At 70.3% G+C, this 57,671-nt stretch carries 46 protein-coding genes (2 of these 46 cut by a window edge); 22 read left to right on the top strand and 24 right to left on the bottom strand.

The annotated features are described in order from the left end of the window. On the top strand, nucleotides 1-1,605 hold the 3' portion of the coding sequence (locus tag ABEA46_RS01280; RefSeq protein ID WP_345542505.1) for an arylsulfatase. Its footprint begins 720 nt before the window's first position; the window shows 1,605 of its 2,325 coding nt (coding positions 721-2,325); its start codon lies beyond the left edge, outside the window; its stop codon occupies nucleotides 1,603-1,605. 91 nt (nucleotides 1,606-1,696) lie between these two features. Beyond that, on the top strand, nucleotides 1,697-3,088 hold the full coding sequence (locus tag ABEA46_RS01275; RefSeq protein ID WP_345542504.1) for a DUF2252 domain-containing protein: 1,392 nt from the start codon (nucleotides 1,697-1,699) through the stop codon (nucleotides 3,086-3,088). A 45-nt stretch (nucleotides 3,089-3,133) separates the two neighbouring features. On the opposite strand, the gene ABEA46_RS01270 is transcribed toward ABEA46_RS01275, so the two are convergent. After that, the gene (locus ABEA46_RS01270; protein ID WP_345542503.1) at nucleotides 3,134-3,544 is read right to left on the bottom strand and encodes an MmcQ/YjbR family DNA-binding protein; all 411 of its coding nucleotides are present in this window, start codon (nucleotides 3,542-3,544) and stop codon (nucleotides 3,134-3,136) included. Nucleotides 3,545-3,682: 138 nt separating this feature from the next. On the opposite strand from ABEA46_RS01270, the gene ABEA46_RS01265 reads away from it, so the two are divergent. After that, nucleotides 3,683-7,075, top strand: a complete 3,393-nt coding sequence (locus ABEA46_RS01265; RefSeq protein WP_345542502.1) for a DUF5979 domain-containing protein — start codon at nucleotides 3,683-3,685, stop codon at nucleotides 7,073-7,075. A 103-nt stretch (nucleotides 7,076-7,178) separates the two neighbouring features. Here ABEA46_RS01265 and ABEA46_RS01260 read toward each other — a convergent pair whose 3' ends face one another. The 16 genes from ABEA46_RS01260 to dnaK form a co-directional block, all read right to left on the bottom strand. Continuing rightward, nucleotides 7,179-7,643 carry a VOC family protein gene (locus ABEA46_RS01260; protein WP_345542501.1) on the bottom strand — a complete coding sequence of 155 codons (465 nt, stop codon included), beginning with the start codon at nucleotides 7,641-7,643 and terminating at the stop codon, nucleotides 7,179-7,181. A 40-nt stretch (nucleotides 7,644-7,683) separates the two neighbouring features. Further along, nucleotides 7,684-8,982 carry an RNA polymerase sigma factor gene (locus ABEA46_RS01255; protein WP_345542500.1) on the bottom strand — a complete coding sequence of 433 codons (1,299 nt, stop codon included), beginning with the start codon at nucleotides 8,980-8,982 and terminating at the stop codon, nucleotides 7,684-7,686. Beyond that, a complete protein-coding gene (locus ABEA46_RS01250; RefSeq protein ID WP_345542499.1) occupies nucleotides 8,979-9,380 on the bottom strand; it encodes a YciI family protein in 402 nt (133 codons plus the stop codon). Before ABEA46_RS01250 ends, ABEA46_RS01255 begins: the two co-directional genes overlap by 4 nt. Nucleotides 9,381-9,434: 54 nt before the next feature. After that, nucleotides 9,435-10,409 (bottom strand): hypothetical protein, encoded by a 975-nt coding sequence (locus ABEA46_RS01245; protein WP_345542498.1) that lies wholly within the window; start codon nucleotides 10,407-10,409, stop codon nucleotides 9,435-9,437. Nucleotides 10,410-10,432: 23 nt separating this feature from the next. Beyond that, nucleotides 10,433-12,070: a fucose isomerase gene (locus tag ABEA46_RS01240; protein ID WP_345542497.1), complete on the bottom strand. Its 1,638-nt coding sequence runs from the start codon at nucleotides 12,068-12,070 to the stop codon at nucleotides 10,433-10,435. A 130-nt stretch (nucleotides 12,071-12,200) separates the two neighbouring features. Beyond that, nucleotides 12,201-13,700 carry an exo-alpha-sialidase gene (locus ABEA46_RS01235; protein WP_345542496.1) on the bottom strand — a complete coding sequence of 500 codons (1,500 nt, stop codon included), beginning with the start codon at nucleotides 13,698-13,700 and terminating at the stop codon, nucleotides 12,201-12,203. A gap of 40 nt (nucleotides 13,701-13,740) precedes the next feature. Continuing rightward, nucleotides 13,741-14,607: a dihydrodipicolinate synthase family protein gene (locus ABEA46_RS01230; RefSeq protein WP_345542495.1), complete on the bottom strand. Its 867-nt coding sequence runs from the start codon at nucleotides 14,605-14,607 to the stop codon at nucleotides 13,741-13,743. Between the two features lie 83 nt (nucleotides 14,608-14,690). Next, nucleotides 14,691-15,959, bottom strand: a complete 1,269-nt coding sequence (locus tag ABEA46_RS01225; RefSeq protein WP_345542494.1) for an ABC transporter substrate-binding protein — start codon at nucleotides 15,957-15,959, stop codon at nucleotides 14,691-14,693. Nucleotides 15,960-16,024: 65 nt separating this feature from the next. After that, nucleotides 16,025-18,721, bottom strand: coding sequence for a family 78 glycoside hydrolase catalytic domain (locus tag ABEA46_RS01220; protein WP_345542492.1), 2,697 nt, complete (start codon nucleotides 18,719-18,721; stop codon nucleotides 16,025-16,027). Continuing rightward, nucleotides 18,718-19,536, bottom strand: coding sequence for a carbohydrate ABC transporter permease (locus tag ABEA46_RS01215; protein WP_345542491.1), 819 nt, complete (start codon nucleotides 19,534-19,536; stop codon nucleotides 18,718-18,720). Before ABEA46_RS01215 ends, ABEA46_RS01220 begins: the two co-directional genes overlap by 4 nt. After that, entirely contained in the window at nucleotides 19,536-20,489 is a 954-nt protein-coding gene (locus ABEA46_RS01210; protein ID WP_345542490.1) for a carbohydrate ABC transporter permease, read from the bottom strand. The genes ABEA46_RS01215 and ABEA46_RS01210 overlap by 1 nt, the downstream gene beginning before the upstream one ends. Then, the gene (locus tag ABEA46_RS01205) at nucleotides 20,486-21,169 is read right to left on the bottom strand and encodes a GntR family transcriptional regulator (protein ID WP_345542489.1); all 684 of its coding nucleotides are present in this window, start codon (nucleotides 21,167-21,169) and stop codon (nucleotides 20,486-20,488) included. Before ABEA46_RS01205 ends, ABEA46_RS01210 begins: the two co-directional genes overlap by 4 nt. Nucleotides 21,170-21,465: 296 nt before the next feature. Next, on the bottom strand, nucleotides 21,466-21,930 hold the full coding sequence (locus tag ABEA46_RS01200; protein WP_345542488.1) for a heat shock protein transcriptional repressor HspR: 465 nt from the start codon (nucleotides 21,928-21,930) through the stop codon (nucleotides 21,466-21,468). Nucleotides 21,931-22,055: 125 nt separating this feature from the next. Further along, nucleotides 22,056-23,051, bottom strand: a complete 996-nt coding sequence (locus ABEA46_RS01195; RefSeq protein ID WP_345542487.1) for a DnaJ C-terminal domain-containing protein — start codon at nucleotides 23,049-23,051, stop codon at nucleotides 22,056-22,058. Between the two features lie 15 nt (nucleotides 23,052-23,066). Continuing rightward, a complete protein-coding gene (locus tag ABEA46_RS01190; RefSeq protein ID WP_345542486.1) occupies nucleotides 23,067-23,648 on the bottom strand; it encodes a nucleotide exchange factor GrpE in 582 nt (193 codons plus the stop codon). Between the two features lie 2 nt (nucleotides 23,649-23,650). Further along, nucleotides 23,651-25,513 (bottom strand): molecular chaperone DnaK, encoded by a 1,863-nt coding sequence (dnaK, locus tag ABEA46_RS01185; protein ID WP_345542485.1) that lies wholly within the window; start codon nucleotides 25,511-25,513, stop codon nucleotides 23,651-23,653. A 179-nt stretch (nucleotides 25,514-25,692) separates the two neighbouring features. Between dnaK and ABEA46_RS01180 the strand changes: the two genes are divergently transcribed. Then, a complete protein-coding gene (locus tag ABEA46_RS01180) occupies nucleotides 25,693-26,121 on the top strand; it encodes a VOC family protein (protein WP_345542484.1) in 429 nt (142 codons plus the stop codon). Beyond that, nucleotides 26,118-26,696 carry a GNAT family N-acetyltransferase gene (locus ABEA46_RS01175; RefSeq protein WP_345542482.1) on the top strand — a complete coding sequence of 193 codons (579 nt, stop codon included), beginning with the start codon at nucleotides 26,118-26,120 and terminating at the stop codon, nucleotides 26,694-26,696. The genes ABEA46_RS01180 and ABEA46_RS01175 overlap by 4 nt, the downstream gene beginning before the upstream one ends. 39 nt (nucleotides 26,697-26,735) lie before the next feature. Here ABEA46_RS01175 and ABEA46_RS01170 read toward each other — a convergent pair whose 3' ends face one another. From ABEA46_RS01170 to ABEA46_RS01155, 4 genes are all read right to left on the bottom strand, one after another. Beyond that, nucleotides 26,736-28,115 (bottom strand): HNH endonuclease signature motif containing protein, encoded by a 1,380-nt coding sequence (locus ABEA46_RS01170; RefSeq protein ID WP_345542481.1) that lies wholly within the window; start codon nucleotides 28,113-28,115, stop codon nucleotides 26,736-26,738. Between the two features lie 358 nt (nucleotides 28,116-28,473). After that, complete coding sequence (locus tag ABEA46_RS01165) at nucleotides 28,474-29,058, bottom strand: hypothetical protein (protein ID WP_345542480.1); 585 nt, start codon at nucleotides 29,056-29,058, stop codon at nucleotides 28,474-28,476. 25 nt (nucleotides 29,059-29,083) lie between these two features. Next, complete coding sequence (locus ABEA46_RS01160; RefSeq protein WP_345542479.1) at nucleotides 29,084-30,076, bottom strand: LacI family DNA-binding transcriptional regulator; 993 nt, start codon at nucleotides 30,074-30,076, stop codon at nucleotides 29,084-29,086. Continuing rightward, a complete protein-coding gene (locus ABEA46_RS01155) occupies nucleotides 30,073-31,089 on the bottom strand; it encodes a LacI family DNA-binding transcriptional regulator (protein ID WP_345542478.1) in 1,017 nt (338 codons plus the stop codon). The genes ABEA46_RS01160 and ABEA46_RS01155 overlap by 4 nt, the downstream gene beginning before the upstream one ends. A gap of 223 nt (nucleotides 31,090-31,312) precedes the next feature. On the opposite strand from ABEA46_RS01155, the gene ABEA46_RS01150 reads away from it, so the two are divergent. From ABEA46_RS01150 to ABEA46_RS01115, 8 genes are all read left to right on the top strand, one after another. Then, complete coding sequence (locus ABEA46_RS01150; protein WP_345542477.1) at nucleotides 31,313-32,275, top strand: carbohydrate ABC transporter permease; 963 nt, start codon at nucleotides 31,313-31,315, stop codon at nucleotides 32,273-32,275. Then, entirely contained in the window at nucleotides 32,275-33,177 is a 903-nt protein-coding gene (locus ABEA46_RS01145; protein ID WP_345542476.1) for a carbohydrate ABC transporter permease, read from the top strand. Before ABEA46_RS01150 ends, ABEA46_RS01145 begins: the two co-directional genes overlap by 1 nt. A gap of 3 nt (nucleotides 33,178-33,180) precedes the next feature. Further along, complete coding sequence (locus tag ABEA46_RS01140) at nucleotides 33,181-33,798, top strand: hypothetical protein (RefSeq protein ID WP_345542475.1); 618 nt, start codon at nucleotides 33,181-33,183, stop codon at nucleotides 33,796-33,798. Between the two features lie 78 nt (nucleotides 33,799-33,876). Continuing rightward, nucleotides 33,877-35,202 carry an ABC transporter substrate-binding protein gene (locus ABEA46_RS01135; RefSeq protein ID WP_345542474.1) on the top strand — a complete coding sequence of 442 codons (1,326 nt, stop codon included), beginning with the start codon at nucleotides 33,877-33,879 and terminating at the stop codon, nucleotides 35,200-35,202. Nucleotides 35,203-35,276: 74 nt separating this feature from the next. Then, on the top strand, nucleotides 35,277-36,854 hold the full coding sequence (locus tag ABEA46_RS01130) for a glycoside hydrolase family 43 protein (RefSeq protein ID WP_345542473.1): 1,578 nt from the start codon (nucleotides 35,277-35,279) through the stop codon (nucleotides 36,852-36,854). 118 nt (nucleotides 36,855-36,972) lie between these two features. After that, nucleotides 36,973-38,907 carry a glycoside hydrolase family 28 protein gene (locus ABEA46_RS01125; protein WP_345542472.1) on the top strand — a complete coding sequence of 645 codons (1,935 nt, stop codon included), beginning with the start codon at nucleotides 36,973-36,975 and terminating at the stop codon, nucleotides 38,905-38,907. 5 nt (nucleotides 38,908-38,912) lie between these two features. Next, nucleotides 38,913-41,687: a pectinesterase family protein gene (locus ABEA46_RS01120; RefSeq protein WP_345542471.1), complete on the top strand. Its 2,775-nt coding sequence runs from the start codon at nucleotides 38,913-38,915 to the stop codon at nucleotides 41,685-41,687. 86 nt (nucleotides 41,688-41,773) lie between these two features. Further along, nucleotides 41,774-44,191, top strand: a complete 2,418-nt coding sequence (locus ABEA46_RS01115) for a glycoside hydrolase family 28 protein (protein ID WP_345542470.1) — start codon at nucleotides 41,774-41,776, stop codon at nucleotides 44,189-44,191. Between the two features lie 212 nt (nucleotides 44,192-44,403). Here the strand turns inward: ABEA46_RS01115 and ABEA46_RS01110 are convergent, their stop codons facing one another. Together ABEA46_RS01110 and ABEA46_RS01105 are read right to left on the bottom strand one after the other, a co-directional pair. Then, complete coding sequence (locus tag ABEA46_RS01110) at nucleotides 44,404-45,054, bottom strand: response regulator (protein WP_345542469.1); 651 nt, start codon at nucleotides 45,052-45,054, stop codon at nucleotides 44,404-44,406. Further along, a complete protein-coding gene (locus tag ABEA46_RS01105; RefSeq protein ID WP_345542468.1) occupies nucleotides 45,045-46,796 on the bottom strand; it encodes a sensor histidine kinase in 1,752 nt (583 codons plus the stop codon). The genes ABEA46_RS01110 and ABEA46_RS01105 overlap by 10 nt, the downstream gene beginning before the upstream one ends. Before the next feature lie 213 nt (nucleotides 46,797-47,009). Here ABEA46_RS01105 and ABEA46_RS01100 point away from each other — a divergent pair, with 213 nt between their 5' ends. The 3 genes from ABEA46_RS01100 (at nucleotide 47,010) to ABEA46_RS01090 (ending at nucleotide 51,382) form a co-directional block, all read left to right on the top strand. Further along, entirely contained in the window at nucleotides 47,010-48,461 is a 1,452-nt protein-coding gene (locus ABEA46_RS01100; RefSeq protein ID WP_345542467.1) for an MFS transporter, read from the top strand. 129 nt (nucleotides 48,462-48,590) lie between these two features. Next, the gene (locus tag ABEA46_RS01095; RefSeq protein WP_345542466.1) at nucleotides 48,591-49,148 is read left to right on the top strand and encodes a hypothetical protein; all 558 of its coding nucleotides are present in this window, start codon (nucleotides 48,591-48,593) and stop codon (nucleotides 49,146-49,148) included. Between the two features lie 125 nt (nucleotides 49,149-49,273). Continuing rightward, a complete protein-coding gene (locus tag ABEA46_RS01090; RefSeq protein ID WP_345542465.1) occupies nucleotides 49,274-51,382 on the top strand; it encodes a vWA domain-containing protein in 2,109 nt (702 codons plus the stop codon). 18 nt (nucleotides 51,383-51,400) lie between these two features. On the opposite strand, the gene ABEA46_RS01085 is transcribed toward ABEA46_RS01090, so the two are convergent. Then, nucleotides 51,401-52,042, bottom strand: a complete 642-nt coding sequence (locus ABEA46_RS01085; RefSeq protein WP_345542464.1) for a MarR family winged helix-turn-helix transcriptional regulator — start codon at nucleotides 52,040-52,042, stop codon at nucleotides 51,401-51,403. A gap of 117 nt (nucleotides 52,043-52,159) precedes the next feature. On the opposite strand from ABEA46_RS01085, the gene ABEA46_RS01080 reads away from it, so the two are divergent. The 6 genes from ABEA46_RS01080 to ABEA46_RS01055 form a co-directional block, all read left to right on the top strand. Further along, nucleotides 52,160-53,020: a MarR family winged helix-turn-helix transcriptional regulator gene (locus tag ABEA46_RS01080; protein WP_345542463.1), complete on the top strand. Its 861-nt coding sequence runs from the start codon at nucleotides 52,160-52,162 to the stop codon at nucleotides 53,018-53,020. A gap of 142 nt (nucleotides 53,021-53,162) precedes the next feature. Next, entirely contained in the window at nucleotides 53,163-53,855 is a 693-nt protein-coding gene (locus ABEA46_RS01075) for a sirohydrochlorin chelatase (protein ID WP_345542462.1), read from the top strand. Between the two features lie 105 nt (nucleotides 53,856-53,960). Continuing rightward, entirely contained in the window at nucleotides 53,961-55,745 is a 1,785-nt protein-coding gene (locus tag ABEA46_RS01070) for a nitrite/sulfite reductase (RefSeq protein WP_345542461.1), read from the top strand. Further along, on the top strand, nucleotides 55,742-56,485 hold the full coding sequence (locus tag ABEA46_RS01065; protein ID WP_345542460.1) for a phosphoadenylyl-sulfate reductase: 744 nt from the start codon (nucleotides 55,742-55,744) through the stop codon (nucleotides 56,483-56,485). Before ABEA46_RS01070 ends, ABEA46_RS01065 begins: the two co-directional genes overlap by 4 nt. Next, entirely contained in the window at nucleotides 56,482-57,402 is a 921-nt protein-coding gene (cysD, locus tag ABEA46_RS01060) for a sulfate adenylyltransferase subunit CysD (protein ID WP_345542459.1), read from the top strand. Before ABEA46_RS01065 ends, cysD begins: the two co-directional genes overlap by 4 nt. After that, nucleotides 57,402-57,671 carry the 5' portion of a sulfate adenylyltransferase subunit 1 gene (locus ABEA46_RS01055; RefSeq protein WP_345542458.1) on the top strand. Its footprint extends 1,041 nt past the window's final position, so the window shows 270 of its 1,311 coding nt (coding positions 1-270); it begins with the start codon at nucleotides 57,402-57,404; its stop codon lies beyond the right edge, outside the window. Before cysD ends, ABEA46_RS01055 begins: the two co-directional genes overlap by 1 nt.

The following is a 57,671-nucleotide window of genomic DNA, read 5'->3' as shown; positions in this document are numbered from 1 at the left end:
TACATCGACAAGTACAAGGGCGCGTTCGACGACGGCTACGACGCGTACCGGGAGTGGGTGCTCGCCCGCATGGTCGAGCGCGGCATCGTCCCCGCCGACACCGCACTCACGCCGATCAACCCGATGCCGGAGGACCAGGCCAACGCCGCGGACTACGTCAAGCCGTGGGACACGCTGTCGGACGATGAGAAGCGCCTGTTCAGCCGCATGGCCGAGGTGTTCGCAGGTTTCAGCGAGTACACCGACGTGCAGATCGGCCGCATCATCGATTACCTCGAGGACTCCGGGCAGCTCGACAACACGCTCATCTTCTACTGCGCCGACAACGGCGCGTCGGGCGAAGGGTCGCCCGACGGCTCGGTCAACGAGAACAAGTTCTTCAACGGGTTCCCCGACGACCTGAAGGAGAACCTCGACAAGATCGGCGTGCTGGGCGGCCCCGAGACGTACAACCACTACCCGACCGGGTGGGCGACGGCGTTCTCGACCCCGTTCCAGATGTTCAAGCGGTACTCGCAGTTCTCCGGCGGCACGTGCGACCCGATGGTGATCCACTGGCCGGCCGGGATCAAGGCCAAGGGCGAGATCCGCCATCAGTACCACCACTCCACCGACATCGTCGCGACGGTGCTCGATGTGATCGGCGTCGAGATGCCCTCGGTGTTCCGCGGTGTCGAGCAGCGTCCGCTGGACGGCGTTTCGATGAAGTACTCGTTCGACGCGGAGCCCGACGGCCCCACCGAGAAGGAGGTGCAGTACTACGCGATGCTCGGCACTCGCGGCATCTGGAAGGACGGCTGGAAGGCCGCAGCCATCCACGCGCCGCTCACCGGTCACGGCCGGTTCGACGAGGACCGCTGGGAGCTGTACCACGTCGAGGTCGACCGCTCGGAGTCGAAGGACCTCGCCGCCGAGCACCCCGAGAAGCTCAAGGAGCTCGTCGACGCGTGGTTCGTCGAGGCCGACAAGAACTTCGTGCTGCCGCTCGACGACCGCTCCGCCCGCGACCAGCTCACGATCGAGCGACCGCAGTCCGAGCCGCCGCGCACACGGTACATCTACTACCCCGACACCACGGCGGTCGCCGAGTCCGTCGCGGTGAACGTGCGCGGCCGGTCGTACAAGATCATCGCCGACGTGATCCTCGAAGAGGGCGCCGAGGGGGTGCTGTTCGCGCACGGCTCGCGCTTCGGCGGTCACGCGCTGTTCATCAAGGACAACAAGCTGAACTACGTGTACAACTTCCTCGGCATCCCGCCGGAGCAGACGTTCACGTCCGGTGCCCTGACGCCGGGCAAGCACGCGCTCGGTGTGGAGTTCGTCCGCGAGAGCGCGGGCGAGCACGGCGAGTCGATCGGCACCGCGAAGCTCTACGTCGACGACCAGGTCGTCGCCGAGGGCCCCATGCGCGCGCAGATCGGCAAGTTCACGCTCGCCGGCGACGGACTGTGCGTCGGCTTCGACAGCGGCGATTCGGTCAGCGGCCAGTACACCGGCAGCTTCCCCTTCTCGGGCGGCAAGCTGCTGGGTGTGGGCGTCGACGTCAGCGAGGAGCAGTACCTCGACCTCGAGCTCGAAGCACTGGCGGCGCTGGCGCGCGAGTAGTCCCGCAGCACCGACACGATCGGCGCCGGGCCCGCACGGGTCCGGCGCCGATCGGCGTTGCGGGGGCGGCATCCCATGCCACACTGTCGCCATGACGACCGAGGCGCGCGAGTCGCTGCGTGAGGACTGGATCGCGCTCGAGCCGGTGAAGGCGCAGTTCGCGCGCGGCGAGCGCCTGCGCGAACGACTGCCGCGGCGCATGCTCGCCGAGCTGCCGTCGGGCGATCGCGACCCGATGGGGATCCTGGACGAGCAGGATGCCACCCGCGTGCCCGAGCTCGTCCCGCTGCGCTCCGCGCGCATGGCCGAGAGCGCCTTCGCGTTCTACCGCGGCACCGCCGCCCTCATGGCGGCCGACCTCGCGCGGTCAGCGGGCACCGACCTGCTGCTCGGCTCGTGCGGCGACGCCCACGTCTCGAACTTCGGGCTGTACGCCTCGCCGCAGCGCACGCTGGTGTTCGACCTGAACGATTTCGACGAGGCCGCCTGGGCGCCCTGGGAGTGGGACGTCAAGCGGCTCATCACGAGCATCGTGATCGCCGGGCAGTCCACCTCGCGCGACGAGGCGGTGGTCCGGGATGCCGCGCTCGCCGCCGTGCGGACGTACGCGCGCTCGCTGCGCGCCGCGGTGACGCGCAGTCCGCTCGACCGCTACTACGACCATTTCGACGCGCGCGCCGCCGAGGCCGCTGTGGACGGGCACACCGCCCGGGCGCTGCGCGCGGCCATCAAGGACGCCACCAAGCGGACGGGGGCGCGCGCCGCCCGGCGGCTCACCGAACGCCGCGCCGACGGTCGCGTCGGCTTCGTCGAGACGCCGCCGACCATGACCCACGTGCGCCCCGAGCTCGTGCGGCGCGTGGAGGAGGTGTTCGACGACTACCTGCGCACGGCGAACACCGACATCCGCGTGCTGCTGTCGCACTACGCCGTCGTCGACGTCGTACGGCGGGTCGTGGGCGTCGGCAGCGTCGGCACGCGCTGCTACCTCATCGCGATGCAGGACGCCGACGGCCACACGCTGCTGCTGCAGGCGAAGGAGGCGGGGCGCAGCGTGCTCGCCCAGCACGGCGGGGTCCGCCAGCCGCGCGCCGTGCAGCGGTACATCGACGCGTTCGCCGACGGCGCGCGGGTCGTCGCGATGCAGCGCGTGCTGCAGGCGGTGTCGGACCCGTTCCTCGGGCACGTCACGGACGACCAGGCGCCCGGCGTGGACTTCCGCTCGTACTACGTGCGGCAGTTCCACGACATGAAGGGCGGCTTCGAGATGGACGCGCTGGAGGACCCGGCCTTCCGCTGGTACGCCGAGGCGTGCGCGGCGACGCTCGCCCGCGCACACGGGCAGTCGCCGATCGCGTCCACGGTGTCGGGCTATCTCGGCAGCGGGCGGGCGGCGGGTGAGGCGATCCTCGAGTGGGCGTACGCCTACGCCGACCTGTCGCGGGCGGACTGGATGCGCTTCCGCGCGCACCGCGGGGTGTAGCGGCGGGCGTGTAGCGGGCGGATGCCGGGCGCCCGGCATCCACGATCATTCCGGCGGATGCGCTGCAAGCCACTCGCTCGCGACCCGCTTCGGCACCCCGAGCAGCCAGGCGTCGGTCACCACCTCACGCAGCAGGTCGGGGCCGACCTCGTCGAGCCGGACGAGCACCGCGGGGTACCCGTCGAAGTGCGGGATCGTGAAGAACGCGTCGGGGTACGTCTCGATCAGCGCGAGCTTGCCCTGCTCGCCGTCGGTGCGCACGCCCACGACCTCGCCCGCCGGCCAGTCGCGGCCGAGGGCGTCGAGCTGCTGCAGATCCCGTCCGCTCGGCCCCCGCTGCCACACGAACACCCCGGTCGCGGTGCGCCAGGTGACGCCGCCGCGGTTGCCGTCGACGCGCTCCACGACCCCCGGAAACCCGAGCGCCAGCGCGCGCACCTCGTCGAGCGTCGTCATGCCCCCATCATGCGCCTCTCGGTGCGCCCGGTCACGTGACTGCCGACACCGGTTGTGGTGTACTGAGACCCACGACAGCCGCCCGACTGCGTCGCACTGCCCGGGGGGAAACCGCGCGGTGCATGAGGAGCATCTTCTGTGAGCACTACGTATCGTCCCCGCCTGCGCCGATTCCTCGCCGCAGCCCTCTCGACCGCTCTGGCCGTCACGGGCGCCGTCGCCGTCACGACGCTGCCGGCACAGCCGGCCGCGGCCGCGTACCCCGATTCGGTGAACCCGTTCGCCATCGCGGGCGGCTTCACGGTGTACGCCCGTGAGGACGCGCTCCTGCAGAACCAGGAGACCGAGGGCAGCATCGCCGTCGGCTCGACGGCGACGGTCCAGGGCAGCAGCGGGACGTACTCGATCATCCACGTCTCGGCAGGCACCGGCGACTACGACCTGCCGACCGTCGACGGGGATCCGACCCGCTTCCTCGTCGGCAGCTACAGCACCGGCAGCACCGGCATCCTGGCGATCACGAGTGCGGGGACGACGGACCCCGCGCTGTTCGGCGACCTCAAGATGGTGCAGCGCAACGGGCCGTGGCAGCCTTTCGCCCGCGCGGACTGGATCCGTCTCAACCAGAACCCGTCGAACCCGGATCAGACGCCGCTCATCGACGCCACGCATCAGCAGTATCCGGCCAGCGCCACGCCGCCCTCCGGTTCGACCGGAGGCGGCAGCATCTACACCGCGAACACGTCGAGCACCGCCGTCGCCGACTACGTCGAGGCGAACCGCGACGCGACGTGGGAGCAGGCGACGGCGTGCTTCGCCGACATCGCCGACCCCACCACAGGGATGGGGTACCCGGTCACGGTCGCCGAGCACGCCGGCGACCGCGTCGTGGTCGGGCCGCTCAGCGCCGACCAGCCCAACATCCTGGACTACACCGACCTGGCAGGCGCCACGCTGATCCAGTTCTCGACCGGCAGCCCGACGCCGGGCCTCGCAAATCCGCTCGTGATCCGCGTCCCCGCCGGCACGACGACGGTGACCGGCGCGCGCATCGATCCGCAGGGTCAGTACTCGCCGTACGTGGTGTGGGACCTCTCGCAGCTGTCGGGTGACGTGGACGTCACCGCCGGTCAGACGCGCATGGACGGCTCGATCTACGCGCCCGACGCGTCGGTCACGGTGACCGCGGCACCCTTGGACGGACAGGTGATCGGCCAGGACGTCACGATCAAGGGCGGCGAGGTGCACTCGTACCTCTTCTCGAGCAACATCCCGTGCGACGACGCAGGCACCGGCACCTTCACCATCCGCAAGGAGCTCTCGGGCATCGACGAATCGGACCTGCCCGCGGGCACGACCTTCACGGTCAACTACCGGGCTGTCGAACCCGATGACACGGTGACCATCGGTTCGCTCGAAGTCCCCGCGGACGGCACCCCCGTCGACGCCGGCGAGCAGTTCCCGTCCGGCACCGTGATCACGTTCGAAGAGATCGAACCCGAGAGCGTTCCCGGATGGGAGTGGGGCGATGCGACCATCACGCCGAACCCGCTCACCGTCGGCGCCGGCACCGCCGACGTCGTCGTCTCGAACACGGCGACACAGCTCACGGGAACCTTCAGCGTCATGAAGACGATCGACGACCTGTCAGGCGGCGAGCCCGGCCCGCCATCGGCCGAGACCGTCCCCGTGAACTGGACCGCGTTCTACGGCGGCGAGCAGGTCGGCCGGGGCACGCTCGACGTGCCCTTCGACGGGACCGTCGTCCCCGTCGGCCAGCAGTTCCCGGCCGGCACGAGGATCGTGCTGACCGAGGATCTGGACGGCATCGACCCGCCCGCCGGCTACGACTGGGGCAGTGCCGGCTGGAACCCCGGTCGGACGTTCATCGTCGGCCCGGACGAGACCGTCGCGGTCGAACTCACCAACACTGTGATCCCTGACGAGGCCGCCCGCACGATCACGATCGTGAAATCGGCCGTGGGGGATGCCGCCGACCCCGCCTACGGGTACGCCGTGAGCTACAACACCGACCCGCCGGGCACGCGCACGACGATGGACCTGCCCGTCGGCGAGCCGCAGCTCATCGACGACGTCGAGACCGACGCCGACACCCTGGAGCTCGCCGAGCGGCTGCCGACCCTCGACGGCGCCCCGGTCGACCCGGCGGCGTGGGAGCTTCCGGTGATCGACGTCACCGTGGACGGCACCACGACGACCTACTCGCCGACCGCGTTCGACGAGGGCCAGTCCGACCTGACGGACGCGATCGTCGACATCCCGCTCCCCGCAACGGGCAACATCTCGATCGAGGTGATCAACGAGCTGCGCGAGGGCACGTTCACCCTTTCCAAGGCGTTCGAGGGCGTGCCCGCCGATCAGGTTCCGTCCGGCCTCGAATACACCGTCATGTGGGTGGCGACCCTGCCCTCGGGCGACGTGCGCACCGGCACGCTGCGTCTTCCGGGCGACGGCACCGCAGTCGGCCCGGTGGATGATGCCGGCGAGGCGATGCAGTTCCCCTACGGCACCGTGGTGACGTACACCGAGGCTGTGCCGCCCGCTGTTCGCCACTTGGTGTGGGGGCGTGCGCAGTTCGATCTGTCTCAGCTCGTCATCGGGGAGGACGACCAGGCGGTCGTGCACTCGACGCTGACGAACCACGTGTCACCGGTGCAGGGCACATTCCTGGTGCAGAAGGACCTGTCAGGGATCGACCCCGATGAGCTGCTCGTCGATTCCTTCACCGTCGACTACGTCGCGCACGCCCCTGGCGATGTCGGCCCCACGCCCATCGTCGGACGGTTCGTCGTCCCGTCCGACGGCACGCCCGCCGGCCCGGTCGACGAGAACGGCAACCCGATCGACTTCCCGATCGGTACGACGGTGTGGCTTGTCGAAGAGGCGCCGGACGCTGCCGCGCTCCCGCCCGGCTATGCGTGGGCCGGCACCACCTGGAATCCCGGCAGCTCGGTGGTCATCGGCGCGGACGAGACCCCGGTGCTCGAAGTGACCAACTCCGTCGTCGCGCTGACGCGGTGGGCCGTCACCAAGGTCGTCGAGGGCGGCGGGGCCGGCTCCGTGCCGGCGGGTACGACCTTCCCCGCGAACTGGTGGCTCGACGGCGAGCCGCAGACCCCGGTCGAGCTGGAGCCGAACGTCGCGATCCTCTCGCCGTACTTCCCGGTCGGCACCGTGATCGAGGCGGAGGAGGGCGACCTGCCCGACGTTCCCGGGGTGGACTGGGGCACGCCGACCTGGTCGGTCGACGGGCAGACACTGACCCCCGACGCAGACGGGCGCGTCACTCTGCCGATCGCGCAGACAACGTCGCCGCAGACCGCCGAGCTGACTCTCACCAACACGGCGACGACGCAGCCGACGCCGACGCCGGCCCCGACGCCCGGTCCGCTGCCGGCGACGGGTGGCGGTGCCGTGTCGCCGCTCGTGCCGCTCGGCGCGCTCACGGCGATCGCGCTCGGTGCGTTCCTGACGATCCGGCGGACTCGAGGCGCCCGACCCGGTCGTTGAACGAAGCGCGCCCTGGCGCGCGAAGACGAGACGCCTGGACCTTGCGGAAGGTCCAGGCGTCTCGTCTCGCTCGTTGCTCGCTCGCTCGACGACCGAGGGTTCTTCACACCGCCGCGACGGCGGCGGCACGCAGCTCCGCCACGTCGATGCGGCTCATGCCCTGCAGCGCCGCACCGGCCGCGCCCGCACGACGCGGGTCGGGGTCGGTGAGCAGCTCGACGAGGGCGCGCGGCACGACCTGCCATGACAGCCCGAAGCGGTCGGTCAGCCAGCCGCAACGGCCCTCGGCGCCGCCGCCCGAGGTGAGTTCGTTCCAGTAGCGGTCGACCTCGGCCTGGTCGGCGCAGTCGATCACGAACGACACCGCTTCGGTGAAGGTGAACTGGGGGCCGCCGTTGAGGCCGAGGAACGGCTGCCCGTCGAGTTCGAACGACACCGTGAGCACGGGCCCGCCGTCGCCCAGGCGGCTCACGTCGGTGATGCGCGAGTGCGGGAAGACCGTGGCGTAGTACTCGGCCGCGTCGAGGGCCTGACCGTCGAACCAGAGGTTGGGGGTGATGCGAGGCATGTCGGTTCCTTCCGTGGGGGCCGCCCGGACGGCGGCGTCATCAGGGAGTCGGAGCCGATCCGCCCTTCTCGACATCTGCGACGGAGATCTCCCGAGAATCTTCGGGAACCACGCCGGCGAGCCGGGCAGCCGCGTCGGTCAGGTAGCGCCGTTCCGCCTCGTTCGCCGTCCGCGCGGCCGCGGCGCGGAACTCGGCCGCGGCCTGCTCACGGTGGCCGGCGAGCTCGTGCAGGTGCGCCCGCACGGCGTGCACCCGGTGGTGGTCGCCCAGGGCGGCGGCTGCGGCATCCACTCTCTCCAGACCGGCGGGGATGCCGTCGGTCATCGCGACGGCCACGGCGGCGTTGAGACTCACGACAGGGCTGTCGGTCAGGCGCCCGAGCGCGCCGTACAGGCCGGCGATGCGCGGCCAGTCGGTCTCGGCGTACGAGCGCGCCTGGTCGTGGACCGCGGCGATCGCTGCCTGCAGCTGGTACTCCCCCACCTCGCCGCGGCGCATCGCGTCGGTGAGCAGCACGACGCCCTCGGCCACCAGCGCCCGGTTCCACCGGCTGCGGTCCTGGGCCGGGAGCGGCACCAGCCGGCCGGCCGTGTCGACGCGCGATGGGCGGCGCGCCTCGGTGAGCAGCATCAGGGCGAGCAGTCCGCCCACCTCGGGGTCGGCGGACAGAGCGGCGTGCAGCATCCGGGTCAGCCGGATCGCCTCGGCCGCGAGGTCGGGACGGGCGAGGTCGTCGCCCTCGCTCGCGAGGTAGCCCTCGTTGAACATGAGGTACAGCACGTGCAGCGCCGAGCGCGTGCGCTCATGGCGGGCGTCGGCCGATGGCGGCTCGAAGCGTCCGCCCGCCGCCCGCAGCGTCGCCTTGGCCCGGCTGATGCGCTGCGCCATCGTCGCCTCGGGCACGAGAAACGCGGCGGCGATCTCGCGCGTGGTGAGCCCGCCGACCGCCCGCAGGGTGAGCGGGATCGCGGCGCCGGGCGTGAGTGCCGGATGACAGCACAGCAGCACGAGGGTGAGCGAGTCGTCGGTGTCGCCGGCCCCGGGCTCGTCGGCCGCGGGCGCGTCGCGGGCGTCCCACGCCTCGCGCTCACGGCGACGCCGCGCGTCGGCCGACCGGTAGGCGTCGACGAGTCGTCGCGAGGCCACGGTGACCAGCCACGCGCGCGGGTCGTCCGGGATGCCCGAGCGCCACTGCTCGGAGGCCGCGAGGAGCGCCTCCTGGACGGCATCCTCCGCCCCGTCGAAGTCCCGGTACCGGCCGGCGACGATCGCCAGGGCCCGAGGGCCGTGCTCGCGCAGCAGCCCCTCGATCCGCCGGCGGCCGAGCTCGGGCGTCACAGGTCGTCGGTCGCCGGCGCGCCCATCACCTGACGAACCTCGATCGGCGCCTGCACCGGCGCACCGCCCGGACCGGGGGCCGCCGACACGAGGGCCGCGATCTCGAGCGCGCGGTCCCACGACTCGACGTCGACCAGCCGGTAGCCGGCGAGCAGCTCCTTCGTCTCGGCGAACGGCCCCTCGGTCACCACCGACGTCCGTCCGTCGCTCGTCACGATGCGCGCAGCATCGGGCCCTGCGAGCCCCACGGCGTCGATCAGCTCTCCGAGCTCGGCCAGGCGCGCGTTCAGCTCCTGCTGGAACGCGATGTGCGCGTGGACGTCGGATGCCGTCCACTCCGCCATCGGCGGGGCGTCCGACGCCGTGGGGCCATAGGTCTGCAGCAGCATGAAGCGCATGCCGTCATCCTGGCAGGGCGGGTGATCTCACGGAACCCGCGGCCGCGGCTCGGGTCAGCGCACCCGCTGCAGCGGCTCGGCCGAGAACGTGAACGCCCGGCCCTGACGGAACGGCTCGACGAGCTCGAAGTTCTCGAACGCGATGCCGCCGGGGATGGGTTTCTCGCTCATCCAGTACGTGTACCGGCCGTTGACCTGCGCGACGAGAGCCGGGTCGGGGTCGTCGGCGCGCCACGTCTGCGCGGCGGGGCGACCGACGTACGCCCAGTGCGCCGCGGTGCCGGGGGCGTGCGCGGCGAGGTGCGGTTCGGCCTCGTCGGGAAGGGCCGACACCGACACCCCTGCCCCGTCGTGCACCAGCCGGTCCACGTCGAACCGGGCGTGCTCGGCGAAGTGGATGCCGGTGTACTCCGGCCACAGCTCGGCGGCGTGCGCGTCGCCGCCGGCCAGGCGCAGCGTGCGCAGCCGTGCCCAGTTGCCCATCGTCGCGGTGAGCACGCAGGCCGCCAATTCGGCCGATGTGGTGCGCCGGTACGCGGCGACCGAGATCTCGTGCGGCCGATCGGCGCGGAACACGGCACGCACCCACACGTCGGCGCCGTTGGCGAACAGCTCGACCACGACGTCGACGGTGAGCCTCTCGACGCCGTCCACGATCGCGACCGTGCCGCGCACGGGATCCCTCGGATCGCGCGGTGCGGGATCGCCGGGGTCGTCCGTCGACCACATCCGCAGCCCGGGCATGTCGTCGACGCGGCTGCGTTCGAGCTCGGAGTAGCCGCGCTCGGTGGCACCCGCCGGGATCGGCTCGACCGCGACGAAGTTGAGCAGGCGATCGGGCGGGTGATCGAGGTACGGCGTGTACAGCCGCAGCAGGCCGCGAGGCCCCGACAGCGGATGCAGCCCGAGCTGCAGTCCGCCGGGGTGGCCCCACCGCGGCTCGCGGGCGCCGCCGACGGACGCCGGCCGCAGCCAGCGCCCGTCCGTCACGGCCTCGGCCCACTCCCCGCCCACGCTGTCGTGCGGCATCCCTGCGCCCTCGTCCGCCCGGGTCACAGCCCGGCGACACGGCCGACGAGATGCACCTGGATGCCCATGCGGTCGAGCATCGCCGCCTTCACGACCAGCGCGCGGTCGGCGGTCTCGGCGTCGGGCGCGTAGACGAGCTGCGCATGATTGGCCTTGTGCCGCGCCATGAACTGGTCGCGCGTGACGTCGTGCAGCACGACGTGCGCGATCGGCCACTCCGGGTTGGTGGCGTCCTTGCGGCGCTGCGTCTCGTCCGCAGGCAGCTCGACGACCGTGCCGCGGAAGATGTCGGCCTGCAGTACGCCGTCGGCGATGTACACGCGCGAGATGACGACCTCACCCGGCTTCGAGACGCCGTTGATCGTCGATCCGCCGGCCGGAAAGAACACGGGGCCCTGCCGCCAGCCCTCGGCCTGGTCCCAGCCGCCCAGGTGCGAGGCGGGCACCGAGCCCGAGATCTCGTACACCCACACGAACTCTCCGTCGAAGTCCTCGCCCCAGCGCACGTCGTGCAGCGTGTTGTCGGGCACGAGCCCCATCGCGGTCCACACCCGGTCGGTCACGAGCGCGTCGACCGCGACGCCCTCGTCGGCCTCGTTGAAGTGCGGGAACGCGCGCCCGGCGAACAGCTCGCGCGACCCGTCGCGCGAGAGCACCGGCGGCCGGTCGGTCGAGTTGAGGATGCCTTCGGCCAGATCGGATGCCGGCACCAGGTCCTTCAGTCCCTGCTGGTACTGGATGCCCACGGCGTCGAGCCCGAAGTCGTCGGCGATGCGCAGGGCGGCGACGTACATCTTCAGCTGCCACCGCACCTGTGCCTCGGTCAGCTCGGTGGCCTCGTCGGTGCCGAAGCGGAACGTCATGCCACGGTCGGTCAGCCAGTCGCGGGCGGCGTCGGCCTCGGCATCCGTCACATTCAGCATCTCGGCGTACAGCGCCGACTGCGACAGCCGCTCCTTGTAGATGCCGGTGCGGTTGAGCAGCTCGTCGTCGAAGATCGCGTTGTACATGCCCATGCAGCCTTCGTCGAACACGCCGATGATGGCCTTGTCGGCGCGCAGCTGGTCACCCAGGGCACGGCCGAGTTCGACCTCGGGGGTGTCGGGGAGCTCAGGCAGCGGCCGCACGTGCGATGCGTCGTGCGTGATCCGGCCGGTCGCGGTCCACTCCTCCAGACCTGTCCGGAACCAGTCGTCGGTGAAGTCGACCGACCAGATCGACGCGTAATCCTTGCCCATCTTGGTGAGACCGGCGTTCAGGCCCAGCAGACCCACGAGACCGGGCCAGTCCCCTGCGAAGTTCGCAACGGTGAGGATCGGCCCCTCGTGGGTGCGCAAGCCCGCGAGCACGTGGTGCGAGTACTGCCACACCGCCTCGGCGACGATGAGCGGTGCATCGGAGGGGATGGTCTTGAAGACCTCGAGCCCCATCCGCTGGCTCGAGATGAAGCCGTGGCCGGTCGCCGGGTCGACGTCGTTGGCGCGGATGACCTCCCAGCCGAGGTCGTTCAGCACGCCGGTCACGCCGGCCTCGAGTTCGACCTGGGTGGGCCAGCCGGCGGCGTTCGCCGACTCGCGCAGGTCGCCCGACGCGATGAGGTAGGCGGTCCTGGGCGGCGCGGCCTGGGGCTCGCGGACGGTGGGAAGGCGGTAGCCGGTCATGGGGTCTCCTGAGGTGAGGGGTCTGCGACGGCGGCGCCCGAGCGTGCGGTGACGCTCTGGCCGGCCGTCAGGGTGAAGGCGGGTCCGCTCCGGCCCGCCCGCCTGATGCGCGGGCAGGCCGGACTGTCGGCTAGTCCGTTCGGCCCGTCACCGTGGTCCACGGTGACGGCTCCGACGCCTCGCCGGCGGCGAAGGCGTTGAACGCCGTGACCGTCACGCTGTAGCGGCCCGGCGCCACGCCGGTCAGCGTCGCGGCGGTCGCGTCGGCGCCGACCTCGAGCGTCGAGCTCTGTCCCGACTTGGACGTGGCGGTGATCACGTAGCCGGTGGGGGCGACACCCTCCGGGGCGGTCCAACTCACCCCAAGCGAACGGCCCGCGCCATCCGCGGACGGCTGCGCCGTCGTGCCCGGCGCCGTGCGCAGCGAGATGTCGTCGAGCGGCACGCGGGTGTACTGGGCGTCTTCCTTGTTGGTGCCATACGACACGTACAGGTAGTCGCCCCACACGATGCTCTTCTGGTAGCTGTAGCCGAGGTTCTTCGACTTGCCGGCGTAGCGCAGCGGCTGCAGATCCGCAGCATCACGCAGCGTGAAGCCGTCCGTGAAGGTCTCGCCGTCAGCGCTCAGGACGATCACGAGCGGGAAGCGGGTCTTCGTCCCGGTGAGGCTGCCCGCGAGGTAGGCGGTGCCGTCAGGCAGGTTGCCCGCACTCTGCTTGGTGCGCGAGTCGGGGACGTTCGTGACCACCGACGGCGACCAGGTCTCGCCGTTGTCGGAGCTGACCGACGCGAGTTTGTGCATGCTGGATCCGCCCTGATCGCGGAACGTCATGACGATGTCGCCGTTCTGCTGCACGTACCAGCTCGGTTCGAGTTCCCGCGACATCTCGTCCGGCAGGTAGGGCTGGTCGTCGAACTCGCCCTGGGTCCAGCCGGTGATGCCCTGAGGGTCGTCGGTGTAGTAAGGCTTGACCTGCAGACCCGGCTGCACATGCACGGCGGTGAGGATCCGGCCGCTGGGCAGTGCCTTGGTGTCCTGCTCGATGATCCCCCTGACGGGTTCGCCGTTGCTGTCGGTGATGGGCTGGGCATCGCTCCAGTTCACCCCGTCGGTGGTCGACCGGTACAGCACATAGCCGCCGCGCGGCTTGAGTGCCGAAGGCCAGACGTTCAGGTAGGCGACCAGCGTCTCGCCGTCGGTCCACCACCCCCCGTTGGAGGTGTAGCCGTCGGTGCGCGGCGCCGTCAGGTCGATCGGCTCAGACCAGCTCTCGCCGCTCTCGTCACTCACGGCGTAGCGCACGACCGTGTCTGCGGCATCCTCGTCCAGTGCTGAGCTCTGCCATTGGGCATACAGACGCCCCTTGAACGGCATGAGCACCACGCCGTGATTGAACTTCAGGTCTTCGTCGCCGGGCGAGAAGATCGTGACCGTCTCGGCGTTCTCGGCCTGCGGCAGCCCGAGGGCGTTGGTGTCGGTCGTGTCGATGAGCCCGTCGACGACCTGCAGGGGCGGTGCGGTGGTGTCGGCGGATGCCGGCGGTGCCGCGAGCACGGCTGTCAGTGCCGCAGCACCGAGAAGGGCTGCACCGACGGAGAACCGTCGACGCGTGGTGGATGTGGGCGACATTGCTTGCTCCTTTTCATGACAGCACCGGGGTGCTGTCGCTTCAGTGGAATCGCGGAACAGCGCGCTCGAGGCGCGCGAGCACCGCAGCGTCCGGCTCAGGGATCGGCATGCGCCGCCCCCCTACCGCACGCCCGGCAAGGCGATGGACGGCGCGCATCCGCGCGGGCGATCCGTCCACGGCCTCGACGACTTCGTCGATGTCCGCTTGCAGCTGTGAGATCTGTTCTTCGTCCCCGGTCAGCAGCGCGTCGCGCATGCGCACGAACGGCGTGGCGAAGGCCGAGGCGACACCCGAGATGACACCGTCGGCACCGGCCGCACCCGCCCGGGCGAAATCGCCGTCCGAGCCGGTGTAGATGAGGAAGCCCTGGGGCAGGCGACTGCGGAATGACGAGATGAGATCGAGCGATTCGCCGCTCACCTTCACCCCGACGATTCCGGCGAGATCTGCGAGGCGCACGATGAGCTCTTCGTCGACCGGGATCCCGGTGCGCGCCTCGAACATGTACACGTAGACATCGAGCCCCTCGGCCTCCGCGACGACCTCGCTGAAGAACTCATACACCTCGTCGGGAGGGGCGGGCAGATAGTAGGGGGTGAGCACGGCGATCTCGGTCGCTCCCGCCGCACGCGCACCCGCGATGAGCTGAGAGACCTCGTACCGACTTGCAGCACCGACGTGCACGATGACGCGCATGCCTGTCAGGACCTCTACCGAGAGCATCGCCACGGCGTTGCGCTCTTCGATCGACAGCGCGGGGAACTCGCCGGTCGTCCCCAGCACGAGGGCTCCCTGGACGCCCGATCCGGCGACGTATTCGAGGATTCGGCGGCTGCCTTCGAGGTCGACGGCACCCTGCTCGTCGAAGGCGAGCGGGACGGCGGTGATGATGTCGTGCGACGGCATAGATGTGCTCTCTCCCAAGAGGCGGGGTACGCGGGCGTGGGGGTCCCGGGGTGCGCCGGCGGTGCGCCCCGGGACCGGACGGATCAGCCCTGGTAGGCCTCGTCCATCGAATTCAGCACGTCCTCGACCGTGGCCTGGCCCGAGAAGAGCTGCTGCACACCGGTGAAGAGGGCGGCCTGCGGCTTGGCGCTCGGCCACTCCGAGTCCGGGAAGGGACGGCCGAGCCCGGCGGCGATGGCGTCCGACGCCTCGAGCGGAACGCCCTCGAGCGTGACATCGGTCGTCGTGAGCGCCGGAATGCCCGGTGCGGCGTCGAACCAGACGCTCGTCGCCTCGGGAGTGGCGAGCCAGTCGACGAAGTCGAGCGCGTTCTGCTCGTTCTGCGCCTCGGCGTTGACGGCGAAGCTCACCCCGATTCCGCGCGGCAGCGGCACCTCGGCCGAGTCGTCACCCGGGAGCTGGAAGAACCCGTACTCCGTGCCGGCCGGTGCGGTGGACGCGATCTGCGCGTACGACGCGACGACCTGCACGACGGCGAGCGCGTCGCCCTTGTTGACGAGGTCGTACGAGGCGTTCACGTCGGTGCCGAGCGGATCGGGCTGGAAGCAGCCGGCGTCGTTCATCTCGAGGTACTTGTCGAGGACGCTCTTCCAGTTCGAGTCGGCGAACGTGGTCGAGCCGTCGGCGAGCTGCTCGCCGAAGTCGGGGTCGGGTCCGTAGACGAGCGAAGAGGTCAGCGCGTACGGGATGAGCTGGGTCACCCAGTCGGTCTGGATCCCCAGCGCGAACGCGACCTTGCCTGCATCCTTCACGTCGCCGCAGAAGTCGAGCAGCTCGTCGTACGTGGTCGGGATGTCCAGCCCCAGTCCATCGAGCGTCGTCTTGTTGTAGATCGCGCCGATGGCGTCGAGCTTCGAGGGCAGGCCATAGGTCTTGCCGTCGATCTGCAGCTGCTCGGCGGTGCCTGGGTCGACCTCGTCGACCCAGGGGCGGTCCGACAGATCGGCCAGGTAGCCTGCGCCCTGCAGGATCTGGATCGCAGCGGGGTTGCCGCTGCCTGCCCACACCGTGAACACGTCGGGGGCGGTGCCGCTCGACAGCTGGGTGCGGATGGTGGTCTGGTACTGGCCGGTGTCGGCGAGGGTGACATTGACGTCGAGACCGGTCTTCTCCTTGTACGCCGCGACGACGGCTTCCATGGGGACCTGGTTGTTCGAGGTGGTGCCGATGGTGAGCGTCTTGCTCGCCTCGGGGGTCTCTCCGCTGTTCTCGTCGGACGACGACGAGCACGCCGACAGGCTCACAGCCGCGATGGCGACACCGGCGACGGCGGCGATGTAACGCGATTTCATGCTGACTAGACTCCAATGCAGGAAGGGGGCGAGGCCCCTGAAAGTGGTGGTGAGAGGTGGAGGGGTCACCTGGCCGGGATCCGGATTTCATAGGCTCCGGGTTCCAACCGCAGTCGGTGGCCCCGTTGATTTCGATCCGTCAGGGCGACGCCGTGCGAGTGCGTCGCGTTCTCGCCTCCTTTCGTCACCTCAGGTGCGGCATCGCAGCACAGCTCCGCTGTGGCAGGTGCGCCGGGAGGAACGCTGACGTTCCAGACGATCCGGTCGCCGTCCCGTCGCCAGCTGCTTTCGACCCGCCCGCGGGGAGTCTCGAGGGCTCCCGTGGCGTGGCCGAGGTGAGGATCGAATCGAGGTGCGAGCTCGATCTCGCGGTACCCGGCAGAGGACTCCGACTGCCGGATGCCGAGGATGCCGGAGATGAACCACTCCCCGACCGATCCCAGCGAATAGTGGTTGAAGCTGTTCATGCGGGCGGACTGGAACCCGTGCTCAGGCGTCCACCCGTCCCAGCGTTCCCAGACGGTGGTCGCGCCGTTGCGGACCGAGAAGAGCCACGACGGATTGCTGTCGTTGTGCAGCAGGCGGAACGCCAGGTCTTCGCGTCCGAGCTGAGCCAGAACGGGGCACAGCAGCCCCACTGTCACGAAGCCGGTTGTGAGCGAGACGTCGCGCCGCACGACCGCCTCGACCAGTTGCTGTGCGATGCGGTCGCGCTCGGCGTCGTCCCGGAACAGTCCGAATGCGAGCGTCAACAGGTAGCCGCCCTGCGTATCTCCGGCGACGGTGCCGTCCTCGGTGACGAACGCCGCGCGGTATGCGGCAGCCACGCGTTCGCGAAGATCGGCGAGGGGTGCGGCATCGCTCTCTCTTCCGAGAACGCGCAGCGCACGCACCGTCAGCTCCGCGCTATGAGCGAAGTAGGCGGTCGATAAGACGTCTTTGCGGGTCTCTTCGCCGATCTGCAGCCAATCGCCGTAGTCGTTGCCGACCTGCGCACGCCAGATCAGGTCCGGATTGTGGCGCTCGATGTGGCGCACCCACGCGATCATCGAGTCGGCGGCTTCTTCGAGCACGCACACGTCTCCGGTCGCGCGGTACACATTCCACGGAACGGTCACACCGCCGTCGCCCCAGGCGGGGGCGCCCTCGCGCAGGTGGATGAGGTGTGGCGCGATGTCGGGAAACGCACCGTCGGCGTTCTGGGCGCTGCGCACATCGCGCATCCATCGCCGCAGCAGAGGGCCGAGATCGGCGAGCGCGAGCGCCGTCGGCGCGAACACCTGCGCATCGGCGAGCCAGCCCAGACGCTCGTCACGCTGGGGGCAATCGGTGGGAATCGAGACGAAGTTGCCGCGCAGACCCCACTGGATGTTCTGGAACAGACGATCCAGCAGCGGATCGGACGACGCGAACTCGCCCACGAACTCGACGTCGTTGTGCAGCACGACCGCCTCGACGTCCGCCGCATCGAGCTGACCGACGTACCCCTGCACCTCGGCGAACCGGAACCCGTGCAGCGTGAAGCGCGGCTCGAACACCTGCTCGGCACTTCCATCGGTCCAGAACACATCGACCGGCTCCGCCGTACGAAGATTCGCGGTGTAGAGCTCGCCGTCGTCGAGGACTTCGGCGTGGTTCAGCTGGATGCGGCGACCCGCGGACTGGTCGCGCAGAGTCAGTCGCACACGTCCGACGAGATTCTGTCCGAAGTCCACGATGAAGCGACCGTCGCCGCGCGATTGCACCGACACCGCAGGCAGACGCTTGGTGGCACGCACCCCGGGATCGACTTCGGGGGTCAGCAGCGACCTGTCACGACCCTTGACGGCGGCATCCGACCACTCTCCGATGTCGTGCTCGGCGAGATGCCACGTGGGCTCCGCACGACGGGAGTCCTCGTACTGCCCCATCAGAAGATCGGCGTAAAGGATGTCGGATGCCGCCTCCTTGAAGGTCGCGTCGGTCGCAAGCACGGTGCGACCCCCGCCGGCGGAGTCGAGCACGAGTTGCGCCAAGAACTCGGGCTCGGTGCCGTAGTGCTGTGCCTGGTGCCGGCGATCGGTTCCGATGAAGCCGACGTACCAGCCGTCGCCGAGCAGCGCGGCGATGCTGTTGCTGCCCCGGCGCAGGTGGGCGCTGACGTCCCACGACTGGTAGGTGATCCGGTCGCGGTACTCCGTCCAGCCCGGCGCCAACTCGTCGCCGCCGACCTTGTGCCCGTTGACGTACAGACGGTAGATGCCCTTCGCCGACGCGTGCACCTTGGCGACTGCGGGCACCTCGTCGAGGTCGAAGTGACGCACGAAGCGCCGTACCGGCTGGAGCTTGTTGACCGTGAAGCTGATGTCGGTGTCCTGCGGCGGGAGCGCGACCTGGCGGTAGACGGGGTTGCGGCCGATCCAGGCGGCGTGCCACTCGTCGACGTGCACGATGCCGGTGGCGAACTCGCCCCGGGCCGTCGTGGTCTCGCGATGCTCGTCCTCGACCTCGAGCGTCCACCGGTAGTCGGTGGAGGTCACCAGCGGCGCACCCCGGTAGACGATCCCGGTCGTATCGGCGGACGCCGTGCGCGCTGAGTCCCATGTTCGCGCGAACGCGCCGTCCGGCATCCGCTGCTCCACGACGATGCGGAACGCGACCTGGCGCGAACCGTGCGCACCGCCCTCACCCTCGCGCAGGCGCCAGGAGAATACCGGGCTGCCGACGACGCCCTGAGGCTCGTGCACCCCGTTTACTCGGAGCGCGTAGGCGCGGATGGTCATCCCTTCAGCCCGCCTGCGAAGCCCTTGATGATCTGCTTCTGCATGAGGAAGTAGACGAGCAGCACCGGCACGATGCTGATGACCAGGCCGGCGAACACGATCGGCCAGTTCGACACGTACTGCCCCACGAAGGCGTACAGCGCCACCGTCACGGTCTGCTGCGGCGTACCGCTCAGGTACAGCAGCGGGACCAGGAAGTCGTTCCACACCGTGATCGCGTTGAGGATGATGACGGTGCCGGTGATCGGCCGCAGCAGCGGGAAGACGACGCTCGTGAAGGTGCGGAACGTGCCGGCGCCGTCGAGGGCCGCCGCCTCTTCGTAGTCTCGATCGAGCGTGCGCAGGAAGCCTGTGTAGAGGAACACCGAGAACGGCACCTGGCTGCCGGTGTAGAAGAGGATCAGCGACAGGAGCGAACCCAGCAGATGCAGATCGCGCATCGTCTGATACAGCGGGATGAGCGCCACCTGGAACGGGATCATCATGCCGGCAAGCACCAGCCAGAACACGCCCGTCGACAGGCCGGACATGACGCGCGCGAGCGGGTAGGCCGCCATCGACGAGATCAGCACGATGAGGGTCACGCTGACCACGGTGACGATCGCGCTGTTGAGCAGTGCGGTGGCGAGCCCCGCCTGGTTCCACGCCTCGACGAAGTTGTCGAAGGTCGGCATCGTCGGAATGAGCGGCGAGGTGGTGTCGTTGCCGGCGCGCAGCGACATGTTCACCAGGATGTAGATCGGGAAGATGAACACCAGCGCGATGATGAGCATCAGCACCTCGCGGGCGAGGGTCGCCTTCGTGTATCGGAACATCAGCTGTGGCTCCGCTTCGCCAGGCGCTGCTGCGCGACCGAGAAGAACGCGACGATGACCGCGAGCACGAGTGCCATCGCGATGCCGTAGCCGAACTCGTTGAACTGGAACGCCGACTTGTACAGCAGCGTCGACAGCGTCTCCGTCGCGCCGCCCGGTCCGCCGCCGGTGAGCACGAACACCTCGGTGAACATCTTGAGTCCGCCGATGATCGTGAGCATCACGTTGATCGCGGTCGCGGGTGCCAGCAGCGGCCAGGTCACCGACCAGAACCGGCGCCACGAGCCCGCGCCGTCCACCGCGGCGGCTTCACCGAGTTCCTGCGGGATCGACTGAAGACCGGCGATGTAGATGACCATCGAATACCCGGCGTGCTGCCACACCACCATGGTGACGATGGATGCCGCCGCCCAGAACGGATCACCGAGCCAGCTCGGCGCGATCCCCTCCAGCCCGACGACCCCGAGCATCGTGTTGACCGCACCGTTCGGCGTCAGCAGGAACTTGAACAGGTACGAGACGACGACGGGCGTGATGACGACCGGAGCGAAGAACAGCACGCGCAGGAAGTTCTGCGACTTGAGTCCGCTGTTCACTCCGAGGGCGAGCAGAAGGCCGATGCCGTTCTGCAGCACGGTGATCGCCAGCGCGAAGATGAGCGTCATCTTCAGCGCCTCGAGCGAACTCGACGATGTGAAGATGCGCACGAAGTTGTCGAAGCCGACGAAATCGTAGGTGCGCGACAGCCCGTCCCAGTCGGTGAACCCGAGGACGGCGCCGCGGATCGTGGGCACGACGACGGCGAAGCCGTAGAAGATCAGTGCCGGGATCGCGAGCAGCAGCAGCGCTTTCGACTGCGCGACGCCGACGTATCGACGACGCGGCGTGCCCGGGGTGCCCGGGACCTCATCGGGGCTCGTGATGACACGCTCCTGAAGGTCGGCGACGCTCACGACGCCTCCGCCATCTCTTCGATCACGGTCTGCACCGCGTGGGCCATGCGGGCGCGCGCGCCGTCGAGATGGGTCCGCAGCTCGGCCTGCAGAGACGCGGCGTCGCCCTGCTCGATGAGATCGAGCAGCAGGCCGTGGTCGTTCGCCGACGGGTGCAGGTCGACGTCCTCTTCCACAGTCAGTTGGATGAGGCTCGCGAAGACCGGCTCGTATGCCTCCCACACGTCCTGCAGGCGGCGGTTGCCCCCCATGCGGTACAGCAGAGCGTGGAAGCGCATGTCGGACTCAGCGAACTCGTCCGCGGCGGCGCGATCAGCGCACGAGATCATCTCTTTCACGATCTCGCGCCCGGCTTTCAGCTGTTCGGGCGTCGCCCGCTCGACCGCACGGGCGACCGCCACGAGCTCGATCGACTCGCGGAGCTCGTACAGATCGTTGATGTCGCTCTCGCTGAGGCCGACCACGAAGTACCCGCGACGACGCGACTCGACCAGCCCCTGCGACTCCAGCTGACGCAGAGCGTCGCGCACCGGACCACGGCTGACGTCGTACTCCTCGGCGAGCGCGTCCTCGACCAGGTGGGTGCCGGGGCTCAGATGATGCCGCACGATCTGGTCCCTCATGGCCGCGGCGACCTGTTCGCCCAACGCCGGAGCCCGTGTCGGTCGGATCTGGACCATCTGCACACCTCTTCGTGAACCGCGGCTTCTTCGTGAACCGCTGACTTGTACGGTCCGCCGGAGTTCGTGGACCGTTAACGGGAATTAGTAAACCGTTAACGAAGCGTGGTGTCAAACCGGCAGCGTCGAACCGGCAGCGTCGAACCGGCAGCGTTCGGGCGGTGTCACACCGGGCAGCGTCAGACCGCGCGCGTCAAGCCGGACGGCGCGGCGCGGCGCGTCGGGACCGCCTCTAGAAAGCCTGACAGTCACCCGCTGGATGCGGGGCCTCCGGCATCCATCCGATCAGCGGCCGCTCAGCCCGCGGTGTTGTCGCCCGTCGGCGGTTCGAGCGGCGTGCGCGGGCGCCACACGACCACCTCGGTCGCGCGGCGGACGCGGGTGCCGTGGCGCAGCGTCACGACCGAGCCGGTCGAGCCGGCGGCGAACACACGCGCACCGGGGCGCTTCTCGAGCTCGGCGCGGACGCGGTCTTCGAGGTCGCGGACGCGCCCGTGCAGCTCGTGCACGCGCGCCTCGAGCTCGAGGATGCGCGTGATCGCCGGAAGGCCGATGCCATCCGACGACATGCGGGCGACCTCGCGGAGCTGCTCCACGTGTCGCAGCGAGTAGCGGCGGGAGCCGCCTTGGGTGCGGGCCGGCACGACGAGGCCCAGGCGGTCGTACTGCCGCAGCGTCTGCGGGTGCATGCCCGACAGTTCGGCGGCGACGGCGATCGCGAAGATGGGCGCGTCGGCATCGATGTCGCGTTCTTCAGCCATCAGCCTCACCAGTTCTCCGCTCGTTGAGCGAGCGAGGGACGAGCGAGACGAAACGCCTCGGTCGCACGAACGATCTCGATGCCACCGCGTTCCGTCTCGCTTCGCTCGCTCAACGACCGATCTTCCTATCCTCGGGCCTTCGCCATCATCTCGGCGCGCGGGTTCTCTTTGGGCTCCAGGCTCTGGAACCGCTCGAGGGCCTCGCGCGCCGCCTCGTCGAGGTGCGACGGCACCGCCACCTGCACCTCGGCGAGCAGGTCGCCGGTGCCCTTGGCGGTCTCGACGCCGCGGCCCTTGACGCGCAGCACGCGCCCGGACGGGGTGCCCGGCGCGACCCGCAGCTTGACGGGATCGCCGCCGAGCGTCGGCACCTCGATGGTGGCGCCGAGCGCCGCCTCGGTGAAGGTCACCGGCACGGTGACCCGCAGGTTCAGCCCGTCGCGCGTGAAGACCGGGTGCGGGCGCACCGTGATCTGCACGACGATGTCGCCCGACTCGCCGCCGTCGGGCGACGGGCGCCCGCGGCCGCGCAGCCGGATCTTCTGCCCGTCGGCGACCCCGGCCGGGATCTTCACCTTGAACGGCTTGCCGTCCTCGCCCTGCAGCGTGATCGTCTCGCCCTTGGTCGCAGTGACGAAGTCGATCGTCGTGCGTGCGGTGACGTCGGCGCCACGGGTGGGGCCGCCGTAGCCGCGGAACCCGCCGGTCGATTGACCGAAGCGCCCCGAGCCGAAGCCGCCCCCACCCTGTTGCTGGTTGAACATCGCGAAGATGTCGTCGAAGTCCTGCGCCTGCTGACGGCCGCCACGGCCCTGGTTGAACATCGAGAAGACGTCCTCGAAGCCGCCCGTGCCGCCCTGGCCGCCCGACGTGAACCGGGCACCCGAGCCCATGGCGCGGATCTGGTCGTACTCCGCGCGCTGCTCGGCGTCCGAGAGCACGGAATAGGCCTCGCTGACCTCTTTGAACTTCGCCTCGGCGGCCGCGTCGCCCTGGTTGGAGTCAGGGTGATACTTGCGCGCGAGCTTGCGGTACGTCTTCTTCAGGTCCGCGTCGCTGACGTCCTTCGAGACGCCCAGCACCGAGTAGAAGTCCTTGTCGAACCAGTCCTGACTGGCCATGGATCCTCCTCGGGCTTACTCTGCGGGAACCGCGACGACGACCTTCGCCGGACGCAGTTCCACCGAACCCAGGCGATACCCGATCTCGACGACCTCGATGATCGTCTGCTCGGTCGCGCCCGGCGTCGGCACCTGGAAGATCGCCTCGTGCTGCTGCGGATCGAACACCTCGCCGGCCTCGCCGTACGTGGTGAGGCCGATGCGCTCGGCCACGCCGCGCAGCTTCTCGGCGATCGCGGCGAACGCCGAGCCCGCTTCGAGGTCGCCGTGCTTCTCGGCACGGTCCAGGTCGTCCAGCACCGGCAGCAGGCCCTTGGCGACCGCGCCCTGGGCACGCTCGATCTCGACCTCGCGCTGCTCCTCGGTGCGGCGGCGGTAGTTGGCGTACTCGGCCTGCAGCCGCTTCAGGTCGGTCAGCAGCGCCGACTCGAGGTCGGCGAGCACGGCGTCCTCCGCCGCGGCGTCGGCGTTCTGCGCGGCGCCGAGGATGTCGTCGACGGTGAGCTCTTCACCGGCCCCCTCCTGCGGGTCGGACCCGGAGGCGTTCGCCTCCGGGTCCTCGCCGCCGGGGACCTCGTTCTCGAAGTCCTTGGCCATGGCTACTTCGTCTCGTCCTCGTCGATGACCTCGGCGTCGACGACATCCTCGTCGGGGTTCGACGAACCCTGACCGTCGGACGGCGCCTCGGCACCGGCATCCGTCGACTGCGAAGCCTGGTTCGAGGCGTAGATCGCCTCACCGAGCTTGCCCTGGCTCTGGCTGAGCTTGTCGAACGCGGCCTTCACCGCGTCGTCGTCCTCGCCGGCCAGCGCCGTCTTGAGCGCGTCGACGTCGCCCTGCACCTCGGACTTGACGTCCGCGGGGAGCTTGTCGTCGTTCTCCTTGATGAGCTTCTCGATCGAGTACGCGAGCGTCTCGGCCTGGTTGCGCACCTCGGCCGCCTCGCGACGCTTCTTGTCGTCGGCGGCGTGCTCCTCGGCCTCGCGCACCATGCGCTCGATGTCGTCCTTCGCGAGCGACGAGCCGCCCGTGATGGTCATCGACTGCTCCTTGCCGGTGCCCTTGTCCTTGGCGGACACGTGCACGATGCCGTTCGCGTCGATGTCGAAGGTGACCTCGACCTGCGGGATGCCGCGCGGAGCCGGCGCGATGCCGGTCAGCTCGAACGTGCCCAGCGGCTTGTTGTCGCGGGTGAACTCGCGCTCGCCCTGGAAGACCTGGATCGCGACCGACGGCTGGTTGTCGTCGGCGGTCGTGAAGGTCTCGCTGCGCTTGGTCGGGATGGCGGTGTTGCGCTCGATGAGCTTCGTCATGATGCCGCCCTTGGTCTCGATGCCGAGGCTCAGCGGGGTGACGTCGATGAGGAGGACGTCCTTGCGCTCGCCCTTCAGCACGCCGGCCTGCAGGGCGGCGCCGACGGCGACGACCTCGTCCGGGTTGACGCCCTTGTTGGCGTCCTTGCCGGTCTCGCGCTTGACGAGCTCGGCGACCGCGGGCATGCGGGTCGATCCGCCGACGAGCACGATGTGGTCGATGTCGGCGACCTTGATGCCGGCCTCGCGGATGACGTCCTCGAACGGCTTCTTGGTGCGGTCGAGGAGGTCCTTGGTGAGGTCCTCGAACTTGGCGCGGGTGATCGTCTCGCTGAGCGACACGGGGCCGGAGTCGGTGAGCGACAGGTAGGGCAGGTTCACGCTCGTGCTCGTCGAGCTCGAGAGCTCCTTCTTCGCCTGCTCCGCGGCCTCCTTGAGGCGCTGCAGCGCGATCTTGTCACCCGAGACGTCGACACCGGTGGTGTCCTTGAACTGCTTGATCAGGTAGTCGACGAGACGCTGGTCCCAGTCGTCGCCGCCGAGGCGGTTGTCGCCGGCGGTCGCGCGCACCTGGATGGTCGAGAAGTCGTCGTCCTTGCCCACTTCGAGCAGCGAGACGTCGAACGTGCCGCCACCGAGATCGAAGACGAGGATGAGCTCGTCCTCCTTGCCCCGGTCCAGGCCGTAGGCCAGTGCGGCGGCGGTGGGCTCGTTGATGATGCGCAGGACGTTCAGGCCCGCGATCTCGCCGGCCTCCTTGGTGGCCTGGCGCTCGGCGTCGTTGAAGTACGCGGGGACCGTGATGACGGCGTCGGTGACGGTGTCGCCGAGGTACTCCTCCGCGTCGCGCTTGAGCTTCTGCAGGATGCGGGCCGAGATCTCCTGCGGCGTCCACTTCTTGCCGTCGACGTCGAAGCTCCAGTCGGTGCCCATGTGGCGCTTGACCGACGAGACGGTGCGGTCGACGTTGGTGACGGCCTGGCGCTTTGCGGTCTCGCCGACGAGCACCTCGCCATCCTTCGTGAACGCGACGACCGACGGGGTCGTGCGGAAGCCCTCGGCGTTCGCGATGACCTTGGGCTCGCCGCCCTCGAGGACGCTCACGACCGAGTTGGTCGTACCCAGGTCGATTCCCACAGCACGTGCCATGTTGTTCTCTCCTTCTGTTGGACGACGATGGATGCCGCCGCCCGGGGTTTGATCGGAAGTCTTCTCACGACCCGACAGAGGTTGAGTCGCGATGACTCAACGATAAACCCGAGGTGCGGCATCCGTCAAGTCAAAGTTGATACGACTGGACTCAAGTTCGCCTGTGACATTCTGACGCCATGGCAGTCTTCGACCACCTGGGCATCACCGTCGATGACCTGGAGCGCGGCATCGCCCGGTACGACCCGATCATGCAGGCCCTCGGATTCACGCGGAACGACGCCGAGGCCAGCGTCTCGTGGTGGACCGAGGGCGAGGTCGAGCTCATCCTCTTCCCCGCCCGTGAACCCGCCAGCGGCCCCCACCGCCACGGCCGCGTGGGCTGGCAGCACCTCGCCTTCGCCGTCGACTCGCGCGACGAGGTCGATCGGCTGCACACGATCGCGATGGATGCCGGCTGGACGGCCGTGCGCGACCCCAAGCTCTACCCGCGGTTCAACGACCGGTACTACGCGTCGTTCGTCGAGGACGCCGACGGCATCCGCCTCGAGTTCATGCACAATCCGCCGCGCGAGGCCGAGCCCCTCGCGGCCAGTATGGACGCATGACCCTCGACTGGGACTTCCACGCGCTGCGCGGCGAGCGCGTCACGCTCGACCTGCTGCGGCCCGACGACCTCGACGACCTCGCCGCCCTGCAGGGCGACCCCGAGGTGTGCCGCTACCTTCTGTACGAGGCGCGGTCGCGCGAGCAGGTGGCGCGGATCCTGGAACGGGATGCCGCGGCCACCCGCCTCGCCGTCAAGGGCGACTACCTCCAGCCCGCGATCCGCTCGGCCGCCGGGGAGTTCCTCGGCACGATGTACTTCGAGCTGCAGTCCGTCGAGGATCGCACCGCCGAGATCGGCTGGATCCTCGCCCCGCACGCGCAGGGTCGCGGCTACGCCACCGAGGCTGCGCGGCTGCTGCTCGCCCTGGCGTTCGACGAGCTCGGCCTGCACCGCGTCTACGCCGAGCTCGACCCCCGCAACACCGCGTCGGTGCGCATCTGCGAACGGCTCGGGATGCGGCACGAGGGCCACTTCGTCGAACACATGCGGCTCAAGGGCGAGTGGACCGACACCGGCCACTACGCGCTGCTGGAGCGCGAGTGGCGGGCCGTGATGCCGCCGCGCCACGCGTGACGCATACGGCTGTGAGGTGCGTTTTCCACACGGACGCGGTCAGAACGGGGCGTCGCCGGTGTACTCGGCCGCCAGCAATCGCGCGAAGACGGACGAGGGCACGAACTGCACGGTCGACGGCGGCTTGTCGACATACCGGCGACCCGTGGGGCTGATCCACTCGAGCACCCCGCCACCACGTTGACGAACGCGCCATGCGGACGCGTGTTTGAGGGTGTGATGCCGCGGGCAGAAATGAGCGAGATTCGCTTCACATGTGCGACCGCCCTTGGCATGGTCGCGGGTGTGGTCGACATCGCAGCGAGTCGGCGTGCGCGTGCAGCCCGGGAACCGGCACCGCTCGTCGCGTGCACGAAGAAATCTACGAAGCTCAGCCGACGGGCGGTATCGGTCGACCGCGAGCGGAAGCCCGCTATGCGGGTGATACATCACCCGGTCCCATCCGGGGGCGCCCGCCGCCAGTTCGCGAGCCATGGACGCGTCGATGGGACCGTAGCCGGCGAGCAGTGCGGGTTCGTCACCCAGCCCGGCCGCGGTGAGCACCGGCACGGTGATCTGCACCTCGGCTCGGATCGCGGCGAGCGCGTCGCATTCGCCGTGCGCGGCCGGCGCACCGGTGAGCACCAGGTCGGCGAAGATGTCGGCGCGCAGCTCATCGAGCGACCGTGACTCTCCGGTCGGCCCCGTCGACAGTTCGGGCTCGTCGCCGGATCCGACGACGTCGGACGAGTCCGCCGCGGAGCGGTCGAGTGTGGCATCGGCCTCGGCCGCACGCTCGACCTCGGCCATCTGGGTCAGCCGATCGAAGATCGCGTGGGCGAGCACCGCGGGCAAATCGGCGAGCAGCCGAGCCATGCCGTCGTCGAGGTCGACCACCCGGATCCGCCGCTCGCCCGCGGCACGGCGCCGGAGTTCAGCCGCCATCTCGGGGTCCAGGCGCGCGGCCACCACCCGGGCGATCGCCCGGAGCCGCGGCGGCGTCTCGAATCCGGCGGCCTCCAGCAGGATCCGCTCGTACTCACCCCGCACCACCGGATCCACGATGCCCACACCGCATTCCACGATCGCCGCCGCATGCGCCTGGTCGACCGCCCCCTCGGCGAGCGCGCGGTGCGTCTCGGCGAACCCGTCGACCAGGCTGCTCGCCGCCGACATGCGCGCCTGCACGGTGCGGTCGCTCAGGCGCATCGCGGCCCCCAGTTCGCTCGACACCTCGCGCAGCGCCAGATCGTGCACCGCGCTGCGCCCCTTCGCACGCCGTTCGGCTTCTCGGTCGCTCACGATGCCGGTGGCATCCGCGAGCAGACGAGCCTCCTTCGCCTGCAGTCGTGCGATCTGCATCCGCGTCGCCTGCACGTCGGAGACCACGCGCCTGAGTGCGCTCCACGTCTCATCGCCGCTGCCGATCTGGTGCCCCACAATGTCTCCTTGCCGAAACGCGCATCAGCGCGACGAAGGATCAAACGAAACGTGGGCACGAGTTCGATCTACATCGATCCTAGAACATAACTCCGAATCTGACAAGCAGTTCTCTCCCTCTGCCTTGAAGCCACCCGCCTCGTCGGGGGGACATGCGATGCGCTGCTCGCGTGCTAGGGGGCGGCATCCACGCCATCGAACTCGACGCAAGATCGACCGGCACCGTGTCATCGGGCGCGCTGGAGCGCAGCAGCTGTTCGAGCCGTGCATCGGTCACGTGGCCTCCTGAATGTCCGCATACCTCAGACATGTACGGTCGGCAGGATTCTGCGCCGAGCCCGATCGAAGCGGACGGCGGTCAGATCGAGTGCGCGAGGGTCTGCAGGGCGATGACGGCGAAGCCGAGGGCGATGAGGATGCCGAGCACGAGGAGCTGCTTCGCCCAGGTCAGCCGCGACCAGCGCACGGCGAACCAGCCGATCACACCGAGCGTGACGATGTAGACGATCGAGGAGGCGCGGAGTGCGGCATCCAGCGGCATCACACTCAGCCACGCAAGCAGGATCAGGATGCCGGGGGTGATCACCGTACTCAGCGCACCGCCCGCGACGCGCAGGAGCACGCGCAGATCGGACCCGACCGGGAACGTCTGATGCACGGCAAGGTGCGAGATGACATCCGACACGAAGCCGGCCGCGGTGATGCCGAGCACGCCGAGCACCAGCGCGAACAGCGCATGCTCGGGATCGGCGTGGTCGTTCGCGGCGACGACGAGCACGATCGCGAGGCCGGTGAAGGTCGCGTACACGCGCTCCTTGAAGTACATGACGTACGCCTCGGCGCTGCCGCTCTGCTCCTCGAGGTGCGCACGCGCCCGCGCCGACCGCCCGCGCGGACGACGCGCCGGCTCTTCCGGATCGATCGGGCCGGGCTGCTCCGACATGACGCACCTCCCGTTCGCCGCGAGCCTACAGCCGCAGCGGCGCCGTCGAGTCGCGGACGATCAGCTGCGTCGGAAGGACGATGGATGCCGGTCCGGCATCCCCCTCGAGCGCGCGCAGCAGCAGATCCACCGCCGACCGCGCCGCGACCTGCCGGGGCACCGACACGCTCGTGAGCGAGGTCGCGAGCGTGGCCACGTCGAGGCCGTCGAAGCCGACGACGCTCATCCCCTCGGGCACGCTGACACCGCGGGCGCGCAGGCGGGTGACGAGTCCGAGCGCGACCAGATCGTTGTACGCGATCACGGCCGTCGCGCCGCTCGCCAGCAGCGCGTCGGCCATCGCCACGCCGCCCTCGAACGGGTCGGCGACGGGGCCCAGCAGCACGCGATCGGCCTCGGCGACCTCGCGCTCGAAGGCCGCACGGCGCCGGCGGGCGCCCCACGACGATTCCGGACCGGCGACATGGGCGATCCGGCGGTGGCCGAGCGCGCGCAGGTGCTGCACGGCCTGCGCGATCCCGCTGTCGAGGTCGGAGGTGACGCTGGGCAGCCCCGCGAGTTCGCGGTGCACCATCACCGCCGTCGTCCCCCGCAGGTGCTCGCGCAGCGGCTCGTCCGCGCCGAGCGGCGCGCACACCAGGAAGCCGTCCACGTCGCGGCGCATCATGTCGATCGCCTCGAACTCGAGCTCGGCCGACCGGTCCGTGTCGGCGATGTACACCGAGTGGTCCACGCTGCGCGCACGCATCTGGGCGCCCTTCGCGACCTCGGCGAAGAAGGGGTCGCGCAGGTCAGGCACGATCAGCCCGATACTGTGCATGCGGCCGGTCGACAGACTGCGCGCGGCGCGGTTCGTGCGGTAGTCGAGCCGGCCCGCGGCCTCTTCGACCCGGCGGCGGGTCTCGACGCTGACGTTCCCGCCGGGAGTGAGCGCCCGCGACACCGTCGACACCGAGACACCGAGGTCGGCGGCGATGTCGTGGATCGTGACCCGGCCCGCGCGGGCCCGCACCGTCACGCGGCGCCCCTCGAGGCCTGCGCGGGCTGCGGCGCGGGCGGCGCGGTGCTCTCGCGCACCACGAGCGTCGGCGCCAGCACGACCGCCCGCTGCGCCGGCTTCTCGCCGCGGGCGAGCGCGACGAGCATGTCGACGCCGGCGCGGGCGCTCTCGGCGAGCGGCTGGGCGACGGTCGTCAGCGCGGGCGACGACATCGCCGCGGCCGGCACGTCGTCGAAGCCCACGATGCTGATGTCGTCGGGCACGCGCAGACCCCGGCGTGCGAGGCGGTGCAGCAGGCCGAGCGCGACCACGTCGTTGTACGCGAGCACGGCGGTCGCGCCGCTGGCGATCACGAGGTCGCCGCCGGCGACGCCGCCTTCGAACCGCGCTCGCACCTGGCCGACGGTCACGAGGTCGATGTCGGGGAACTCGGCGCCGACCACCGCGACGGCCTCGCGGCGCAGGCCCGCCGACCACGACTCCGCCGGACCGTCGAGATAGGCGATGCGCCGGTGCCCGAGCGCGACGAGGTTCTCGACCGCGAGGCGGACGCCGAGCGTGACGTCGCTGATGACGTAGGGCACGAGCCGGCTCATGCGGTGGAGGAACACAGCAGGGCCTTCGTCGACGAGCCGCCCCTGAGCGGCCTCGGCGGTCTGTGGCGTGCAGATGAGACTGCCGTCCACGCGGTCCGCCATCGACCGCAGCAGCTCCAGCTCGGCCGCGGCGTCGTCGTCGGTCTCGGCGACCAGCACGAGGTATCCGAGCTCGTGCGCGTAGGCCTGGGCGCTGCGCACCAGTTCGGCGAAGAACGGGTTCATGAGGTCGGGCACGATCATGGCGAGCTTGCGGGTCGTGCCGCCCCGAAGGCTGCTCGCCCACGGGTTGCGCTCGTACCCGAGCTCACGAGCGGCGTCGCGCACCCGCGCGGCGGTCGCGGGATCGACCGACCCGGTGCCGGTGAGCGCCCGCGAAGCCGTAGCGGGTGAGACCCCGGCGCGCACGGCGACGTCGCGGATCGTGATGGCCATGTCGCCCCCCTCGCGTTGCGTGAGGCGCGTCATCGCGCCCCGATCGTGACCGTTTCCACATCGTATCCTGCTCCATCACCCCTGGGAAACCTTGATATTCCGCGGGGTTCGTCAGATTTGTTGTGAGCGGTTGCAATTTCAGTGGAATCTATGCAACCCTTTCCATCGTGATTCCGCCCAGTCGGGCGATTCGCGACGAACGCACCTCAACGGGGAGAACACAGTGGCGACCACGACGCTCGCACCGCCGGCATCCGGACGCGCATCCGCGTCCACGCCGCCCACCACCCGCCCGCGGGCCGCCCGCCGCCGAGGCACCGCCGCGGCCTACGTCTTCATGACGCCGTGGATGCTGGGCGCCGCGCTGCTGATGATCGGCCCAATGCTCTACTCGCTGTACCTGTCGTTCACGGACTACGACCTGTTCAGCCCGCCGCAGTGGATCGGGTTCGACAACTACGTGAAGATGTTCCAGGAGCCGGAGTTCTGGACGTCGGCCTGGGTGACGATCCGCTACGTCGTGCTGTCAGCACCGCTCAAGCTCGCCCTCGCCCTCGGCGTCGCGATGCTGCTGAACCGGCCGCGACGCGGGCTCGGGTTCTACCGCTCGGCGTTCTACGCGCCGTCGCTGCTGGGCGCCTCGGTGTCGATCGCGCTGGTGTGGCGCGCGCTGTTCTCTACGGGCGGCCCGGTCGACAACGGCCTCGACTCGATCGGGATCCACACCGGCGGCTGGATCGACAACCCGGACTACGCGCTGTACGTGCTGGTGCTGCTGGCGGCCTGGCAGTTCGGCGCGCCGATGGTGATCTTCCTCGCCGGCCTCAAGCAGATCCCGGTCGAGCTCTACGAGGCGGCGCAGCTCGACGGCGCCGGCCGCTGGCGCACCTTCACGAGCGTCACGCTCCCGATGCTGTCGCCGGTCATCTTCTTCAACCTCGTGCTGGAGATCATCCACGCCTTCCAGTCGTTCACCGGTGCGTTCATCATCAGCGGCGGCCGCGGCGGACCCGCCGACTCGACGCTCTTCTACACGCTGTACCTCTACCGCGAGGGCTTCACGTTCTTCCACATGGGCTACGCGTCCGCGCTCGCCTGGGTGCTGCTGATCGCCATCGGCGTCGTGACCCTCATCGTCTTCCGCACCGCCGGCTTCTGGGTGCACTACACCGCCGAGGAGAAGTGATGACCGCCGTCACGTCCGCGCCGCGCACCGAGCGCATCCCGAACCAGGGGCGTCCCGCGCAACGCCCCGCCCGCCGCTTCAAGGTCGCCGCCTGGCACATCGTGCTGGTGCTGATGGTGCTCGTGCTGCTGTATCCGGTGGCATGGCTGGTGTCGGCGTCGTTCAAGTCCAGCGGTGAGATCTTCACGTCCACGCAGTTCTGGCCGCAGGAGTGGACGCCGGGCAACTACACCCAGGCGCTGGAGGGCGCAGGCTCCCTGACCTTCTGGCAGCTGCTCGCGAACTCGCTGATCCTGTCGATCCTGACTGTCATCGGCAACGTGTTCGCGTGCACGCTCGCCGGCTACGCGCTGGCCCGTCTGCGCTTCCGCCTGCAAAGGCCGTTCTTCGCGTTCACGATCATCACGCTGATGCTGCCGATGCACGTGATCCTGATCCCGCAGTACATCATCTTCCAGCAGCTCGGGCTGATCGGGACGTTCCTGCCGCTGGTGCTCCCCAAGTTCCTCGGCACCGAGGCGTTCTTCGTGTTCCTCGTGGTGCAGTTCGTGCGCGGCATCCCCCGCGAGCTCGACGAGGCGGCCACCGTCGACGGCGCCGGCCCGTACCGCACCTTCTTCTCGGTGATCCTGCCGCTGCTGCAGCCGGCGCTCATCACGACCGCGATCTTCTCGTTCATCTGGAGCTGGAACGACTTCTTCGGTCAGCTCATCTTCTTGAACAACCCCTCCACCTACACGGTGCAGCTCGGCCTGCGGCTGTTCATCGACCAGTCGAGCACCTCGTCGTACGGCGCGATGTTCGCGATGTCGGTGCTCGCCCTGCTGCCGGTGCTGCTGTTCTTCCTCGTCTTCCAGCGCTACCTGGTCGAGGGCGTGGCGACGTCCGGGCTGAAGGGCTGAGCCATGTCGACCCTGATGCGATCGATCGCCCGCCCCGACGCGCACCGCACCTACCGCGGCCGGTTCGTCGCGTTCACCGACGCGCTGCTGCTGGGTGTGCTCGTCCTCCTCGGCTCGCTCGCGGTCGTGACGTGGTTCGTCGCGATCGCCGCCGGTGCCCGCGTGGCGCGGCTGCGCGAGACCGAGGACGCGACTGTCGGCTGGCGCACGTACTGGCGGGCGTGGCGGGATGCCGCGACCTCGGGCCTCGTCGGATCGTTCCTCGTTCCCGCACTCGTGCTCGGCGTGCTCGCCGCCGATCTGTTCGCGGTGCGGGCCGGCCTGGACGCGGCTGCCACCGGCGCCGCTGCGATCTCGGCCGTCGTGCTGGCGACGGTGGCGCTGCGCACGGCCGCGGAGTGGCGTCCCGGCGTGCGCTGGGCCGAGGCCCTGCGCACGGCGGTGGGCCGGGCATCCACCGATCTCTCGGGCACCGCGCTGCTGGCCGCCGCCGTCGTCGGCGTCGCGCTGATCGTGACGTGGGTTCCGCCGATCGCGATCGCCGCCGGCGGGCCGCTGTGCGTCGCCGCCGCCGCGGTGCGGGCCCGCTGCGAGGCCCGGAACCCCGCCGAGACCCCCTGAACCACGGCGTCCCGACGCCGCACCCGCCCGCATCGGGCAACGACCCCGCCCGCACCAGGGCACCAACGAAAGGCAATCATGAACGGATCATCGAGGATTCGCCGCCGCGCCGTGGCGACCGCCGCCGCCGTAGCGGGCATCAGCCTCCTGGCGACCGGATGCGGTGTGGGAGGCTCCCCCGAAGCCGGCCCGTCGACCGACCCCGACGCCCCCGTCACCCTCACCTTCCAGTGGTGGGGCAACGACGACCGCGCCGCGGCCACCCAGAAGGTCGTCGACCTCTACGAGGAGAAGCACCCGAACATCACGATCGAGACGAGCTTCGCGCCCGACGCGAACTACTGGGAGAAGATGGCGACCCAGGTCGCCGGCGGCAACACCCCCGATGTCTTCCAGATGAAGCTGGAGTACTTCAAGGAGTATCAGCAGCGCGGTGTGATCGCCGACCTGACGCCGTTCACGAAGGGCTCCGACCCGGTGCTGCGCACCGACGACACCGCTGAGGCGGCGCTCGCGGCGGGCACGCTGGGCGACAAGATCTACGGCGTGCCGACCGGTCGCTCGACCCAGTCGTTCTTCTACGACCCCGCCGCGTGGGAGGCCGCGGGCCTCGACGCCCCCGAGCTCGGCTGGACGTGGGACGACTTCGCCGACGCCGGCGAGAAGGTCAAGGATTCCTCGGGCGGCGCGAAGTACCTGTCGGCGGACTTCGGCGACCAGGCGCCGTGGTTCCAGGCGTGGCTGCTGCAGCGCGGCAAGAGCCTGTACACCGACGACGGCGAGGTCAACTTCACGCAGAAGGACCTCGAGGAGTTCTGGACCTTCACGACGGACCTCGTCGCCGATGGCGTCCTGACTCCTGCCGAGATCACGACGGCGAACGACCGCACCACGGCCAATTCACCGCTGGTGAAGGGCGTCGCGCTGGGCGAGTTCAACGACGTGTCGCTCGCGTCGGCCTATTTCCAGGCGTTCGGCGAGGTGGCGCTCGCGCCGTTCCCGGCCGACGACGACGCGAAGGCGGCGGGCATGTTCGAGGGCGTCACGCAGCTGCTCACGGTGGCCAAGACGAGCAAGCACCAGGAAGAGGCGGCGAAGTTCATCGACTTCTTCCTGAACGACCCCGAGGCGGGCGAGATCCTCGGCATCACCCGTGGCATGCCGGCAAACACCGCGATCCTCGACGACCTGTCGTCGGGCTTCACCGGCGGCGACCTCGCGACCTACCAGTTCGAGACCGACATGGCCGATGCCGTCGTGCCGGCTCCGCCGGTCGCCCCCGAGGGCGGCTCCGAGAGCCTCACCGAGTTCAAGACCATGTACGACAAGGTCATCTTCGGTCAGGTGACCGTGAAGGATGCCGCCGCGCAGATGTTCGCGGCGTTCAAGAGCAACATCTCGTGAGCTGAGGGCCGGGCCGCCCGACGGCGGCCCGGCCCGGCATCCACTCCCCCGCTTCTCTGCCCTTGGAGGCTCCCATGGACGTTCGGCGCGCCGTCCCGACGTATCTCAACCCGGTCATCGACGCCGACTACTCCGACCCCGACGCGATCCGCGTCGGCGACGAGTACTGGATGATCGCGTCGAGCTTCAACCTCGCCCCCGGACTCCCCGTGCTGCGCTCGACCGACCTGGTGCACTGGGAGCACGTCGCCAACGCCCTGCCCGAGGTCCTCCCGGCGGGCCACTTCGCGATCCCCCGCCACGGCTGCGGCGTGTGGGCCCCGAGCCTGCGGCACCACGACGGGCGCTTCGTCATCGTCTACCCCGACCCCGACCACGGCATCTTCGTGACCACGGCCGACGATCCGCACGGCCCTTGGAGTGCTCCCCGGCTCATCCTCGAGGGGCGCGGCCTCATCGATCCGTGCCCGCTGTGGGCCGACGACGGGCGCGCCTACCTCGTGCACGGCTGGGCGAAGAGCCGCGCCGGCGTCAAGAACCGGCTCACCGTCGTCGAGGTCACGCCCGACCTGACGCGTGTCGTCGGCCGCCCGCGCGTGGCCGTCGACGGCGACGACCTCGACGGCTTCTTCACCCTGGAGGGCCCCAAGTTCTACCAGCGCGACGGCTGGTACTGGATCTTCGCACCAGCGGGAGGCGTCGAGACGGGATGGCAGACGGCCTTCCGCTCGCGCGACCCGTACGGCCCCTACGAGCACCGCATCGTGCTCGCGCAGGGCGACACCGACGTCAACGGCCCGCACCAGGGCGCATGGGTGGACACCCCCGGCGGCGAGCACTGGTTCCTGCACTTCCAGGACCGCGGGCCGATCGGCCGTGTCGTCCACCTGCAGCCGATGCGGTGGTCGGAGGACGGCTGGCCCGAGATCGGGATGCCGGGCCCCGACGGCATCGGTCGGCCGGTGGTGCGGCATCCCTCCCCCGAAGGGGCAGTCGAAGACGGACCTGACCGCCGGCTGCCGTACGCCGACGACGAGTTCACCGGCCCGCTGTCGCCGTCGTGGACCTGGCAGGCCAACCCGCGCGCCGGCTGGACGGCCGGTCCGACCGACGGCGAACTGCGGCTGACCGCGGTCGCCGACGACACGGGAGATCTGCGCACGCTCGGGCATGTGCTCGGCCAGCGGATCCCCGGGCAGCCCGCCGTCATCACGACGACCATCCAGGCGAGCGCACTGGCGGGCGACGGCACCCGCGCCGGCCTCGTGCTGCTCGGCCGCGAGTACGCCTGGGTGGGCGTGGAACGCACCACGGCAGGACTGCGGGCCGTCGTGCGCGCGTCCGCCGAACCTGGTGGCGCCGAGCGCATCCTCGCCACCGGCATCCCCGTGGACGGCGCCGTCCACGTGCGGGTGCGGACCGACGGCGTCGACCGGGCCTGGCCGGCCTGGTCGGTCGACGGACACCGCTGGACCGAGCTCGCCGAGCCGGTGACCCTCACGTCGGGTCGCTGGATCGGCACCCATGTCGGCCTGTTCGCCGCCGCCCCACTGGGCGGCGACCAGGACGGCGGCGCAGCGACCTTCACTCCGCTGCGCACCGTCCTCGACGTCGCCGTCGAGGACGCGGCCCAGGAGGCACCCGCCGCCTGAGCCGGCACCTCGCACACCGAGCACGGAGGAAATGATGAAGTTCCCACCGATCCGATCCGAACTGCGACAGGCGGCGCCCTCATGCACCGCCTCCCCCGGCCTCAGCAGACGTGAGGCCTTGACTCTCGGCGGAGCCGCGCTCGCGGGCGCCGCGCTCCTGCTCGGCACCGGCGGCCAGTCCGCCTTCGCCGCCTCGGCGGCCGCGGCCTCGCCGCTGACCCCCTGGCCCGAGGCCGATGCCATCGCCAAGTCCGTCCAGCGGCCTCGTATCCCGGGGCGCACACAGTCGGTCCTCGACTACGGTGCAGTCGGTGACGGGGTTACGGACTGCACGGCGGCGTTCCGCGACGGCATCACGACGCTCGCGAACAAGGGCGGCGGCAGGCTCACGGTGCCGGCCGGCACCTATCTGACCGGGCCCATCCACCTCGAGAACCGCATCGACCTGCACGTCGAGAACGGGGCGACCATCCTCTTCACGACGGACCCGGCCGCGTACCTGCCCGTGGTGCTCACTCGGTTCGGCGGCGTCGAATGTATGAGCTACTCGCCGTTCATCTACGCCTACGGCAAGCACGACATCGCCATCAGCGGCGAGGGAGTCATCGACGGCCAGGCGAGCACGACCGCGTGGTGGCCTCTCACCGGTAAGGCCGAGGACGGCTGGCTGCCCGGCATGCCGACCTCGAACGACGGTGGCGCCCTCGATGCGATGGCCGAAGCCGGCGTGCCGGTGGCGGAGCGCGTCTTCGGAGAAGGGTTCTACATGCGCCCGACCCTGATCCAGCCATACGAATGCCAGCGGGTGCTGATCTCGGGGGTCACCACCCACCGTGCACCCAACTGGCAGCTCAACCCGGTCCTGTGCACGGACGTCACCATCGAGAACGTCACCGCCAGCAGCCATGGCCCGAACAACGACGGCTGCGACCCCGAGTCCTGCAACAGGGTCCTGATCACGGGCTGCACGTTCGACACGGGCGACGACTGCATCGCCATCAAGGCGGGCAAGAACGCGGACGGCCGACGGATCAACGTACCGAGCCAGAACATCGTCGTCCAGAACTGCGAGTTCTTCGACGGCCACGGCGCGATCACGATCGGGAGTGAGATGACCGGCGGTGTGCGCAACGTGTACGCGCGCGACAACCGCTGCGACAGCAAGAATCTCAACGAAGGCATCCGGCTGAAGACAAACTCCATGCGGGGCGGATTCATCACCGACGTACACGTGCGGAACATGACGATCGAGCAGGTCGCCAACTCGGTGCTCATCGTCGACTTCTTCTACGGCGAGGGTGCCGGCCACGGGTACAACCCGGTCGTGAAGAACATCACGCTCCAGGACGTGCGGGTAGGCAAGGCCACGTACCCGCTCTACGCCGTGGGATACCCCGACGACATCATCAGCGGCATCAGCTACACGAACGTCCTGGTCGCGAACGCCGCGCGCTCGTCGGTGACGAAGTACACCGAGGACGTCTCGTTCACCAACGTGTGGGTCAACGGCGTCAAGGCCGAGCCGCCGAAGCCGTTCGCGAAGCTCTCCGACGCGTTCAACGACGTCGGCACGGGCACGACCGCCTCGCCCGGCAACCTCGACGGGTCGGGCCGGTACCTGACGCGCGACTCGCTGGCCGCGGCCGGACTCACTCCCGGTGCGGCCGTGACGCACGGTGCGTTCTCGTTCGCCTGGCCGGGTTCGGCCGTCGGCAGCAACGACAACGTCGCGACGGGCGACGAGACCGTGCTGCTGACCGGTGCAGGCAGCCGCCTCGGTCTGCTCGGGCTTGCGACGCACGGCAACCAGAGCGGCACCGTCACCGTCGCGTACACCGACGGCACGACGAGCAGCGCCACCGTGGCGTTCACCGACTGGTGGAAGACAACACCCGCCATGGGTGACGAGACTGTGGCCATCGCGATGAGCAGCGACAGCCACGCCGTCGGCATCTTCTGCGCGTCGGTGTCGTTGACGACCGGCAAGACGGTCGCCTCGGTCGAACTTCCGGCGAACGCCAATATCCACGTGTTCGACATCGCGATCGGATGACGCCGATGACCTCAGGAATTCTCGCGCTGCCCGCACTCGGCATCGCTTCCGCAGCCGTCCTCGCTTCGCTTGCGCCGGCCGCACACGCCGCACCGGCCACACCGCCCCAGACGCTGTACGTCGCACAGGACGGCAGCGCCGCGTACCGCACCGTGCAGGCCGCTGTCGACGCGGTGCCGAGGGGCAACACCGGCGCCGTCACCATCGTGATCGCCGCCGGTACGTACGTCGGCACCGTCGTGATCCCCGCCGACAAGCCGCGAATCAGCCTGATCGGCGCGACGGGCGATCCCACCGACGTCGTCATCACCGAGAACCACTACGCGGGCATGCTCGATCCCTCCGGCAAGGGGTTCGGCACCGAAGGGTCGGCGACCATGACGATCGCCGCCGACGACACGACGCTCAACAATCTCAGCGTCGTGAACGGTTACGATCCCGTGCTGCACCGCGACGATCCCGGCGGCCAGGCCGTCGCGATGCGGACGACCGGCGACCGCATCGCGCTCTACAACGACCGGCTCATCGGGCGACAGGACACCCTGTACGTCGACACGCCCACCCCCACGGACGTCAGTCGTGTGTACGTCCGCGATTCGTACATCGCCGGCACGGTCGACTTCATCTTCGGGCGCGCGACGGCGGTGTTCGACCATGACACGATCGACTCGGTCGCCGGCGGGTACGTCACCGCCGCGAACACGGACCTCGGCAACCCGCACGGGTTCCTGTTCACCGGCTCGACGTTCACGGGAGAGACGGATGCCGGCGCGGTAGCGCTCGGCCGGCCCTGGCACCACACTGGTGACCCCGCCCCGTTCGCGGCGGTGGTCGTGCGCGACTCGACTCTCGGCGCGCACATCTCGGACCGGCCGTGGGTCGACATGTCGGGCTGGTCGTGGGTGTCGGCGCGGTACTTCGAGTACCGCAACACCGGCGACGGCGCGACGTCGGGGCCTGACAACCTCTATCGTCCGCAGCTGACCGACCAGCAGGCCAAGCAGCACACCCCGCAGAAGTACCTCGCCGGCGACGACCATTGGGCGCCGTGGGGCTACACCGTGCCCGCGGTCTCGACGGCGCAGCAGGTGTGCGTGCCCGAGCAGTTCGGCGCGGTGGCCGACGGCACGACCGACGTGACGGCATCCATTCAGCAGGCGCTCGACGCATGCGCCGGAGGCGGACGCGTGTCGCTCGCCGGCGGTCGCTACGTGTCGGGTCCGGTCCGTGTGGCCGATCACGAGACCGTCGAGGTCGTGCGCGGCTCGACCTGGCTCGCAACCACGGACGTGGGTGCGTACCCGGCGTCCGGCTCGCACCTCACGTCGTTGATCGACGTCGACGGGGTGAGCGGTGTGACCCTCACCGGTGGCGGCACGATCGACGGCCAGGGCGCTCCCTGGTGGGCGACGATCACAGCGCAGAAGGCGGCCGGACAGCCGCTGTCGCCGCGACCCGGGCTGCTGTCGATCAGCGACGCCGACGGCATCACGCTCGACACGCTGACGCTGAAGGACGCGCCGAACTCGCACGTCTCGCTGCATGGCGTCCTCGACTCGCAGGTCACCGGGGTGACGATCTCGGCACCTGCCGACAGCCCCAACACCGACGGCATCGACATCTGGTCGTCGAGCGGCATCACGGTCAGCCGCTCGTCGATCAGCGACGGCGACGACAACATCGCGCTCGACTCCGCACCGGGTGAGCCGACGACCGGCATCACCGTCGTCGACAACCGGATCGGCGCGGGGCACGGCCTCTCGATAGGCAGCTACACCGGCGGCGGCATCAGCGACGTGCGGTTCGGGAACAACTCGCTGATCGGGACGACGACGGGAGTGCGCATCAAGACGGCGCGCGACCGCGGCGGCGAGATCACCGGCATCACGTACGACCACCTCGCGATGACCGACGTGGACACCGCGATCGGCATCACGTCGTACTACCCGAAGGTCCCGGCCGACGGCGACCCCGCACAGCCGGTGACGGCGACCACCCCGAACATCCACGACGTCATCATCTCGGCGGTGTCGGCAATCGGATCGGATGCCGCCGGTCAGATCGTCGGCCTGCCCGAGCAGCCGTTGTCGGCCATCTCGCTGCAGTCCGTCGTGATCGCCGCGAAGACCGGTCTCTCGCTGCGCAACGCCGCGGTCGCCGGTGACGCGGCGACCGCGATCACCGTGACCTCGGGACAGCCGTTCGTGTTCGAGAGCAACGCCACGTACAACGGCGAGGGCGCTCCCGCGCCGACTGGTCTCGCCGCGCTCTCTGAGGCGTTCGACAACGTGGGCACCGGAACGACGGCCGCGCCCGGCGACCTCGACGGCGGCGGGCGCTATGTCACCCGCGAGTCGGCGGCGGCCGCAGGGCTCGCCCCCGACGCCACGGTGACGCAGGGCGCGTACACGTTCACGTGGCCCGCGGCCGAGGCCGGCCGCCCCGACAACGCCACGGCCGGCGGCGAGACGATCCTGCTCCCGGGCTCCGGCAGCACGATCGGGTTCCTCGGACTCGCCACCAGCGGCAACCAGACCGGCGCCGTGACGGTGAGGTACACCGACGGCACCACGAGCTCGGCGACGCTGTCGTTCAGCGACTGGTGGCGTCCGGCGCCCGCTGCCGGCGACACGGCGGTGGCCACCGTCGTGAGCAACGAGGGCCGCAAGGTGGGCGTCTTCTGCGCCACCGTGCCGGTCGACGCAGGCAGGACCGTCGCCGCGGTCACCCTGCCAGACAACGCGAAGATCCACATCTTCGACCTGGCGCTCGGCGACTAGCCGGCTCCCTCGGCCCGGGCGGCCGCACGCCGTCCGGGCCCCGCCCAGAGTCCCACCGAAGTTCACCCCACCACGCAGGAGGAATGATGAAGTTCCGACCCATCCGATCCGGCGCGATCGCCCTGTGCGCCGCCGCCGCACTCGTGCTCGGCACGGTCGGCGGCGCATCCGGCGCGACGCTCGCGCAGAAGGACGAGCCGCAGGCCACGAGCCCGACCAATGTCGGCCGGGCGCCGGACGGCGCCGCCGTGCTCGAACAGTCGATCATCCAGGATCCGACCGCCGACGGCCTGAGCCTCACCCTGGTGTGGGGCAAGCCCACCGGCTATGAGCGGTTCGTCGACTACGCCGTCTACCGCGCCACGAAGAAGAGGACGGATGCCGCATACGGTGCGTTCTCACGGCTCGGGCTGTCCAGCGGCAACGCGACGCCTGCGCAGCGCGCGTTCGACGTGTTCTACGGCGACATCGACAACGCCGCCGCGCAGCGCACCACGACCCACAACCTCGTGATCCCCGGGCTGGAGCGAGGACGCGACTACCGCTTCCGTGTCGTGGGCGTGCTCGCCGACGGCACCGAGGTCGCCCTGCCCGACGTCTACACGACCGCCACCGTCGCGATGCCCGACAAGCGGCCGCAGAAGTTCCAGGTCGCCAACGACGGGTACGGCGGCATCGCGCCGGTCGTCTCGGCGGCCGACGGCGGAGCACGGGTGTCGACCGCCGCCCTGCAGCAGGCCATCGACGACGCCTCCGCGTTCGCCGCGGCCAACCCCGGCCGGTCGGCCGAGGTCGTGATCCCCCGCAACGCGACGGTGATCTCGGCAGCGGTGTTCCTCAAGAGCGGTGTGACGCTGCGGGTCGACGGACGCCTGCAGGCCTCGCTCGATCTGACCGGCTACATCCCGGCAGGCACGAAGTTCACGATGACCAACGCCGAGAAGTTCCTCAACCTGGTGAACGTCGTGGGCACGTCCAAGGCGCGACTGCAGGATGTGCGCATCATCGGCACCGGCACGATCGACGGCCAGGGGTGGAAGTACCGCACCGACGGCGCGCCGAACGTCGCGTACAGCGCACAACTCGGCCTCGCCGAATCGCTGCCGAGCACGTTCCGCACTGTCGCCGACAACGGCCTGCTCGCCGGGGAGATGTACCGGCAGTGCGTCGCCGCGGGCGGACCGACCGGCGACTCGAACTGCTACAAGAAGCGGTCGAACCTGATCGAGGGCGAGCAGATCGACGACATGTACATCGGCGGCGGCCTGCGCCTGCAGAACCCGGCGAACTCGGTCACAGGCTTCAAGTACCTGTCGAACTACGTCGTCAACGGCATCACCGTGCAGTCGTTCAACGCGAACAACGGCGACTCGATCAACGTGGCCCGGTTCAAGGGTTTCACCGCGCTCAACAACGTCATCAACTCCGGTGACGACAACATCGTGCTGAACGCCGGCAACATCAGCGAGTACACGAAGGACCCGGTAGGTGCGGTGGCGGGCTCGGCCTGGATCTTCGACAACTACCTGGCGCGCGGCCACGGCGCGATCGCGTTCGGCAGCGGCACGACGTCGTGGATCGACAACGTCCTCGTCGAAGACAACGTCGCCGTCGGCACGAGCGACGGGATCCGCGCCAAGTCCAAGCCCGGCTCGGGCGGCGGCGTGCGCTTCATCACCGTGCGCGACATGGCGATGAAGGACCTCACGAACCTCGTCGACGGCCAGGTGGACCCGCTCACCACGGGGTATCAGATGGACGGCGCGCCGTTCATCTTCACCACCCACTACCCGGGCGACTACACCGCGACCCGCTGGCCGTCGTTCCACGACTGGGACATCTCCCGCGTCACCGTCGACGGCAGCCGCACCGGCGGCATCGTCGTGGACGGCATCCACGACGACGCCAAGCTCGCGGCCGCCGGCATCCCCTTCATCGCCGCGAACCGCCTGCACTTCCGTGACGTCCGCTTCACGGGCACCGGCATCCCGCTGATCGACGAGCTCACCGACAGCACCTTCGACGACGTCACGTTCGACGGCGTCTCGGGCGCCGCGGTGTGGGCCGACAGCGCAGGCCTGCAGCGGGTGACGGCCGACGGCGTCGCGCTGCGTGAGGGCGACGGCGACTTCGCGGTGACCGAAGGCGCGGACGCCGTGCTCGCGCCGGGGCAGACCGAGCTGCGATGGGTGACGGATGCCTCGTTCCGGCGGTTCTACGTCAACACACTGCCCGAGGACGTCCTGACGCGGGTCGGCGAGATCACCGTCGACGGCGTGCCGGTCGATGCGTCGCTCTACCCGGCGTTCGGGCCGAAGTCCGACGACCTCGCGCTCGTGGCGGGGACGGATGCCGCCATCTCGATCGCTCCGGTGCAGCACACCAACATCGGCACGGCGATCACGCTGCGCGCGCCCTTCCTGCAGACCCTCACGCCGGGCACGCACGACGTGGAGCTGCGATTCTCGAACGGCGTCGCGCACACCACGGTGCAGGTCCCCTGACCCCGTCCCACGTCTGAACGCACGCGACGGCGGCGGCTCCGATCGAGCCGCCGCCGTCGCTGGCGTGTACCCCAGGTCCACGTGACGAGCCGCGTCGCGAACGGGCTCGTCGACAGCCGCCCCAGACGGGCTGTCCCCACTCGCACGGTAGCGAAGCCGCGACGCGAGGGCACGGGTTCGGGCGCGATTGGGGACCTAGGTCCTCATGTGCGTCAATCGCGGTTGAGATATCGCACGACGGCCTGCACCCGGCGGTGGCTGTCGGCGTCGGGCGGCATGCCGAGAGCGTCGTAGATGCGCGACACGTGCTGCACGACCGCCTTCTCGGTCAGGAACAGCTTCGCGGCGATCGCGGCGTTGCTGCGTCCCTCGGCGACGAGCGCCAGCACCTCCTGCTGCCGGGCGGTGAGCTCGCTGATCGCCGCCTCGGAGTGGCGGGCGCGGCCGACCATCACGGCGACGACGTCGGGGTCGAGCGCGGTGCCGCCGCCGTGCACGCGCTCCAGGTCGTCGAGGAACGTGCCGATGTCGGCGATCCGCTGCTTGAGCAGATAACCGACGCGGCCCGCGCCGTCGGCCAGCAGCTCCTGCGCGTAGCGGCGCTGGACGTGCTGCGACAGCACGACGACGGCCGTCCCGGCGTGGTCGCGGCGGATCCGCAGCGCCGCCTCGAGCCCCTCGACGGTGTGCGTCGGCGGCATCCGGATGTCGGTGACCACGAGGTCCGGGCGGGTGCGGGCGACGGCATCCATCAGCTCCGCGGCGTCGCCGACGGCGGCGACCACGTCATGGCCCCCGTCGCGCAGCACCAGTTCGATGCCGCGGCGGATGAGGGCCTCGTCCTCGGCGATGACTACGCGCACGGCACCTCCGCCCGCACATGCGTGCCGTGACCGCGCCGGCTCGTGACCGAGATCGTGCCGCCGATGGCCTCGACCCGGTCGGCGAGGCCGCGCAGGCCGGTTCCGGCATCCATCGCCGCGCCGCCCACGCCGTCGTCCTCGACGTCGAGCCGCAGGCGGCCGTCGCGGCGCACGAGCCGCACCCGGACGACCGACGCGGCCGCATGCTTGACGACGTTGGCGAGAGCCTCGGTCAGCACGAAGTACGTGGTGGCCTCGACCAGATCGCCGAGCCCGTCGCGGGGCAGATCGGCCTCGAAGTCGGTCGGGATCGGCATGCGGTCGGCGAGGTCCTCGGCGGCGGCCGCGAGCCCGCGCTCGATGAGCGCCGCCGGCATGAGCGCGCTCACCAGGGCGCGCAGGTCGGCGGCCGCCGCGTCGATGTCGATGCGCAGCCGGGTGGCGCGCTCGGGCACCGCATCGGCCGGCGCGCCCGCGATCTGCTGCGCCTCCAGCGCCAGCAGCACGAGCTGCACCTGCAGGCCGTCGTGCAGGTCGCGGGCGACACGGCGGCGCTCCCGGTCGCCGGCCTCGACGATGCGCTCGCGGGACTGCAGCAGCGCCCGCCGGCTGGCCCGCAGCTCGGCGGTCAGACGCTCGCGCTCGACCTCGATGGCCACGATGCTGCCGGCCCCACGGACGCGTCCGGCACCCGAGACGAGGGCCGCGTCGTACTCGATCGCGCCGATCTCGCGGCCGTCGAGCACGACCGCCTGCCAGCCCCGGCGCGGATCGGCCCGCGTCGCATCGTCCGCCGGATGCCCGTCCGCGTCGACGAGACTGTCGCGATCGTCCGTCCGGAAGTACAGCCGCAGCGACGGATCGCCCAGCGCTCGCTGCAATGCCGTCCCGAGCGGTTCGCTCGACTCTCCGCGACCGCCGAGCCATGCGCCCAGCTCCTCGAGTTCGCCGGTGCGGGCGAAGCCGCCGCGGATCGTACCGAGAGCGAAGGCGATCGGGATGCCGGCGATCACGCCGAGCTGCAGGAACCCACGGATCGTGGGGTCGATGTGGAGCACCCGGTCCAGCACGATCGCGATGAGCGGCATGAACAGCACCGTGAAGATGCCGTACGAGAAGAGCGGGACGAGGATGCGCCGATGGGCGGCATCCGCTCGGCGCAGCCGTCCCCACAGCACCCAGGCCACCCACACCATCAGCGCGGTGGCGACGATCGTCTGCAGCAGGCTGAAGAACTCGACGGCGCGGGGCAGATCGGCCACAGCGAAGGGCGGGAACGGGCCGTCCGCGTCGAGGAGATACAGCGGCGCCTGCAGCACCAGGCACGCCGCGTAGGTCGCGACGACGAGGAACACCGAGAGCCGGTCCGGCAGACGCCCGGTCGGGAATGCCAGCAGCAGGTGCACGATCGCGGCGACCATCAGTGTCGCGCACACCGAGCCGATCGCCACCAGTGCGGGCACTTCGGTGTTGTAGAGACTGCCCGCGTAGACGGCGATGCCGGCGATGACGATCAGGAACCCGATGTCGCTGCGCGGCCGGCGCCGCCAGGCCAGTCCGCCGGCGACCAGGTAGATCACGAAGATGACCGGGAGCACGATCAGCGGCAGGCCGCCGGGTTCGTGGATGGGAAGCAGCGCGACGAGCAGGACCGTCAGCACCACGCCCATCGTCGCGAGCATCCAGAGGGCGCGCTGGAGCGACCGCGCCATCTCTGAGCGCACCGGCGCTGCCGTCGTCATCCAGCCCCCCTCCACCGGTCTCCTCCTCATCATGCCGCGCACCGCGCGCGGCGGACGCCATCGTCCGGCTGATGACCGGTTCCCGCACCCCGGCCGCGCCGGCCGTCGGGCGCCCGGCATCCGCTCGCCTCCGCTAGCCTGGCCACGCGCCACGCCGAAGTGACGCGCTGCGGCGGCACCCGCCGTTCATCGAAGGGCCTTACCTTGAGCGACATGAGCTCCCCCGCGCCGGACCCCGAGAACCCGGGCACCACCGGGCCGTCCGAACCCGTGCTGTCGACGGCGGCGCTGAACACCGAGGGGCTCGACGAGACACCGGTGCCGCGCCGTCAGGTCGTCTCGTGGGCGTTGTGGGACTGGGCCACCCAGCCGTTCAACTCGGTCATCCTGACCTTCGTCTTCGTGTCGCTGTACCTCGTGTCCGACAGCTTCCTGCCTGACGCGGTCGCGAAGCAGAACGCCGACGGCGAGCTGGTGTGCTCGCGCGCCGCGGATGCGGCCACCGAGTACTGCCGCGGGCTGTCGGATCTGTCGGCCTGGTACGGCTGGGTGACCTTCGCCGCCGGCATCCTGATCCTCCTGCTGGCCCCGGTGCTCGGCCAGCGCGCCGACGCGGCGGGCAACAAGAAGCGCTGGGTCGTCGGCGCGACGGCGGTGCTCGCGGTGCTGCAGTTCGCACTGTTCTTCGTGTACGCCGAGCCGGGCTTCTTCTGGTTCGGTGCGATCCTCGTCGCGCTGGGGTCGGTCGCCTCCGAGATCGCCGGCGTCAACTACAACGCCATGCTGGTGCAGGTCTCGACCCCCAAGACGATCGGCCGGGTGAGCGGGCTCGGGTGGGGCCTCGGCTACATCGGCGGCATCGTGGCGCTCGCGATCGTCGTGGCGCTCAACGCGCTGCACTGGTTCGGCCTCGACGTGTCGGGAGGGCTCGCGTACCGCCTGATCGCGGTGGGCGCCGCCGTCTGGACGATCGTGTTCGCGCTGCCGTTCGTCTTCAACGTTCCGGAGTCGGCGCCGCGGGCCGATCGGACCCGCGTCGGCTTCTTCGAGAGCTACGCGGTGCTCGTGCGCGACATCGTCGCACTGTTCCGCGATCACCGCCCCACGTTCTGGTTCCTGATCGCGAGCGCCGTGTACCGCGACGGGCTGGCGGGCGTCTTCGCCTTCGGGGGCGTGCTGGCCGCGGTGTCGTTCGGGTTCAGCGCGAACGAGGTCATCGCGTTCGGGATCGCGCTCAACCTGGTGGCGGGCGTCTCGACCATCGTGGCCGGGCGCCTCGACGACCGGTTCGGCGCACGGGCCGTCATCATCTGGGCCCTCAGCATCCTCATCGTCAGCGCGCTGCTCGTCTTCTTCCTGCGCGAGGGCGGCAAGCCGGTGTTCTGGGTCTGCGGCATCATCCTGTCGGCCGCCGTCGGCCCGGCGCAGGCGTCGAGCCGGTCACTGCTCGCACGCGTGACCCCGAACGGCATGCAGGGCGAGGTGTTCGGCTTGTACGCCACGACGGGCCGCGTCATGAGCTTCCTCTCGCCGCTGCTGTGGGCGCTGTTCATCGGCTGGTTCGGCGCGACGCACTACGGGATCCTCGGCATCGTGATCGTGCTCCTCGCGGGTCTGCTTCTCCTGCTGCCGGTCAAGCTCGGCAAGGCCGACATCGCGCGCTGACCTCCCGGCGACGGACGGCGGGCCGCGGGGGGTGCGGCATCCGATAATCTCGCTTGCGGGGAATTCTTCACCGATGCGATTGGGGGCGGTCGCGCGATCCCTGCGCCGAGCCCACCCCCGAAAGGCACCGTGTCCGTCACGCTCACCGAGAATCGCCGAGCGGCGCGCCATCGGCGTGCGCTGGGCTACTGGGCGGTCCTGCTCTCGCTCGCGCTGTCGCTGTGGGTGGGCGCGCAGGTCGTCCCGCACGACTGGGTGCACCGCCCTGCCCTGTTCGTGCACCTCGCGTCGGTGATCGTGGGCCTCGGCTCTGCGGTGCTGCTGGAGATGAGCGGACTGCTGTGGATGCTGCGGCGCACCCATCTCGAAGACCTGCGCCGCGTCGAGCGCACCGTCAGCGTCCTGGCGTGGCTGGGCATCGCGGGGCTGCTGTTCTCGGGCGCATTCCTGCAGCCGGACCTCACCAATCCGCTCACCGATCTCAAGATGCTCGCGGTGCTCGTGGCCGCCATGAACGGCGTCGCGATGACCCGCCTGACCGACGAGCTGGCCCGCCTCCCCGCCCGCGTGCGCTTCTCGATGCTGCCCGCACGGCTGCGGGTATGGTGCGTCTGGAGCGCGCTCGTCTCGCAGGCCGGCTGGTGGACCGCCGTGCTGATCGGGATGCTGAACACCGCCTCGGGGTGATCTCCCAGCTTGCTCTCACTCGCCTCCCGGCACGTTCCTGGTTAGGCTGTGGCTTTACCGGACAACCCGGCCGGTAGAACCCCCCCGATCGGCCTCACGGCCTGACCGACCTCGAGGAAGCCTCAATGCGCGATCGCACGCGCGGCGACGAGGACGCGCCCGGACCTCGCCGCGGCCAGTCCTCCCCGCCCCCGACGGCAGCGTTGCCGACCCCTCCGGCCGGTGATCCGACGCCCGCGGCGGCAGCATCCGGCGCCGCGACATCGGCCGCATCCCCGGGCTCCGCCGCATCCGCGGGCGCAATCGCCTCTGCGTCCTCCGCGTCCAAGCCCGGCCGGCCGACCGCGATGGACGAGCGGCGTGAACGGCGCCGTAAGCGCCGCAAGCAGATCGTGCTGTGGACCACCGTCGCCGGCATCGTCGTGCTCGTCGGGTCGATCGGCACCGTGTCGTACGCGATCGTCTCGAACCTCGCCGGGACGAGCCCGGCCTCGGCCGATCCGCCGCCGGCCGCGCCCGCCGCCGTCAAGCCCATCACCTTCGCGCAGGACGAGCCCGCCGCGAGCGCCGGCGCCGAGCCCTGCGTCACCGTCCGTGTGCTCGCCTCGTACGAGAACGCCGAGATGGTCGAGAACCTCGCCGAGGCCTACAACGCCCAGCCCCGCAACGTCGCCGGCTCGTGCGTCACCGTCACCTCGAGCAAGGAGAAGTCCGGCGCCGCCGCCGCGGTGGTCGCGACCGGCTTCCCCAACTCCCCCGACGACCAGAAGCCCACGGTGTGGCTGCCGGACTCGTCGACCTGGGTCGACGTGGCACAGTCCGAAGGCGCGACCGCGCTCGGCAATGACGGCACGAGCGTCGCCGTCTCGAACATCGTGCTCGCGATGCCCAAGCCGCTGGCGCAGGCGATCGGCTGGTCGTCCGAGGCGCCGAGCTGGTCCGAGGTGTTCGAAGCCGCCGGCGACGCCGATCTGTGGAGCGGCCTGGGCCACCCCGAATGGGGAGCCTTCAAGCTCGGCAAGACGAGCCCCCTGGTCGCCACCTCCGGCGAGGCTGCCATGTTCGCCTCGTACGGCACCGCCGCGGGCTCCATCGACGAGCTCACCGCGGCCGAGGTCGAAGACCCCGCGGTGCAGGCCACCGTCCACGAGAACGAGACCTCGACGAGCCACTACATGGCCACTCCCGAGCACTTCCTGTGGCACGCGCGCCAGGCCGAGGCATCCGGTTCGTCCGCCGACTTCCTGTCGGCCGTCATCGTCGACGAGAAGTCGGTGTGGGACTACAACCGCGGCATCACGAGCCGTGACGGCATCACCCGCACGCAGGCCGAGCCGCCGACCGAGCAGCTGGTGCCGATCTACCCGACCGACGGCTACTTCGCCGCCGACAACCCCGCGATGCGCCTGAAGGGCGCGTGGATCGACCCTGTCGAGTCCGAGGCCGCCGCCGACTTCATCCGCTACGCGCTCACTGCGCAGGGCCAGTCCGTGGTGCGCTCGAGCGGCTACCGCGACCTCAACCGTGCGCTCGACCAGAGCGTGCAGAAGGTCGGCCAGCTCTCCGACGACCTCACGACGGCGCTCTCATTCCCCGGCGCCGACGTGGTGACGGCCGTCCAGGCGTCGTTCCCCGACGTCCGCAAGCGTGCGAACGTGCTGTTCCTGCTCGACGTGTCAGGCTCGATGGACGAGGCGATCTCGCCGGCCGACACCAAGCTGACGCAGGCGCGCAAGGCGATCGAGGCGGCGCTCGGCCACTTCACCACGGGCGACGACGTCGGCCTCGCCGGATTCGCGCAGGCGCCCGACGGCGCGATGGTGCCGGGGCTGGTGGCGCCGGTCGGCGATATCGGCACGTCGCGCGACGGGTTCCTGAGCGCGCTGAACGGCATCACGTCGATGGGTGACACCCCGCTGTACCAGGCGGTCGACGAGTTCGCGAAGCAGCAGGCGTCCACCTGGTCGAGCGACCACATCAACGCCATCGTGCTGCTCAGCGACGGCAAGAACGACACCCCGAACGCGGCGACCATCGGCGCCGACCAGATGATCGCCGACCTCAAAGACATGCACCACGCGACACCGGTGCTGATCTTCACGCTGGCCTACGGCGCCGACGCCGACGTGCCCACGCTGCAGTCGATCTCGAGCGCGACGGGTGCGCACTACTACGACGCGACCGACCCGTCGAAGCTCGAGGCCGTGCTCGGCGACCTCGTCACGAGCTTCTGACGCCGCCGGCCCGCCGCGTCAGGCGCCGGGCCAGGAGTCCGCGAGCTTCGTCAGCAGGCGCGCGAGCTCGGCGCGCTCGGCGTCGGTGAAGGCGGCGAGCGCGGCGTCGATCGCCTCGCGCCGCTCACCCCGGAATCCCCGCACCAGGCGGGTGCCGGCATCCGTCAACGCGACCCGCGTGCGGCGGGCGTCGTCGGGGTCGGCCTCGCGTCGCACGAGCCCCAGTTCGACCGACTGCTGCACGAGCCGCGACGCGCGCGGCTGATCCACCCCGACGGCCTCGGCGATCTCGCCCACCGAGAGGGGGTGGGATGCCGCGGCCACCGCCTCGAGCAGCCGCATGCGCGCGGGACCGCCGAAGCGTCCGCCGCCGCCTGCCCACGGCGGTCCGCCGTGACCACCGGGCATGCCGCGACCCCACCCACCGCCGCGGCCGGGGAACGCCTCCGCGCCGTCGGCGTCGAACCCCTGCGCCCCGTGAACGCCGTGTGCGCCGCCGTGCGGTCCTGCGCCGTGAGGGCCGCCGCGGCCGTGCGCGTGAGGGCCGGCGCCGTGCGGGCCCGGGACGTCGGTCCACGGCGGCCGGGGCATCCGGCGCCCGCGCAACCGGGCGAGGGCTGCGGCGATGGCGTCGGAGGGATCGTCGGGTGCGGACGGCATGCATCCAATTTACATGTGACTTGACATGGACTCCAAGTGCATGTCACACTGCATGTACATGCATAACGACATGTAATCCGCGGCCGGACCTGCCGGCCGCCATCGAAAGGACTTCTCATGGACGACATGAATCAGAACGAAGAGAGCACCGACACACCCCGCGCCCCTCGACCCCTCGGCTACTGGCTGCGGACTGTCGACGGCCTGATCACGCACGCCTTCGCCGAGGCGCTGGACGCCGAGGGCGTCTCGCGTCGCGACTGGATGCTGCTGAACGTGCTGTCGGGCGACGTCGACGCCCCCGGTCTCGCCGAGCGCATCGCGCGCAAGAGCAAGCGTCTGCGCTCGCTCGAAGACCGCGGCTGGGTGCTCGAGAAGGGCGACGGCACGTGGGAGCTCACCGACCTCGGCCGCACCGAGAAGGAGCGCATCGGCGCGATCGTCGACGGCATCCGTTCCCGGGTGTCGGGCGCGATCGGGGACGACGCGTACGCGCAGCTGACCGGTTCGCTCGAGGCGATCGCCCGCGAGCTGGGCTGGGACGAGGCCACCGCCGCCGAGCGCGGCTTCGGACACCCCGGATTCGGCCGCCCCGGATTCGGCCGCCCGCCGTTCGGCGCTCCGGGCTTCGGCCCCGACTTCGCCCCCGGCTTCGGCCAGAAGTTCGGCGCGGGCTTCGACCCCGCGCTGCGCTACGGCTTCGGCCCCAACCGTCACCGCGGCTTCGGCCCGGGTCGCCCCGGCCGTCCGGCCGATCGCGACGACGAGCCGATGCGCGGCTACGGCTACGGCGGCGGCGAGCACGGCGAAGGGCACGACCACCCGCACCACGGCGACGGTCACCACGACCACCCGCACCACGGCGACCACGGTCACCGCGGCCACCGCGGGCACGGGGGCGGGCGCCGTGCGCAGGAGGCGTACGAGCGCGGCTTCGACGCCGGGTTCGCCCGCGGTCGCGAGGACCGCGACGCCTGAGGTGGGGCATCCCCTGCCCTCCGTGTCCCGCTTTCGTTCGCAAGACATCCGTCGAGCGAACGGAAGCGGGGACACAAAAGAGATGAATGGATGCCGCACCCGCCGTCATCCGCTCGACACACGCGGCGGGCATGATGGGGGCGTGACCCGTCCTGCTCTGCTCGCGATCTCGCACGGCACGTCCTCGCCCGCCGGGCAGGCCGCCGTGGCCTCCCTCGTGGACGCCGTCGCCGCCCGGCTTCCCGGCACGATCGTGCGCCTCGGGCACGTGGACGTCCAGCAGCCGGATGTGGCGGCATCCCTCGACGCGGTCCCGGCGGGAACCCCCGTCGTCATCGTCCCCCTGCTGCTGTCGGCCGGCTACCACGTGCGGGTCGACCTGATCCGGCAGTCGGCAGGACGCGACGACGTCACGATCGCACCGGCGCTCGGACCCGACCCCCGCCTGGTCGATGCGCTCGCCACGAGGCTGGCCGTCGTCGCACCGCGGCACGACGACGCGCTCGTGCTCGCCGTCGCCGGCTCCAGCGACGACCGCGCCAACGAGGACTGCCGCGTGACAGCCCGCCTGCTCGGAGAGCTGCTGGGCCGCGAGGTGTCCGTCGGCTTCCTCGCCGCGGCCGACCCGCGCCTGGACGTCGCGGTCGCGGCGGCCGGCGACCGGGTGGTCGTCGCCGACTACCTGCTGGCGCCCGGGTACTTCCACGACCTCGCGGTGAAGCTGTCAGGCTCCGCCCCCGTCGCACCGCCGCTGCTCGGGAGCGATGAGCCGCCGGCAGCCCTCGTCGACCTCGTGGTGGATCGCTACAACCGCGCCGCCGGTTTGTCGGACTGAGTCCACAAAGGCGCTGCGCTGCAACTGTGTGACGCCCGATTACGTCGGTTAACGCCGCTTGACATCCAGGTAGGTCGACGCGCCGACCGCTTCTAGCCTCACGGAATGGACTCGGTAGAGTCCCGCCCGGGGCGCCCCGGGTTCCAGCCCGGAGGCACCGTGACCATCAGCGACACCGAACCGCACAGCGCGGAGCGCCCGCGCGCGGCCGTGCGCCCGCCGCGGCCGTCGTCCAAGCCCAACGGGCAGTGGAAGATCGACGGCAAGACGCCCCTCAACGGCAATGAGGAGTGGAAGCAGGTCGACGACGGCCTGAGCGTGCGCGAACGCATCGAGAACGTGTATTCGAAGGGCGGCTTCCACAGCATCGATCCGACCGACCTGCACGGCCGGTTCCGCGTGTGGGGCCTCTACACTCAGCGCAAGCCCGGCATCGACGGCGGCCGCACCGCGACGCTCACCCCCGAAGAGCTCGAGGACGAGTACTTCATGTTCCGCGTGCGCATCGACGGCGGGCAGCTGACGACCGGCCAGCTCCGCGTCATCGGCGGCATCTCGACCGACTTCGCCCGCGGCACGGCCGACATCACCGACCGGCAGAACATCCAGTTGCACTGGATCCGCGTCGAGGACGTGCCCGAGATCTGGCGCCGCCTCGAGGCTGTGGGCCTGCGCACCACCGAGGCGTGCGGCGACGTGCCGCGCGTGATCCTCGGCTCGCCGGTCGCCGGCATCGCCGCGGACGAGCTGCTCGACCCGACGCCGCAGATCGAAGAGATCTCGCGCCGGTTCATCGGCGACCCCACGCTGTCGAACCTGCCCCGCAAGTTCAAGACCGCCATCACCGGTCACCCCAGCCAGGACGTCGTGCACGAGATCAACGATGTCGCGTTCGTCGCCGTCGAGCACCCCGAGCTGGGTGTCGGCTACGACCTGTGGGTCGGCGGCGCACTGTCGACCACCCCGCGCCTCGGCGAGCGCCTGGGTGCGTTCGTCCGGCCGGATCAGGTGGTGGATGCCTGGCACGGCGTCACCCAGATCTTCCGCGACTACGGCTACCGCCGTCTGCGCAACAAGGCGCGCCTGAAGTTCCTGCTGGCCGAGTGGGGCACCGAGAAGTTCCGCCAGGTGCTGCAGGACGAGTACCTCGGCTACGCGCTGGCCGACGGCCCCGCCGCGCCCCGCCCCGCGACCCCCGGCGACCACGTCGGCGTGCACCGTCAGAAGGACGGCCGCTTCTACGTGGGCGTGACCCCGATCGTCGGCCGGGTGAGCGGTGAGACGCTGACCCGCCTCGCCGAGATCGCCGAGGCGCACGGGTCGGCGCGGCTGCGCACCACGCCGCACCAGAAGATCGTGATCCTCGATGTGCCCGAAGAGCACGTCGAGCCGCTCATCGCCGAGCTCGACGAGCTGGGCCTGCAGGCGCGTCCGAGCCTCATCCGCCGCGGCACGATCGCGTGCACCGGCATCGAGTTCTGCAAGCTCGCGATCGTCGAGACCAAGGTCAACGCGACGGCCGCCGTGCTCGACCTCGAAGAGCGCCTCAAGGGCTTCGAGCTGCCGCATCCGATCTCTCTCCACGTCAACGGCTGCCCCAACTCGTGCGCCCGTATCCAGACCGCCGACATCGGACTGAAGGGCCAGCTCGTCACGATCGACGGCGAGCAGGTGCCCGGCTACCAGGTGCACCTGGGCGGCGGTCTCGCCTCACAGGATCGCGACGACCCGGGCCTCGGCCGCACCGTCCGCGGCCTCAAGGTGGCCGCCGACGGCATCGCCGACTACGTCGAGCGCGTCGTGACCCGCTTCATCGCGGATCGGGACACGGCATCTGGTGAGACCTTCGCCCAGTGGGCCCACCGCGCCGACGAGGAGGCGCTCCAGTGACCGTGTCGCTCGCACCGCGGGTGCAGACGAAGCGCTCGCACGAGGAGCTCAAAGCCCTCGCCGAGCAGGGCAACCTCGAGCTCGGCAGCCTCACCGACCACGAGGCGTCGGCCGCCGAGGTCGTCGCGTGGGTCGCCCGCAACTTCTCGGTGGATGCCGCCGCCGTCGCCTGCTCGATGGCCGACGCCGCGCTGCCCCACGTCGTGGCCGAGCAGCTGCCCGGCGTCGACGTGCTGTTCCTCGACACCGGCTACCACTTCACCGAGACCTACGCGACACGCGACGAGGTGCAGCGCGCGCTCGACGTGCGGATCGTCGACATCACGCCGGACCAGACCGTCGCCGAGCAGGACGCCGAGTTCGGCGCCAAGCTCTTCGAGCGCGACCCGGGCCTGTGCTGCGCGCGCCGCAAGGTGGCGCCCCTGCAGGACGCGCTCGGCGGATACGAGGTGTGGTTCACGGGCGTCCGTCGCGACGAGGCGCCCACCCGCACCAACACGCCGCTGGTGACGTGGGACGAGCGCAACGGCCTCGTCAAGGTCAACCCGGTCGCCGCGTGGAGCTTCGACGACGTGCTCGAGTACGCCGCCGAGCACAAGGCGCCGGTGAACCTGCTGGTCGGCTTCGGCTACCCCTCGATCGGCTGCGAGCCGTGCACCAAGCCGGTCGCCGCCGGCGAAGACCCCCGATCCGGCCGCTGGGCCGGATCCTCGAAGACGGAATGCGGGCTGCACGTATGACCCTCTCGACCACCGCCCCGGCCACGGCGCTGTCGACGCTCGACCTGCTCGAGGCCGAGGCCATCCATGTCATCCGCGAGGTCGTCGCCGAGTTCGAGCGGCCCGTGCTGCTCTTCTCGGGCGGCAAGGACTCCGTCCTGGTGCTGCACCTGGCCACCAAGGCATTCGCGCCCGGCAAGGTGCCGTTCCCGGTGCTGCACGTCGACACCGGCCACAACTTCCCCGAGGTGCTGGCCTTCCGCGACGAGACCGTCGCGCGCCTGGGCATCCGTCTCGAAGTGGCCCGCGTGCAGGACTACATCGACGACGGCCGGCTGCAGGAGCGCGCCGACGGCACCCGCAACCCGCTGCAGACGCTGCCGCTGCTGGACGCGATCGCCGCCGGGCGCCACGACGCCGTGTTCGGCGGCGCCCGCCGCGACGAGGACAAGGCGCGCGCCAAGGAGCGCATCATCTCGCTGCGCGACGAGTTCGGGCAGTGGGATCCGCGCAACCAGCGCCCAGAGCTCTGGAGCCTGTACAACGGCCGCCACACCCCGGGGCAGCACGTGCGCGCGTTCCCGATCTCGAACTGGACCGAGCTCGACGTCTGGCGTTACATCGAGCGCGAGGGCATCGCGCTGCCGCCGCTGTACTTCGCGCACGACCGCGAGGTGTACGAGCGCGACGGCATGTGGCGCCCGGTCGGACCCTTCTCGCCGCCGCGCGAGGACGAGGCCGTCCAGGTGCGCACTGTGCGCTACCGCACCGTCGGCGACATGAGCTGCACCGGAGCAGTGGAATCGGATGCCGCCGACCTCGCCGCGATCGTCGCCGAGGTCGCTGTCTCCACCCTCACCGAGCGCGGCGCGACCCGCGCCGACGACCGCCTCAGCGAGGCGGCCATGGAGGATCGCAAGAAGGACGGGTACTTCTGATGACCGCGACGCTCACCGCCACCCCCACGCTGTTCCGCTTCGCGACGGCGGGCTCCGTCGACGACGGCAAGTCGACCCTGGTCGGCCGGCTGCTGCACGACTCGAAGGCGATCCTCGCCGACCAGCTCGAGCAGGTCGCCCGCACCTCGGCCGACCGCGGCTTCGCGCACGGCGAGTTCGACTTCGCACTGCTGACCGACGGACTGCGCGCCGAGCGCGAGCAGGGCATCACGATCGACGTCGCCTACCGCTACTTCTCCACCGGGGCG

Source organism: Microbacterium jejuense, assembly GCF_039544225.1.
Lineage (GTDB): Bacteria > Actinomycetota > Actinomycetes > Actinomycetales > Microbacteriaceae > Microbacterium > Microbacterium jejuense.
The sequence above is the reverse complement of the archived record's forward strand: the minus strand, read 5'-3'. Positions and strand labels throughout refer to the sequence as shown.

Bases quoted from the DNA above. Each gene is read 5' to 3' on its own strand.
- ABEA46_RS01275 (WP_345542504.1), top strand. From the start codon at position 1,697: ATGACGACCGAGGCGCGCGAGTCGCTGCGTGAGGACTGGATCGCGCTC.
- ABEA46_RS01270 (WP_345542503.1), bottom strand. From the start codon at position 3,544: ATGACGACGCTCGACGAGGTGCGCGCGCTGGCGCTCGGGTTTCCGGGG.
- ABEA46_RS01260 (WP_345542501.1), bottom strand. From the start codon at position 7,643: ATGCCTCGCATCACCCCCAACCTCTGGTTCGACGGTCAGGCCCTCGAC.
- ABEA46_RS01250 (WP_345542499.1), bottom strand. From the start codon at position 9,380: ATGCGCTTCATGCTGCTGCAGACCTATGGCCCCACGGCGTCGGACGCC.
- ABEA46_RS01245 (WP_345542498.1), bottom strand. From the start codon at position 10,409: ATGCCGCACGACAGCGTGGGCGGGGAGTGGGCCGAGGCCGTGACGGAC.
- ABEA46_RS01240 (WP_345542497.1), bottom strand. From the start codon at position 12,070: ATGACCGGCTACCGCCTTCCCACCGTCCGCGAGCCCCAGGCCGCGCCG.
- ABEA46_RS01235 (WP_345542496.1), bottom strand. From the start codon at position 13,700: ATGTCGCCCACATCCACCACGCGTCGACGGTTCTCCGTCGGTGCAGCC.
- ABEA46_RS01230 (WP_345542495.1), bottom strand. From the start codon at position 14,607: ATGCCGTCGCACGACATCATCACCGCCGTCCCGCTCGCCTTCGACGAG.
- ABEA46_RS01225 (WP_345542494.1), bottom strand. From the start codon at position 15,959: ATGAAATCGCGTTACATCGCCGCCGTCGCCGGTGTCGCCATCGCGGCT.
- ABEA46_RS01220 (WP_345542492.1), bottom strand. From the start codon at position 18,721: ATGACCATCCGCGCCTACGCGCTCCGAGTAAACGGGGTGCACGAGCCT.
- ABEA46_RS01215 (WP_345542491.1), bottom strand. From the start codon at position 19,536: ATGTTCCGATACACGAAGGCGACCCTCGCCCGCGAGGTGCTGATGCTC.
- ABEA46_RS01205 (WP_345542489.1), bottom strand. From the start codon at position 21,169: ATGGTCCAGATCCGACCGACACGGGCTCCGGCGTTGGGCGAACAGGTC.
- ABEA46_RS01200 (WP_345542488.1), bottom strand. From the start codon at position 21,930: ATGGCTGAAGAACGCGACATCGATGCCGACGCGCCCATCTTCGCGATC.
- ABEA46_RS01195 (WP_345542487.1), bottom strand. From the start codon at position 23,051: ATGGCCAGTCAGGACTGGTTCGACAAGGACTTCTACTCGGTGCTGGGC.
- ABEA46_RS01190 (WP_345542486.1), bottom strand. From the start codon at position 23,648: ATGGCCAAGGACTTCGAGAACGAGGTCCCCGGCGGCGAGGACCCGGAG.
- dnaK (WP_345542485.1), bottom strand. From the start codon at position 25,513: ATGGCACGTGCTGTGGGAATCGACCTGGGTACGACCAACTCGGTCGTG.
- ABEA46_RS01180 (WP_345542484.1), top strand. From the start codon at position 25,693: ATGGCAGTCTTCGACCACCTGGGCATCACCGTCGATGACCTGGAGCGC.
- ABEA46_RS01175 (WP_345542482.1), top strand. From the start codon at position 26,118: ATGACCCTCGACTGGGACTTCCACGCGCTGCGCGGCGAGCGCGTCACG.
- ABEA46_RS01165 (WP_345542480.1), bottom strand. From the start codon at position 29,058: ATGTCGGAGCAGCCCGGCCCGATCGATCCGGAAGAGCCGGCGCGTCGT.
- ABEA46_RS01155 (WP_345542478.1), bottom strand. From the start codon at position 31,089: ATGGCCATCACGATCCGCGACGTCGCCGTGCGCGCCGGGGTCTCACCC.
- ABEA46_RS01145 (WP_345542476.1), top strand. From the start codon at position 32,275: ATGACCGCCGTCACGTCCGCGCCGCGCACCGAGCGCATCCCGAACCAG.
- ABEA46_RS01140 (WP_345542475.1), top strand. From the start codon at position 33,181: ATGTCGACCCTGATGCGATCGATCGCCCGCCCCGACGCGCACCGCACC.
- ABEA46_RS01135 (WP_345542474.1), top strand. From the start codon at position 33,877: ATGAACGGATCATCGAGGATTCGCCGCCGCGCCGTGGCGACCGCCGCC.
- ABEA46_RS01130 (WP_345542473.1), top strand. From the start codon at position 35,277: ATGGACGTTCGGCGCGCCGTCCCGACGTATCTCAACCCGGTCATCGAC.
- ABEA46_RS01120 (WP_345542471.1), top strand. From the start codon at position 38,913: ATGACCTCAGGAATTCTCGCGCTGCCCGCACTCGGCATCGCTTCCGCA.
- ABEA46_RS01115 (WP_345542470.1), top strand. From the start codon at position 41,774: ATGAAGTTCCGACCCATCCGATCCGGCGCGATCGCCCTGTGCGCCGCC.
- ABEA46_RS01105 (WP_345542468.1), bottom strand. From the start codon at position 46,796: ATGACGACGGCAGCGCCGGTGCGCTCAGAGATGGCGCGGTCGCTCCAG.
- ABEA46_RS01100 (WP_345542467.1), top strand. From the start codon at position 47,010: ATGAGCTCCCCCGCGCCGGACCCCGAGAACCCGGGCACCACCGGGCCG.
- ABEA46_RS01090 (WP_345542465.1), top strand. From the start codon at position 49,274: ATGCGCGATCGCACGCGCGGCGACGAGGACGCGCCCGGACCTCGCCGC.
- ABEA46_RS01085 (WP_345542464.1), bottom strand. From the start codon at position 52,042: ATGCCGTCCGCACCCGACGATCCCTCCGACGCCATCGCCGCAGCCCTC.
- ABEA46_RS01080 (WP_345542463.1), top strand. From the start codon at position 52,160: ATGGACGACATGAATCAGAACGAAGAGAGCACCGACACACCCCGCGCC.
- ABEA46_RS01070 (WP_345542461.1), top strand. From the start codon at position 53,961: ATGGACTCGGTAGAGTCCCGCCCGGGGCGCCCCGGGTTCCAGCCCGGA.
- cysD (WP_345542459.1), top strand. From the start codon at position 56,482: ATGACCCTCTCGACCACCGCCCCGGCCACGGCGCTGTCGACGCTCGAC.